Source organism: Klebsiella sp. CN_Kp097 (genome assembly GCF_040064495.1).
Classification (GTDB): domain Bacteria; phylum Pseudomonadota; class Gammaproteobacteria; order Enterobacterales; family Enterobacteriaceae; genus Klebsiella; species Klebsiella aerogenes.
The window spans coordinates 228,026-285,696 of record NZ_JBEAIL010000003.1 but is presented as its reverse complement, the minus strand read 5'-3'; the positions used below and the strand labels follow the sequence as shown (position 1 = coordinate 285,696).

Annotated in this window: 50 protein-coding genes (2 of these 50 running past the window's edge); 19 read left to right on the top strand and 31 right to left on the bottom strand. The window is 55.8% G+C overall.

The annotated features are described in order from the left end of the window. The 10 genes from ABLV07_RS05555 to ABLV07_RS05510 form a co-directional block, all read right to left on the bottom strand. On the bottom strand, window positions 1–839 hold the 5' portion of the coding sequence (locus ABLV07_RS05555) for a hypothetical protein (RefSeq protein ID WP_042893466.1). Its footprint begins 322 nt before the window's first position; 839 of the gene's 1,161 nt are visible here — the first part of the coding sequence; the start codon lies at window positions 837–839; its stop codon lies beyond the left edge, outside the window. After that, a complete protein-coding gene (locus ABLV07_RS05550; protein WP_015366096.1) occupies window positions 836–1,093 on the bottom strand; it encodes a PAAR domain-containing protein in 258 nt (85 codons plus the stop codon). Before ABLV07_RS05550 ends, ABLV07_RS05555 begins: the two co-directional genes overlap by 4 nt. 39 nt (window positions 1,094–1,132) lie before the next feature. Beyond that, entirely contained in the window at window positions 1,133–3,511 is a 2,379-nt protein-coding gene (vgrG, locus tag ABLV07_RS05545) for a type VI secretion system Vgr family protein (RefSeq protein ID WP_042893464.1), read from the bottom strand. A gap of 200 nt (window positions 3,512–3,711) precedes the next feature. After that, a complete protein-coding gene (locus tag ABLV07_RS05540; protein WP_157195266.1) occupies window positions 3,712–5,394 on the bottom strand; it encodes an OmpA family protein in 1,683 nt (560 codons plus the stop codon). Further along, window positions 5,391–6,056 carry a type VI secretion system protein TssL, short form gene (gene tssL / locus ABLV07_RS05535; protein ID WP_047048643.1) on the bottom strand — a complete coding sequence of 222 codons (666 nt, stop codon included), beginning with the start codon at window positions 6,054–6,056 and terminating at the stop codon, window positions 5,391–5,393. The genes ABLV07_RS05540 and tssL overlap by 4 nt, the downstream gene beginning before the upstream one ends. Continuing rightward, on the bottom strand, window positions 6,053–7,396 hold the full coding sequence (tssK, locus tag ABLV07_RS05530) for a type VI secretion system baseplate subunit TssK (RefSeq protein WP_058675512.1): 1,344 nt from the start codon (window positions 7,394–7,396) through the stop codon (window positions 6,053–6,055). Before tssK ends, tssL begins: the two co-directional genes overlap by 4 nt. Before the next feature lie 15 nt (window positions 7,397–7,411). Further along, window positions 7,412–7,690, bottom strand: a complete 279-nt coding sequence (locus ABLV07_RS05525) for a hypothetical protein (RefSeq protein ID WP_348853578.1) — start codon at window positions 7,688–7,690, stop codon at window positions 7,412–7,414. A gap of 478 nt (window positions 7,691–8,168) precedes the next feature. After that, the gene (locus ABLV07_RS05520; protein ID WP_157195265.1) at window positions 8,169–9,164 is read right to left on the bottom strand and encodes an iron ABC transporter permease; all 996 of its coding nucleotides are present in this window, start codon (window positions 9,162–9,164) and stop codon (window positions 8,169–8,171) included. Window positions 9,165–9,172: 8 nt separating this feature from the next. Next, the gene (locus ABLV07_RS05515; RefSeq protein WP_020078496.1) at window positions 9,173–10,129 is read right to left on the bottom strand and encodes an ABC transporter substrate-binding protein; all 957 of its coding nucleotides are present in this window, start codon (window positions 10,127–10,129) and stop codon (window positions 9,173–9,175) included. A gap of 15 nt (window positions 10,130–10,144) precedes the next feature. Further along, on the bottom strand, window positions 10,145–10,933 hold the full coding sequence (locus tag ABLV07_RS05510) for an ABC transporter ATP-binding protein (RefSeq protein ID WP_045360633.1): 789 nt from the start codon (window positions 10,931–10,933) through the stop codon (window positions 10,145–10,147). A gap of 191 nt (window positions 10,934–11,124) precedes the next feature. Between ABLV07_RS05510 and ABLV07_RS05505 the strand changes: the two genes are divergently transcribed. Further along, on the top strand, window positions 11,125–11,811 hold the full coding sequence (locus tag ABLV07_RS05505) for an RluA family pseudouridine synthase (RefSeq protein ID WP_032714788.1): 687 nt from the start codon (window positions 11,125–11,127) through the stop codon (window positions 11,809–11,811). 4 nt (window positions 11,812–11,815) lie between these two features. Here ABLV07_RS05505 and tdcG read toward each other — a convergent pair whose 3' ends face one another. The 7 genes from tdcG to ABLV07_RS05470 form a co-directional block, all read right to left on the bottom strand. Then, window positions 11,816–13,180: an L-serine ammonia-lyase gene (gene tdcG / locus ABLV07_RS05500; RefSeq protein ID WP_045360631.1), complete on the bottom strand. Its 1,365-nt coding sequence runs from the start codon at window positions 13,178–13,180 to the stop codon at window positions 11,816–11,818. Between the two features lie 86 nt (window positions 13,181–13,266). Further along, the gene (gene pflB / locus ABLV07_RS05495) at window positions 13,267–15,561 is read right to left on the bottom strand and encodes a formate C-acetyltransferase (RefSeq protein ID WP_032714792.1); all 2,295 of its coding nucleotides are present in this window, start codon (window positions 15,559–15,561) and stop codon (window positions 13,267–13,269) included. 33 nt (window positions 15,562–15,594) lie between these two features. Beyond that, window positions 15,595–16,803, bottom strand: coding sequence for a propionate kinase (gene tdcD, locus ABLV07_RS05490; protein WP_047053816.1), 1,209 nt, complete (start codon window positions 16,801–16,803; stop codon window positions 15,595–15,597). A gap of 28 nt (window positions 16,804–16,831) precedes the next feature. After that, complete coding sequence (gene tdcC / locus ABLV07_RS05485) at window positions 16,832–18,163, bottom strand: threonine/serine transporter TdcC (RefSeq protein WP_020078491.1); 1,332 nt, start codon at window positions 18,161–18,163, stop codon at window positions 16,832–16,834. A gap of 21 nt (window positions 18,164–18,184) precedes the next feature. Then, window positions 18,185–19,174 carry a bifunctional threonine ammonia-lyase/L-serine ammonia-lyase TdcB gene (tdcB, locus tag ABLV07_RS05480; RefSeq protein ID WP_015366079.1) on the bottom strand — a complete coding sequence of 330 codons (990 nt, stop codon included), beginning with the start codon at window positions 19,172–19,174 and terminating at the stop codon, window positions 18,185–18,187. A 94-nt stretch (window positions 19,175–19,268) separates the two neighbouring features. Then, window positions 19,269–20,207 (bottom strand): transcriptional regulator TdcA, encoded by a 939-nt coding sequence (gene tdcA, locus ABLV07_RS05475; RefSeq protein WP_015366078.1) that lies wholly within the window; start codon window positions 20,205–20,207, stop codon window positions 19,269–19,271. Between the two features lie 592 nt (window positions 20,208–20,799). After that, window positions 20,800–21,936: an MFS transporter gene (locus ABLV07_RS05470; protein ID WP_348853577.1), complete on the bottom strand. Its 1,137-nt coding sequence runs from the start codon at window positions 21,934–21,936 to the stop codon at window positions 20,800–20,802. A gap of 91 nt (window positions 21,937–22,027) precedes the next feature. On the opposite strand from ABLV07_RS05470, the gene ABLV07_RS05465 reads away from it, so the two are divergent. The 3 genes from ABLV07_RS05465 (at window position 22,028) to ABLV07_RS05455 (ending at window position 26,999) form a co-directional block, all read left to right on the top strand. Next, window positions 22,028–22,798: a helix-turn-helix transcriptional regulator gene (locus tag ABLV07_RS05465; protein ID WP_157195261.1), complete on the top strand. Its 771-nt coding sequence runs from the start codon at window positions 22,028–22,030 to the stop codon at window positions 22,796–22,798. Window positions 22,799–22,921: 123 nt separating this feature from the next. Further along, window positions 22,922–24,655, top strand: a complete 1,734-nt coding sequence (locus tag ABLV07_RS05460; RefSeq protein WP_020078488.1) for an alpha,alpha-trehalase — start codon at window positions 22,922–22,924, stop codon at window positions 24,653–24,655. 223 nt (window positions 24,656–24,878) lie between these two features. Then, window positions 24,879–26,999, top strand: a complete 2,121-nt coding sequence (locus ABLV07_RS05455; protein WP_015366072.1) for a TonB-dependent siderophore receptor — start codon at window positions 24,879–24,881, stop codon at window positions 26,997–26,999. Window positions 27,000–27,045: 46 nt separating this feature from the next. Here ABLV07_RS05455 and emtA read toward each other — a convergent pair whose 3' ends face one another. Beyond that, window positions 27,046–27,657, bottom strand: coding sequence for a membrane-bound lytic murein transglycosylase EmtA (gene emtA / locus ABLV07_RS05450; RefSeq protein ID WP_015366071.1), 612 nt, complete (start codon window positions 27,655–27,657; stop codon window positions 27,046–27,048). Window positions 27,658–27,752: 95 nt separating this feature from the next. On the opposite strand from emtA, the gene ldcA reads away from it, so the two are divergent. Next, a complete protein-coding gene (gene ldcA / locus ABLV07_RS05445; RefSeq protein WP_032711911.1) occupies window positions 27,753–28,667 on the top strand; it encodes a muramoyltetrapeptide carboxypeptidase in 915 nt (304 codons plus the stop codon). 90 nt (window positions 28,668–28,757) lie between these two features. Then, window positions 28,758–30,491: a potassium/proton antiporter gene (locus ABLV07_RS05440; protein ID WP_015366069.1), complete on the top strand. Its 1,734-nt coding sequence runs from the start codon at window positions 28,758–28,760 to the stop codon at window positions 30,489–30,491. Window positions 30,492–30,507: 16 nt separating this feature from the next. Here ABLV07_RS05440 and dadX read toward each other — a convergent pair whose 3' ends face one another. Both dadX and ABLV07_RS05430 read right to left on the bottom strand, forming a co-directional pair. Beyond that, window positions 30,508–31,578 (bottom strand): catabolic alanine racemase DadX, encoded by a 1,071-nt coding sequence (gene dadX / locus ABLV07_RS05435; protein ID WP_032711912.1) that lies wholly within the window; start codon window positions 31,576–31,578, stop codon window positions 30,508–30,510. 9 nt (window positions 31,579–31,587) lie between these two features. Continuing rightward, on the bottom strand, window positions 31,588–32,886 hold the full coding sequence (locus ABLV07_RS05430; protein ID WP_032711913.1) for a D-amino acid dehydrogenase: 1,299 nt from the start codon (window positions 32,884–32,886) through the stop codon (window positions 31,588–31,590). 321 nt (window positions 32,887–33,207) lie between these two features. On the opposite strand from ABLV07_RS05430, the gene ABLV07_RS05425 reads away from it, so the two are divergent. After that, window positions 33,208–34,740, top strand: a complete 1,533-nt coding sequence (locus tag ABLV07_RS05425; protein ID WP_015705842.1) for a SpoVR family protein — start codon at window positions 33,208–33,210, stop codon at window positions 34,738–34,740. Window positions 34,741–34,792: 52 nt separating this feature from the next. Here the strand turns inward: ABLV07_RS05425 and fadR are convergent, their stop codons facing one another. Then, complete coding sequence (fadR, locus tag ABLV07_RS05420; protein WP_015366064.1) at window positions 34,793–35,512, bottom strand: fatty acid metabolism transcriptional regulator FadR; 720 nt, start codon at window positions 35,510–35,512, stop codon at window positions 34,793–34,795. Between the two features lie 235 nt (window positions 35,513–35,747). Here fadR and nhaB point away from each other — a divergent pair, with 235 nt between their 5' ends. The 3 genes from nhaB to ABLV07_RS05405 all read left to right on the top strand — a co-directional run bounded on the left by nhaB (window position 35,748) and on the right by ABLV07_RS05405 (window position 38,425). Then, window positions 35,748–37,298 carry a sodium/proton antiporter NhaB gene (gene nhaB, locus ABLV07_RS05415; protein WP_045360616.1) on the top strand — a complete coding sequence of 517 codons (1,551 nt, stop codon included), beginning with the start codon at window positions 35,748–35,750 and terminating at the stop codon, window positions 37,296–37,298. Window positions 37,299–37,430: 132 nt separating this feature from the next. Beyond that, window positions 37,431–37,961, top strand: coding sequence for a disulfide bond formation protein DsbB (gene dsbB, locus ABLV07_RS05410; RefSeq protein ID WP_015705844.1), 531 nt, complete (start codon window positions 37,431–37,433; stop codon window positions 37,959–37,961). Between the two features lie 119 nt (window positions 37,962–38,080). Continuing rightward, window positions 38,081–38,425: a DUF1971 domain-containing protein gene (locus tag ABLV07_RS05405; RefSeq protein WP_015366061.1), complete on the top strand. Its 345-nt coding sequence runs from the start codon at window positions 38,081–38,083 to the stop codon at window positions 38,423–38,425. Window positions 38,426–38,946: 521 nt separating this feature from the next. Here the strand turns inward: ABLV07_RS05405 and ABLV07_RS05400 are convergent. The 3 genes from ABLV07_RS05400 to ABLV07_RS05390 form a co-directional block, all read right to left on the bottom strand. After that, on the bottom strand, window positions 38,947–39,393 hold the full coding sequence (locus tag ABLV07_RS05400) for a YcgN family cysteine cluster protein (protein ID WP_047058133.1): 447 nt from the start codon (window positions 39,391–39,393) through the stop codon (window positions 38,947–38,949). Window positions 39,394–39,486: 93 nt separating this feature from the next. Beyond that, on the bottom strand, window positions 39,487–40,146 hold the full coding sequence (locus ABLV07_RS05395) for a fumarylacetoacetate hydrolase family protein (RefSeq protein ID WP_047058132.1): 660 nt from the start codon (window positions 40,144–40,146) through the stop codon (window positions 39,487–39,489). A 17-nt stretch (window positions 40,147–40,163) separates the two neighbouring features. Continuing rightward, window positions 40,164–40,445 carry a YcgL domain-containing protein gene (locus ABLV07_RS05390; protein ID WP_026612271.1) on the bottom strand — a complete coding sequence of 94 codons (282 nt, stop codon included), beginning with the start codon at window positions 40,443–40,445 and terminating at the stop codon, window positions 40,164–40,166. Window positions 40,446–40,571: 126 nt separating this feature from the next. On the opposite strand from ABLV07_RS05390, the gene minC reads away from it, so the two are divergent. From minC to minE, 3 genes are read left to right on the top strand one after another with little or no spacing between them, the layout of a single operon-like run. After that, on the top strand, window positions 40,572–41,273 hold the full coding sequence (minC, locus tag ABLV07_RS05385; RefSeq protein WP_015366055.1) for a septum site-determining protein MinC: 702 nt from the start codon (window positions 40,572–40,574) through the stop codon (window positions 41,271–41,273). Window positions 41,274–41,296: 23 nt separating this feature from the next. Next, complete coding sequence (minD, locus tag ABLV07_RS05380; protein WP_015366054.1) at window positions 41,297–42,109, top strand: septum site-determining protein MinD; 813 nt, start codon at window positions 41,297–41,299, stop codon at window positions 42,107–42,109. 3 nt (window positions 42,110–42,112) lie between these two features. Next, entirely contained in the window at window positions 42,113–42,382 is a 270-nt protein-coding gene (gene minE, locus ABLV07_RS05375; protein WP_015366053.1) for a cell division topological specificity factor MinE, read from the top strand. 96 nt (window positions 42,383–42,478) lie between these two features. Here minE and rnd read toward each other — a convergent pair whose 3' ends face one another. The 5 genes from rnd to ABLV07_RS05350 form a co-directional block, all read right to left on the bottom strand. Further along, on the bottom strand, window positions 42,479–43,594 hold the full coding sequence (rnd, locus tag ABLV07_RS05370; protein WP_162184108.1) for a ribonuclease D: 1,116 nt from the start codon (window positions 43,592–43,594) through the stop codon (window positions 42,479–42,481). Between the two features lie 242 nt (window positions 43,595–43,836). Further along, window positions 43,837–45,522, bottom strand: a complete 1,686-nt coding sequence (gene fadD / locus ABLV07_RS05365; protein WP_348853588.1) for a long-chain-fatty-acid--CoA ligase FadD — start codon at window positions 45,520–45,522, stop codon at window positions 43,837–43,839. 208 nt (window positions 45,523–45,730) lie between these two features. Beyond that, window positions 45,731–46,312 carry a Slp family lipoprotein gene (locus ABLV07_RS05360; protein ID WP_015366050.1) on the bottom strand — a complete coding sequence of 194 codons (582 nt, stop codon included), beginning with the start codon at window positions 46,310–46,312 and terminating at the stop codon, window positions 45,731–45,733. A 38-nt stretch (window positions 46,313–46,350) separates the two neighbouring features. Further along, on the bottom strand, window positions 46,351–47,046 hold the full coding sequence (gene tsaB, locus ABLV07_RS05355; RefSeq protein WP_348853575.1) for a tRNA (adenosine(37)-N6)-threonylcarbamoyltransferase complex dimerization subunit type 1 TsaB: 696 nt from the start codon (window positions 47,044–47,046) through the stop codon (window positions 46,351–46,353). Between the two features lie 145 nt (window positions 47,047–47,191). Beyond that, window positions 47,192–49,102, bottom strand: coding sequence for an ATP-dependent DNA helicase (locus ABLV07_RS05350; RefSeq protein ID WP_045360610.1), 1,911 nt, complete (start codon window positions 49,100–49,102; stop codon window positions 47,192–47,194). A 131-nt stretch (window positions 49,103–49,233) separates the two neighbouring features. Here ABLV07_RS05350 and ABLV07_RS05345 point away from each other — a divergent pair, with 131 nt between their 5' ends. Further along, a complete protein-coding gene (locus tag ABLV07_RS05345) occupies window positions 49,234–49,578 on the top strand; it encodes a RidA family protein (RefSeq protein ID WP_015366047.1) in 345 nt (114 codons plus the stop codon). On the opposite strand, the gene ABLV07_RS05340 is transcribed toward ABLV07_RS05345, so the two are convergent. Then, window positions 49,579–49,764 carry a YoaH family protein gene (locus ABLV07_RS05340; RefSeq protein WP_015366046.1) on the bottom strand — a complete coding sequence of 62 codons (186 nt, stop codon included), beginning with the start codon at window positions 49,762–49,764 and terminating at the stop codon, window positions 49,579–49,581. An 85-nt stretch (window positions 49,765–49,849) separates the two neighbouring features. On the opposite strand from ABLV07_RS05340, the gene pabB reads away from it, so the two are divergent. The 4 genes from pabB (at window position 49,850) to ABLV07_RS05320 (ending at window position 55,041) form a co-directional block, all read left to right on the top strand. Then, complete coding sequence (gene pabB, locus ABLV07_RS05335) at window positions 49,850–51,205, top strand: aminodeoxychorismate synthase component 1 (protein WP_348853573.1); 1,356 nt, start codon at window positions 49,850–49,852, stop codon at window positions 51,203–51,205. 3 nt (window positions 51,206–51,208) lie between these two features. Then, window positions 51,209–51,787: a CoA pyrophosphatase gene (locus ABLV07_RS05330; protein ID WP_348853572.1), complete on the top strand. Its 579-nt coding sequence runs from the start codon at window positions 51,209–51,211 to the stop codon at window positions 51,785–51,787. Window positions 51,788–51,950: 163 nt separating this feature from the next. Further along, window positions 51,951–53,315, top strand: a complete 1,365-nt coding sequence (gene sdaA, locus ABLV07_RS05325; protein WP_020078477.1) for an L-serine ammonia-lyase — start codon at window positions 51,951–51,953, stop codon at window positions 53,313–53,315. 130 nt (window positions 53,316–53,445) lie between these two features. After that, window positions 53,446–55,041 (top strand): EAL domain-containing protein, encoded by a 1,596-nt coding sequence (locus ABLV07_RS05320; RefSeq protein WP_015366042.1) that lies wholly within the window; start codon window positions 53,446–53,448, stop codon window positions 55,039–55,041. A gap of 16 nt (window positions 55,042–55,057) precedes the next feature. Here ABLV07_RS05320 and yoaE read toward each other — a convergent pair whose 3' ends face one another. After that, window positions 55,058–56,617 carry a CNNM family cation transport protein YoaE gene (yoaE, locus tag ABLV07_RS05315; protein ID WP_015366041.1) on the bottom strand — a complete coding sequence of 520 codons (1,560 nt, stop codon included), beginning with the start codon at window positions 56,615–56,617 and terminating at the stop codon, window positions 55,058–55,060. Window positions 56,618–57,062: 445 nt separating this feature from the next. On the opposite strand from yoaE, the gene manX reads away from it, so the two are divergent. Continuing rightward, window positions 57,063–57,671, top strand: the 5' portion of a protein-coding gene (gene manX, locus ABLV07_RS05310; protein WP_348853571.1) for a PTS mannose transporter subunit IIAB. It continues 357 nt past the right edge of the window; 609 of the gene's 966 nt are visible here — the first part of the coding sequence; the start codon lies at window positions 57,063–57,065; its stop codon lies beyond the right edge, outside the window.

Below are 57,671 nucleotides of genomic sequence, written 5' to 3'. Positions count from 1 at the left end.
AGCGCGGCGCCTTCATAAACCTCGCCGCGGGTCAGCCGCGCCTCCCCTTCCCGGGCCAGTAACCAGAGCACGGCGGATTCCCCCGCCGGTCTCGCCGAATCCGCCGTCGCCGCCACCGACTGGCACCCCGCCACCAGAATGAAACATTCGTCGCCGCCCGCATTAATGCGCGCGGTAATCTCCGATAAGCTGGCCTCGCCCTGCCAGGGGTCCGCCATATGCGGCAACTGAGCGGTGGGACAGCGCTTGCGCAGCTCGGCGCAAAATTCTCGCCACGCCGGTTCGCTGCCCTGCCAGTAACAGCCGCTCAGGCCGGGAAGTTGATGTTCGCCACGTTGCGCCAGCCATTGTTGCGCCAGCATTCGGGCTAGCTGCTGTTCACGCAGGTCGATATCGACGATGTCCGAGTGGATCAGTCGCAGCGCCCGCGCACCGGACTCCAGTTTCTCTTTTGGCGGCTGATGTTCTCGCTTCAGCAGCGTCTGCCAGCGCTCGGGTTCACATCCCACCGGCCCCAGCAGCACCGTTTCCACCAGCCCAACGCTATATTGATGCCGGGCCCACCACGTTTGATGATCGAAATCGATCAACCGCTGGTAGTACTGGGTGTAGTGAACCGACAGGCGGTAATAAAGCAGACGCAGCATCCAGATGATGAGGACCAAAAGCATGGCGCTAACAATTGCGACGGTTATTAACGCCCCGCCACGCGCTTCGGCAGGCATTAACGCCGCGCCTCCTCCGCTGATAAGCGTCATCCCCGCGCCGACGGACAACCACCGTCCGTTGTGGGACGGCGTGGCAGTTTTGTAAGGCAGATAGTCGGTTAGCTGTCTCATAGCGCGACTTCGCAATCAGGGCGTGAACTCACCAGCGTACAGCCGCAGGCGCAATGATGCCCGTCAAGAGCCACCGGAGAACCATCCACTTCATACAGCGAGCTTCCTTCGGCTATGACCGTCAGGCCATGTTCATTGCAGCTCACCTGGTCGCCTTTGCAGGCGATGCCTTTACCAAAACAGAGATAATGGCCGCCGATCACCGTACCGCCATGCTCACGCAAGGTATCACCCTGCCGAATAATGGGTTTCAAGGTCTGTTCCTCCGGGTAAGTTATATCAATGAGCGATTGTCAGGCGGCACGTGGCACAAAAGCCTGAGCCAGTTCTTGCGCACGAATCAGGCAGTCTTTACATATCGATGTGGGAAGATCGGGAAGCGGAAACGTCTCGCCGGCCGGCCCCTGCATCTTATGCGTGCCTTTAAAACTGAGCAGACTCGGGCTGTGAAGATGAATTTCTCCCTGCGGCGTCAGGCGAATGTAGCCGCCGCCGCAGCCCAGGGTGATGCCATTTTTGGCGGTAAGCTGCAGATGTCCCTGCGTTGACTGAACGGTAATATCCTTCAGTGAAGTGAGCGCCAGTGTGTCGCCGTGCGACTCTATCTCCAGCGGTCCTTTCACCGATACCATGCGCATCCCTTCCCGGTGGGACAGCAGCGAGATTGCGTTTTTGCTATTCACCGACAGCCGGTTGCCGCTGGCCAGCGCAATATCGCTGGCGCTTTGCAGGTACAACCCTTTACCACTCTGTAGCAGCGTCGTTTCCGCCGTCACGATGCCGATGCCTTTCGGCGCGCTCATCAGCAGGACGGGGCTCGCCAGGTTGACGGCTTTGCCGACGAACTGCTTTAACGTGCTGACATCCGGCGGGGTGTTGTAGTGGGTGCGGGCTATCTCCTGCCAGTCATTGAGCTGAACAACGGCACTGCCGAGCAATTGACTCGCGGGATCCATTTCCACGGTCGCGCCCATCGCTTTCAGCTGTTCATCGGCGGTAATAAATATTCCCTTCCCGCCGCGGATCGCGCCGTAGCTATCGGTGCGTAACTCAAATCCCTCACCGCGCGGCGTGTTCTGATGATCCACCAGATGGCCGAGGTTGAGCTGGCTCTTGCCGCCATATTCGGTGCTGACCTTAACGTGCTCTTTACCCCGTGTATCATCGAGGCGAATCTTGTTGTTCGCCGGCGTGCGCAGCACGTTACGCTTGTAGTTGTAGAGCGTCACGTGGTCCTGGTGCGTGGAGTCGTGCAGCGCGCCGGCAATATAGGGCCTATCGGGATCCCCCTGCTCAAAAGCGATCGCCACTTCGGTGCCCGCTAACAACGGCAGATGCAGGCCAAAGGTTTCACCGGCGTAAGGGCGCGCCTGGCGCACCCACAGGCTTTCCTCCCCCGGCTGCCAGCGATCGCGATCGAACAATAAGTTCACCCGATAACGTCCGTCGCGATCGATATGGCCATAGAGATCGTTGATTTTGGTGCTGGTGACGCGCGCCGGCAGCGTCCCGGCCATTCTGGGTTTGCTGATGACCGCCGGGCGAAAGCAGTAAGTCTCTACGCAGGGAATAGCCTGAAACGTCATGACGAAGCTGCGGTCGCGACGGGCGCGACAGTGAATCGCAGCGATCGCCACCCCCTGGCGCCAGACGTCCGTCACCTCTTCGCCGCCGCTCACTTTTAGCTGCTGGCCGGGAGCCAGCGCCGCGCAGTTGGTTTCCCCACTCAGCCGCGTCTGCTGGTTGAGATAACGCTCATGACGAATACGGGCATAAAAGGCCCCGCTCTCCGGGTCCGGAGTATGCTGGAAGCGATTACCCGGCGTCAGATAGTTGTCCGCCCAGTGATAGGCTTCACCATAGGTGGTGCTATCGCCACGGCTGACATTGACGTTGAGATTCATATCCTCTGGCGCGTTACGGTAGTTATAGTCACGAGTAAAGACCGAACGCTCAACCACGTGGTGTCGGCTCTGTAAGTCCCACACCGATTCGTTCCCGCCGTCATGCTGCCCGGAGGGAGCGACCGAAGGCAACGACAGTCCCGTCTCGTAGTGTTGCTGGTCATCGTAGAACTCCGCCACATCAATATTCAGCCGGGTATCGGCGGTAAAGCGAAACCAGATCCCCACTTCACCCAACAGGCGGGAGATAAAGGTCAGATCGTCCTCACCGTACTGCATCACCTGTTCACGGCGCGGATATTCATGCGCCAGTTGAAAGACAAAATCTTCCCCGCGCATCTGGTGACGGGTTCTGAGAATGTGCTCCACAATCTGCGGCGCCGACATATCCTGATAAATACGGTTCTGATGGCTCTTCGACAGTAGCGCCAGACGCGGCTGTAACGTCAAGGCGTAGCGCGTTTCCTCTTTTGCGGTGGAAAGCCGTTCAAAAGAGGTGATCACTCCCTGAAGAACGCGCACCGGTTGCTGGATCTTAATGCCAAATCCCTGGTCAACCGGCGCCTGCAAGGTCAGCGAGGCGTTTTGCAGCAACATCTGCTGCGGGGTGATAGCTTTATCGCTGCTGGTAAATTCAATGGTATAGCGGAAAGGCTCGCTTAAGTTTTCCTCGCCTTCAAAGCACAGAACGTCCAGCAACGAGTTACAACCATGCACCTGTAACAGATGATGGCTGTGGTTGAACAACAGAGGCTTTATGTCACTCATGATTTATTTTCCTGTATCAAACGCCATTCTCTTTATCTCCCTTCCGTCGCCTTCGACCACGCTACCGCCCGTCGCTGTTTCCTGTTGATAAGGAGCCCAAAAGCGCACAAGGTTGGGCAGATTGTGTTGACCCCGGTACCCGGCAACAAAAACGACGGACAGGAAAACCTGTCCGTACGAAGAGTCATGAGATGGTCGGTTTAGAAAGCGCCATCCGCCGAAGTTGAAGCGGAGTTCGTCGAAACCTGACAGGCGTCGGGCTGCGGCACCAGGCTAATTTCGACCCGGCGGTTCAGCGCCCGGCCTTGCTGCGCATCGTTGCTGGCGACCGGACGGCTTTCGCCATAACCCTGCACCGCAAAACAGCTTTCCGGCACGTCGCCGGTATCGCGCATCCAGTTACGCACCGATTCGGCACGCTTCAGGGAGAGTGTCTGGTTGGATTTATCATCGCCTACGCTGTCGGTATGTCCGGCGATGACGATTAGCCAACCGGGCCTGGCTTTGATCCCCACCAGCGAGTTCACCAGCAGCTTGGTGGACCCCGGTTTAAGCGTCCACTTGCCGGTGTCGAATAGCGACATGCTGTCAAGACGGACAATTTTCGGTACGATTTTTTCTACCGCTTTCGGCGGTGGAGGCGGAGGGACGTAGGAACGAATCGCTGCCAGTACCGGCTGACGCAGACGCTCGCCGCGATAGAGCCCAAGGCCCAGCGCCAGCGGCGCGCCATCACGCGCGAAGGCATCCAGTTGCGCCGCATCCTGACGCAAAATCTGTACGGCGCGGGCTTTTGCGGCATGGTCGTCCATCACCGTCCGTTCATAGCGCTGAACATCAAAGCCAACCCGCTGGAGGAGTTGCTGGTTGTTCCATGCGCTGCAGCACAGCGCAATCAGGGCCGCGAGGGTGAACAGACAGAATGCCCGCCGCAGAGCACGGCTTTTCGGCGTGGTGCCGCCGCCCTGCGGCAGTATCGGCAAAATGAAATCCGGCAGTTTCCGCGTTTCTGCAGCAATTTCCGGTAACCAGCCCGGTAGTGAGTTGAGGGAAGTATGCTCAGACAGCCAACGCTGCCATAGATTATCCGCCATGGCAGGCGCCCCGGCTGGCGTGAAATGATACAGTACGACCGCCGGAGCGATCGGGGGAACATCGTCGCTTGCCGCCGCCAGTACGTTTAACGCCATCTGCTGCGTAAAGCGGGCAAGCGCATTTATCCTAAGCTGTGCCGCCAGGCGATGAGCGCCATCAGCCTGCATCAACCAGCTTGCGCTGCTGCACGGCACGCCGTCAGGCAGCCACACCTGCAACGTCTCTCCGGCACGCGCTGTCTGCCATAACGGTTCCAGCGATGCGCCGGACAGAGAGCTGTTCAGCAGTAACGGTATCGCCCGACGGGTATCGCCCCGCACCTGGGCAAGCTGCCAGCGCAACTCGCGTAGCCGCGCCGCCAGCGCCGCGTCATCATCATGTTGTTGCGGCTGCATGCAGAACATCACCGCCAGTTGCGCAATGAGCGCCGGGCGCTCATTGCGCACATAACGCGCCGTCTGTTGCAACGCGGCGGTGGCGACTCTCAGCCAGCACCCCTGAGCCGTACGGTAAACCGCTCCTTCTCCCGGCCAGTCCGCCGTGTCGCCGCAGACCAGCACAATCGGCAGTCGATACGGCGCCGACGGTAGCTCAACCAGCCAGTCGGCATCCGCAGGTCGCTCACGTTGTTGGCGCCCGACGTAGACCAGCCCGGCCGCTACGCCCGCCGCCGTCAACCCAACAGCCAGCACCCGGCCGCCGGTGGATAACGGCAGAAACAGCAGGATCATCAACACCGCCAGCAGCCCGCCCCACAGCCAGAGCAGGCGCGGATAGCCCGCGCTCATTGTCCGCCTCCCAGTCGCAACGCCGCGACCAGGCCGTCCAGCCAGTAGTTCAACCCCAACCACAACGCGGCCACCAGCACCAGCGACACGCCAATACTAATCGGCCAACGGCGCAGCCAGTCTGCCAGACCGCGGCGGCCGGATAGATTCGCCAGAATCGGCTGCTGAGGATCGCCCGCAAACGGCGGTACCCGCTCGCCAAGCGCGCTGACGAGCGCTGCGCGCGCCGGATCATTGAGGCCATACCGCCCCTTAAACCCCAGCGCCAGCACCCGATGGAAACAAGTCAGAACGAGGTTATCCGGCGCCGGCTCGCGCAGCACCTGGCGGATGCGCTCATAGAGCGCATCTCCGGCTTCCATGCCGCCAAAATATTTAACCTCAAGCGGCCGATCGTACCAGGCGATACAGGCGTCATCTTCCTCATTGCGCCCTTTCGCGGTTTCATCCAGCAGCGCACACCACGCATAGAGGATATGCTGACGGTTCGCCTCGCTGATATCAGCGGTCACCAGCTGCGCCATCACCTGTTCAATGTTGTCTACACAACGCTGCCAGAGATGTTTCCCCTCCCCCTCGGCCAGTTTGGCGCCAAGGCGCAGTTCCGTCACCGTTAGCCAGCTATCCGCCAGCAGAGCATCAATATTGATATCCTGGGTCATGAGCGCAGCACCGCATAGAGTTCGAGTTCAGGGTCGCCCAGCAGGCCGGGCACGTAAAAGACGCAACTCCCTTCCGCCAGCATCGCCTGCGCCGCCGGATGAGTCATATCAAGGGTGAAATACTGATTCTCCAGGCGCAGCGGGATAGCGGCGGGAACATGACTCATGGCTTTCAGCGGAATGCCGGGCTGCGAACCGTTGACCACCCGGTCAACCTCATCGGGGCTACCGGCTTTACACTGTTGCGGAAACTGCTCCAGCAGTTGCGCCGCAGGTAGCGCGGAACGCACCGAGAGATAAAAATCGGCCTCTTCGCGCAACCTTGGATCGTGCAGACGGGCATGCCAGCGTTTACGCCGGTCATCGTGCGTCATTTCAATCGCCACAACCCGGGATGGCAGGCTGGCTTCGAGCAGTACGCCGAGTAATTTGAACAGCGGTGGAAAGACTTCTGTCAACGCCTGATGGCGATAGGGCGGAATATCCGCCGTGGTATGGTCAAGGGAGAAGGTCAACAGGCTGCCCGCCAGGCTGGCCAGCGCTTCATACAGCCGTTCCGGATGTACCTGCGGATGGCGCAGGAAATGGTTCAACACCGGCTCCGCGCTGTTAAGCGCGTTCAGCAGCCAAAACAGCGATACATCCGCTACCGCAAAATCCGCCATCCTGGCGTTGCTTTCCCGACGCATGGCCATCAGGCGTTGCAGGCGCGTGCCCAGTTGATTCGTCAGCTGTTCCGTTTGTTCGTGCAGCCAGCGGCTGGCCAACACTTTCAGCAGCGGCGGGATAAAGTCCTCATCCAACGACCAGCAATCCTGACTGTCGCGACGTAATCTGGCGACGGCGACGGTTTGATAATCGCCGTTATTGTCATCCGCTGTGCGCAGCGTCAGTTGCGCAAGCATCACCGCAATTTGTCGACTGTCTTCGCCATATCTGTTGCGTACTTCTCGCCAGGCCAAACGCCAACGTACCGGCCGCTCTGCGCGTTGTTCCATCTGCAGGCAGTTGCCGCCGTTTTCATGCTCATGAGGCAGCGCCAGCACCACCGTTAATTCGCGGCTTTCCGCTTGCGGCAACACCATGACCTCAGGCAGCGCATCAGCGTTATCGCTGTCGATAAGCGTTCCATCAGGAAAGCGTATATAGAGGTGGCTGGCCTTCAGCTTCCCCTGTTTTAGCAATGCGGCGTCAAATTCGACGCGGATGATCCCCCAGGGATTCATCACCCCCAGACGGGCGATACATTCGCTTTGCCAGGCCGCCTGATTCACCTGCTGTTGAAAATGTTGTGGGGAGATCATCTGACCCCTGCCCCACAGTGGTCGTAATGTCTTCATCGCACCTCCTGTGCGTTACTCTTGTTTCTTCAATAAAGTGTTCATCAACCCGATATTTAATTTCACCAAGCTAACTGATTGGCGAACGGTATTTCGAAAGAGAAAAGTTGAATTATTATTATTGATATTTATTTTTTCTTGAATGATTAGTGGATGGGTTTTAATATTACTGAAACGACTCACGCTCAGGGATTTAAGCAACAGCTCGACAACCCTCTGTTCAATTTCGTTATACAGTGCCAATTGTGAATGAATACGGGCACTGAGTCGCTCACCCGGAAAGGCGTCGTTCATTACATTCCTTATATATCCGAACCGTTTCAGAATGAATCGCTGATTTTAGTTAACCACCCAGATTAATGAACTATATTTAGATTGATATCAAGAATATTCACCGCGAGAATAAAAAACAAAGCAACTGACAATTGCAATATGACAATATATTGCGTTGCAATAGGTGCTTTTCGCAGTAAATTAAACCAGAAACTTACTAACGGACGGGGCATGCGCCAATGATGCCTATTGCATTGATATAAATCATCACTTATCGCCAGGCCGCAGCAATATTGGCCTGAAAGGCTTTTTGCCACAATTATATTTTTGGCGAATTATTTACAAACACTCTACCTCGTCTGAAAGCGCACTAGCAGGAGAAATCTCCCTTCTACAGTGGAGAATGATTTTATTACCGGCAAGTAATATTCATATAAATAATAGAACCCATTATTTGCGCGCAATAATGGGTCAATCTCTTTTTTTCCCTTGACTCGGCTTATCCTGTTGCCCGCATCAGCAACCCGACAATAAACGCGCCGCCAAGCCCGGCAGTGATAATACCAATCGGTAATTCTTGATTCGCTATCAGGCTTCGGCTGAGTATATCGCCGCCAGTGAGCAATATCGCGCCAAGCAAACCGCACATCGGCACGGCCATTCGATGCCTGACGCCAACGGCCCGACGCGCCAGATAAGGCACCATCAGGCCGACGAAACCAATAACCCCGGTTATAGAAACCAGCAAAGCGGTAGCCAACGCGCAGCAGAGGAAGGTTTCGCTTCTCAACCGCTCAACCTCGACGCCAAGCGAGCAGGCCGTCTGCTCCCCCGCCAACAGCGCATCCAGCGCCCGCCAGCGGCGCAGGGTAAATCCGCTCAACAACACCAGGCTCAATAAGGGAATGAACAGGTTGTCCCATCGCGCCAGTCCCAGACCGCCCAATGACCAGAATAGCAACGAACCAGCCGCCCGTTGGTCGCCGGAAAAGACCAGATAGCTGGTCAGCGCGCTGAAAAGAAACGACACCGCCAGGCCACAGATGATTAACTGTTCCGCTCGCCTTAGCTGGTTGACGCGAAACAATATCATCACCGCCAGCGCGGATAATATCCCGCCGACGAAAGCCGAGCCCGGCAGCGTGAGTGGCCCCAGTACATCGCCGAAGCGGGTGATCACCAGCACCGCGCCGGCGGAAGCGCCTGAAGACAGGCCAAACAAAAACGGATCGGCCAGTTCGTTGCGTGTGGTGGTCTGTAAGAGCAAGCCGACGATCGCCAGCCCCGCGCCGGTTAGCGCCGCCAGCAGGACTCGCGGTAGGCGTAAGTCAATGACGATAGTTTTCACTATTTCGGCAACGGGAGCGGATGCCAGGCCCAACGCGGATAGCACCTGTCGCCACGAGAGTTCCACACTTCCCCACTGCAGACTCGCTATCATCATGCCGCATAAAACGACGGATGCCAGCGCCGTCCATAGAACAAAACGTTGCATTGACGGCCTCATTTCACGTCCGTGGCATATAAGAGGTGCGCCAGCTTCTCAACCGCCGCAATATTCGCCGGACCCGGAGTCAATTCAGCATACTGTAGCTTAAGATAACGCTGCTGCCGGACGGCGGGCGTCTGTTTCATCAGGGGATGAGATTCGAGTACACGCTGCAGCGCCGCGGTTCCCGTGCCGGTTTGGTAATCGAGCAGAATAATCACCTGTGGTTCGCTGGCCGCCACCGCCTCCCAGCTCGTCGTGGTCCAGTTCGCGTCCAGAGTATCCATCACGTTGCGTCCCCCGGCCGCCTCGATAATGGCCGTCGGCATCCCGTACTTGCCGCTGGTAAAGGGTTTATCCTCGCCGGAGTCATAGACAAAGACCCGCTGCGGCGGTGTATTCGCTGCCCTGACAGGCAGGTTCGCCAGCCGACGTTTCCACCCTTCCACCAGCGCTTCTGCCTGTTGTTGCTTGCCAAAAATCTTGCCCAACTTGAGTTCATCGTTGTAAAGCAAACTCATATCGGCTTTCTTCCCGCGCCCGCCGGCCTGTACGCAACTTTCACTCAATACCAGCGTGTTAATTCCATATGGCGCCAGCGTCTGCGGCGTCACATCGCCGCCAATTTTCATGCCGTAGTTCCAGCCGGCGAAGAAAAAGTCCGGCCGGACCGCCAGCAGCGTTTCCAGCGACGGGTATTTAGGCGCCAGCTCGGGGATGGCCCCCATCGCTGCTTTGAACTGTGGTGTTAGTTTATACCAGCCGGTGATGCCGGTTAGCCCCACAATCCGATCCTGGAGATCGAGCGCAAAGGCCATTTCCGCCATATTAAGATCGTTAATTACCGCACGCTGTGGGGGTTGATTAAAGGTGATGGGTTTACCGCAGCTGTCCACGGTAACGGGAAATGGATTCGCTAACGCGAACGGGCTACTTAACAGCAGCCATAAAATAGTTAAAAGTCTGTTCATATTTACTCGAGGTCATTAAGCGTGATGAGGAACTTCAAAAATGCGCAGCGCTTTACCGCTCACGGGATGCGCCACGCGAAAACTGGTCATGCCAAAAACCGGATAGCTTACGCTGGGGTGCAGCGCAGCCTCGGGTACGTCGCAAATCACCTGCTTGCCGTGGTGGATAACCAGCATTCGGTCGGCAAAGGCTTCAGCCGCGGCAAGATCGTGTAACACCGCAATCACCGCCACCTCTGTGCGCTTTACCAGGGTAAGCAACTCGCTTCTCGCCAGCGGATCGAGGTGATTGGTCGGCTCATCCAGCAATAGCAATTCGGGGGATTGCGCCAGCGCGCGGGCAAGCGCGGCGCGCTGACGCTGACCACCGGAGAGGTTGCCCAGCGGGCGATGGCGTAAAGGCTGCAGACCCGTATCACTAATAACGCTATCCACGATGCGCTGTCCCTGCGCCGAGGACGGTGATTCGCGATACGGTAAACGGCCCAATTGAACATACTCTTCCACCGTCAGGCGTAAATCGGGGATATCGTTTTGCGACAGGAAGGCAATATTCCGCGCGCGCGCTTGTGGCGACAGATGCCGTAGTGGACACCCCTGCCAGTACAGCGTTCCTTTATCCGGATTGACTTCACCAATAATGGCTCTTAATAGGCTCGACTTACCGCTGCCGTTAGGTCCAATAACCGCCAACTTTTCCCCGGCTCGGAGTGAGAAATGAATACCGTCAAGTATTACCGTCCCCTTTTTGACAGTCAGACTCAGCCCCTTGATGCTAAGTATTTCAGTATCACTCTTAAGCATACTTATCGATTTTATTATGTTATAACATAACAACTATGTACCACAGCCAGCTCGTCTCTGCAAAGGGGGTTGCATAATTTGTTATCGCAATACTTTAAAAAAGGTCTTCAGTTCCGGAGCGTACACTCCCAGGTCGCCTTCCGGACAGAGATTCGCTATCATCCCCCCTCACCCTTATGCAGCGCCTGCCCATGTCCACCGTCATTGATACCTTTATCGCCCCACCTTGTTCCGCGCAGATTAAGATCCTCTACGAGGACGCGCATTTGTTGTTGATCGACAAACCCAGCGGTCTGCTCAGCCTGTCGGGCAAGAACCCGCAGAACCTGGATTCAGTTCATCATCGCCTGGTGCAGGATTTTCCTGGGTGCACGCTGGTACATCGGCTCGATTTCGGGACGTCCGGGCTGATGGTGGTCGCGCGTAACAAAACGATCAACGCCGCGCTGTGTCAGCAGTTCAGCCAGCGGGCGGTAAGCAAGGTCTATCACGCCCTGTTGTGCGGGCATCCTGCGGAAGATGAAGGGGTGATAGACGCGCCGATTGCTAAAGATCCGGAGCTGTTTCCGCGCATGGCGATTAGCGTGCGTAATGGTAAACCGGCGCGCTCGCGCTATCAGGTGCTATCACGGGAATGGTTGCCGATAGCCAGTGGTTCGCTGGCGGTAGCGCGCGTACGGCTGCTGCCGGAAACCGGACGCACCCATCAGCTACGCATCCACTGCCAGCATCTCGGCTATCCGATTCTCGGCTGCGATCTCTACGGAGGGCTGGCGGAGCATCAGGCCTCACGCCTGATGCTCCACGCCAGTGAACTGCATTTTCATCATCCGGTCAGCGGTAAAGCGATAGCGGCGCGCCAGCCCAGTCCTTTCTGATTCGTCAGGCGCAAATCACTTTTATCGCCAGCCCGCCGCGCGAGGTTTCGCGATATTTATCGTTCATATCTTTGCCGGTTTCATACATCGTCTCAATAACCTTGTCGAGACAGACCCGCGGCTCGCTGGTACGACGGAGCGCCATCCGCGCGGCGTTTACCGCCTTCACCGCATTGATGGCATTGCGTTCGATGCAGGGAATTTGCACCTGTCCGGCCACCGGATCGCAGGTCAGACCGAGGTTATGTTCCATCGCAATTTCCGCGGCATTGCATACCTGCGCCGGGCTGCCGCCAAGCAGTTCTGTCAGCCCTGCCGCCGCCATAGAGCAGGCCACGCCAATTTCGCCCTGACAGCCAACTTCTGCGCCAGATATAGAGGCATTCATCTTATACAGTGAACCGATAGCCGCCGCAGCCAGCAGATAGCGGGCTATCGAGTTGGCATTGACCGGGCGGCGAAACTTGTCGTAATAGGCCAGAACCGCCGGAATAATCCCGCATGCGCCATTGGTCGGCGCAGTGACGACCCGGCCACCGGCGGCGTTCTCTTCGCTCACCGCCAGCGCGAACATATTGATCCAGTCGATAACGTTCATCGGGTCGCGGGAAAGGCTGTCGCTGGCCACCAGCTGTCGGCGCAGCGCAGCCGCTCTGCGCGGTACGTTGAGCGGCCCCGGCAGCACGCCCTCGGTATTCATTCCCCGCTCAATACCGTTATGCATCACCGCGTAAATGGCGGCGAAACCGGCCTCGATTTGTCCCTTATCGCGCAGCGCCAGCTCGTTTTGCATCATCAGGCCAGAGATGGAAAGGCCATTGTGCTCGCACAGCTGAAGCAGTTGATGGGCGGAGCGGAAATCAAAGGGGACCGGCGTTGCAACATCGTGAGTCTGGCCAAAACATGCCTCCTCAACGATAAACCCGCCGCCAATTGAGTAATAGGTTTTACTGAGTAGCGGCTGCTGATGATCCCAGGCGCTGATGCGCATACCGTTCTCATGGCGTGCCAGCGCGCTATCATGAAATACGATGCTCTCCGGCAGCGGGAAATCGACCTGTCGGCTCCCCTTCGCCACCGGCAGACGGCCGCTCTCTGTCACCCGCTGAATAAATCCCGGGATGGCGTCAATATCGACATCCTGCGGACTATTTCCCGCCAGCCCCATGATGATGGCGACATCGGTCGCGTGTCCTTTGCCGGTCAGCGATAGCGAACCGTACAGATCGACGACAATGCGCGTAGTCTGCGTCAGGTTGCCGCGGGTCGCCAGCTCGGTGATAAAACTTTTTCCTGCATTCATCGGCCCCACCGTATGGGAGCTCGAAGGGCCAATACCAATTTTGAAAATATCGAAAGCGCTAATCATATTCACACCTCGGTTTACCGTGTAGTGAAGACCAGGTTTCATAGCCACGAAAAAAATGGGGCGACCATGATCGTCGCCCCGTTGCGTTACAGCGCCTGGGTGAAGGTTCGCGAAATGACATCCTGCTGCTGTTCATGGGTCAGCGCATTAAAGCGCACCGCATAGCCAGAGACGCGGATGGTCAGGTTCGGATAATTTTCCGGATGAGCTATGGCGTCCAGTAGCATCTCGCGGTTCATCACGTTGACGTTCAGATGCTGGCCGCCCTCGATTCGTTCTTCGTGGTGGAAGTAGCCATCAAGCAGACCGACGAGGTTGGTTTGCCGGACGCTCGCCTCTTTGCCTAACGCCGCCGGGACAATCGAGAAGGTATAAGAGATCCCGTCCTTCGCGTAGGCGAACGGCAACTTAGCCACGGAAGTCAACGAAGCGACCGCCCCTTTACGATCGCGGCCATGCATTGGATTTGCCCCCGGCGCAAACGGCGTACCGGCGCGGCGGCCATCCGGGGTATTACCGGTTTTCTGGCCGTACACCACGTTTGAGGTAATCGTCAGGATCGACTGCGTCGGCACCGCGTTACGGTAGGTCGGCAACACTTTAATTTTCTTCATAAAGCGTTCAACGAGATCGCAGGCGATACTATCGACGCGCCGATCGTTATTGCCGTACTGCGGATAATCGCCTTCAATCTCGAAATCGATCGCCAGGCCGCTGTCGTCACGGATGGGTTTCACCTTCGCGTGCTTAATAGCCGAAAGCGAATCCGCCGCCACCGACAGACCGGCAATCCCGCAGGCCATGGTGCGGTATACATCGCGGTCGTGCAGCGCCATCAGCGAAGCTTCATAACTGTATTTATCATGCATGTAATGAATGATGTTCAGCGCGCTGATGTACTGCACCGCCAGCCAATCCATAAAATGATCGAGGCTGGCCATCACTTTGTCGTAATCCAGCACGTCGTCCATCAGCGGCGCCATTTTCGGCCCGACCTGGATTTTGAGTTTCTCATCCACCCCGCCATTGATTGCGTACAGCAGCGTTTTGGCGAGGTTGGCGCGCGCGCCGAAGAACTGCATCTGTTTGCCGATGACCATCGGGCTGACGCAGCAGGCAATGGCGTAATCATCACTGTTGAAATCGGCGCGCATCAGGTCATCGTTTTCATACTGTAGCGAGGAAGTGACGATCGAGACCTGGGCGGCGTATTTCTTAAAGGCAATGGGCAGCGCTTCAGACCACAATACGGTAAGGTTAGGTTCCGGCGCCGGGCCCATGGTGTGCAGCGTATGCAGATAGCGGAAAGAGTTTTTAGTCACCAGCGTGCGGCCATCCAGCCCCATCCCACCAATCACTTCGGTTGCCCAGATGGGATCGCCGGAGAACAGCGTGTCGAATTCCGGCGTACGCAGGAAACGCACCATGCGGATCTTCATAATGAAGTGGTCGATCAGCTCCTGGGCCTGTTGTTCATTGAGGATCCCGGCGTGGAAGTCGCGCTCGATATAGATATCGAGGAAAGAGGCGGTGCGCCCCAGCGACATCGCGCCGCCGTTTTGCGATTTCACCGCCGCCAGATAGGCGAAGTACAACCACTGTACCGCTTCCTGGGCGTTGCGCGCCGGGCGGGAGATATCACAGCCATATTTCGCCGCCATCTCCTGCATTTGCAGCAGCGCGCGGCGGTGCTCCGCCAGCTCTTCACGCAGACGAATAGTGGCTTCCAGATCCTGCCCGCGCTCAAGCGTTGCCTGCAGATCGGCAAACTGCAGCTCACGTTCCCGCACCAGATAGCGGATGCCGTATAGCGCCACCCGGCGGTAATCGCCAATAATACGCCCGCGGCCATAGCCGTCCGGCAGACCAGTCAGCACGCCGGATTTACGGCAGCGCAGCATATCGGGCGAATAGGCGTCAAATACCCCCTGATTGTGGGTTTTACGCAGCTCGCTAAACAGATATTCAAACTGGCTATCCATTTCCCGGCCATAGGCATCAAACGAGCTTTTAATCATGTTAATGCCGCCAAACGGATGTAGCGCGCGCTTGAGCGGTTTTTCCGTTTGCAGACCGACAATTTTCTCCAGCGCCTGGTCGATATAGCCGGCATCGTGAGCGGTAATGGTGGTGGCGATATTGGTATCAAAATCAACCGGCGCGTGGGTGGCGTTCTCTACGCGAATGCCGGCCATCACTTTTTCCCACAGCGCGGTTGTCGCCGGCGTCGCCTGTGCGAGGAACGATTCATCCCCGGTATATGGCGTATAGTTGTGCTGAATAAAGTCACGGACATTAATTTCTTCTTTCCAGTCCGTACCGTTAAATCCGTGCCATGCTTCGGCGTACAGCATATCGCTGGTATCGATATTTACCTTCATGAAAAATAATCTCTCTACAGGACAACAACGTAATTAAGCAAATTCCAGGGATGCATTAATTTTGCCTAAATGAATGGCATCGAGCGCAATCATCTTCTCTTCATTGGTGGGTATGACTGCAGATATCACTCGAGCCTCGCGGGAAGAAATAATACGTTCACCGGCGGAGTTGGGTTGTTTATTTAACGCATCGTTCAGGCTGACGCCGAATACCGCTAAATGCTCAATCACCAGTTGGCGGATTAATACCGAATTTTCGCCGATGCCGCCGGTAAAAATAATCGCGTCAAGGCGGCGTAGCGAGGCGGCATGGCCGGCAATGTGGCGGGCAATACGATGCACAAAGGTTTTAATCGCCAACCGCGCGCGTTCATGCCCCTCATGCCAGGCTTTTTCCAGCACCCGCAGGTCGGATGACAATCCGGATATCCCCAACAATCCGGACTCCTTATTCACCACGCGTTCCAGATCGCTGAGCGTCTGGTTAGTTTCGCCGGCAATCCACGCCATCGCGCCAAAATCGACATCCCCGCTGCGGGTGCCCATCATCAAACCTTCCAACGGCGTCATGCCCATCGAGGTGTCCGCGCTGTGGCCGTTGCGTACCGCGCAAATCGACGCGCCGTTGCCAAGATGAGCAATGACCAGCCCGCTATCCTGCTCGGGTAAATCAAGCAGCGCCAGCGCGCGCTGAGCCACATAACGGTGCGAGGTGCCGTGGAAACCATAGCGACGCACGCCCAATCGCTGGTAATAGTCCCACGGCAGGCCGTAAAGAAATGCCTCTGGCGCCAGCGTCTGATGAAAGCTGGTATCAAACACCGCCACCTGCAGTACGCCGGGGAATAACTGCTGCGCTGATTCAATACCGCTGAGATTGGCGTAATTATGTAGCGGCGCCAGCGGCGACACCTGGCGAATATTATCGATAACCTCATCGGTAATGATCGCCGATTCGGTAAATATGCTGCCGCCGTGCGCGATACGGTGGCCAATTAACGCCACGCTATCCATTAAATCTCGTTTTTCTAATTCAAATGCGATCGCCTTCAATGCGCCCTCATAGCTGCGGTGAGCCAGCTTAGCCGGCTCTCCACCATTTATTGACAGGAACGCATTTTCAGAATTAATGCCATCTGCAATACCAGCCATTAATACTTCACAGCTGGCGGCATCAAGTACTGAAAATTTAATTGAAGACGAGCCGCAGTTAATGACCAGTACTACCGGATATTCATTCATGTCATCACTCCGCTCGTCCTGAGCTTAATTAAAACAGTTTGTAAACGATGTTCAGAATGGTCAGCAGACCGATTACCGTGACGAAGACGTTGTCCAGGCGGCCGCGATATTTAGCCAACGATGGCGCTTTACGAATGGCGTACATCGGCAGCAGGCACAGCAGTGAGGCAATAATCGGCGCGCCCATCGCTTCAATCAGATCGAGAATGTTCGGGTTGGCGTAGGCGACAATCCACGTTGAGCCCATGATAAAGATCATGCTGATGGTGTTGAGCTTGCCGCTGGAAACGCGGGTTTTATCGCCTTTGTAGCCAAACTTCAGCACCAGACCGTTCAGGCCTTCCAGCGTGCCGAGATAGTGGCCGAAGAAGGATTTGAAAATCGCCACCAGCGCAATGATTGACGCGCCATATTCAAGCACCGTGGCAAAGGTGGATTTGGTGCCGGACAGCGAGGCGAAGTGGTTCGCCAGGTATGAGAGCACCGGGATATTCTGCGCCTTGGCATCGGCCATATTCTGCGGCGACAGAGTAAACAGGCAGCTGAAGGCAAAGAACATTACCACGGCCACCATCAGCATGCTGGCGCGAGAGATAATCTGAGAACATTTGCGCTCGGTGAACTCGCGACCAAACTCTTTTTCATACTCTTCGCGCTTGGAAACCACGAATGAAGAGACAATAGGCGAGAAGTTAAACGAGAACACCATAATCGAAATACCCAACCAGACGGTAACCAGAATGCCATCGTGACCGGTTAGCGAAATCTCGCTTAAATTGACCTGATCGATAACCGCGGAGTTCCAGTAAGGGATCAGCGACAGCGAAATCAGCACCAGGCTGGCGATAAATGGCCATACCAGATAGCTCATCACTTTCACCATCAGGTCTTTACCGAACCAGATGACGAACGCCATTAGCAGCAGCAGGAACAGCGCGACAAAACCGCGGTTCAGCGCCGGCAACTGCAGCTGGTTTTCCCAGAAGGTCATAAAGGTATTAGTGATTGTCACGCCGTAAATCCACAGCAGCGGGCAAATCGCAAAGAAATAAAGGAAGGTAATCACCACCCCGCCGGTTTTACCAAAGTGCTCCTCTACCGTTTCGGTGATGTTGCCGGAAGGATTTGAGCCGGAAAGGCACAGCCGCGCCAGCGCCCGGTGGCAATAGAAGGCGATCGGGTAGGCCAGCACTAACATCAGTAAGATGGGGATCAGGCCGCCGAAGCCGGCGCGGATCGGGAAGAATAATACCCCGGCGCCAATGGCGGTGCCGAATAAGCCCAGGGTCCAGGTGGTGTCCGATTTGCGCCAGGACGACTCTTTTGTCTGGCTGGATACAATGCTATCTGTAGTACTCATATCCTATCCTCATCAAAAAGATTAAGCGTCAACTAAACCAGTAATTTGCGATACGCGAGACAGGTCGATATTACCGCCGGAAATAATGCTGACGGTTTTTCGGTTCTGGATATAGCTGTCCAGCTTACCGCTTAATAATGCGGCACAGGCTAACGCCCCGGCCCCTTCGGTAATCACTTTATTGCGTTGAATAAGTGCGACCATACTGTTGCGAATTTCGTCTTCGCTGACCAGCACAATATCGTCGACTAATTCACGAACGATCTGATAGGTAATATTTCCCGGACGAGAAACGTCGCAACCGTCAGCAAGGGTGGCATTAGTGCGATGATTGGTAATTTCTCCGGCGTAATACGAGGCCGCCATGCCGTGAACGTTTTCCGACTGTACGCCAATAATACGAATAGTCGGGTTAATCGATTTAATCGCCACCGCGATGCCGGCAATTAAACCGCCGCCGCCAATCGGCACAATAACGTTATCGACATCATATAAATCCTCCATGATCTCGAGACCAATAGTCCCCTGGCCGGCTATCACTTTCGGATCGTCGTATGGTGGAATAAATATCCGCCCTTCCATTTCGACAATTTCGCTGACTTTGGCGATGGTGTCGTTAAAGTTATCGCCATGTAGCACTACTTCCGCCGAATAGTCGCAGGTGGCGGCCACTTTCGATTTTGGCGCGCCTTTCGGCATCACCACTTTGCCGTCAATACCAAGCATAGCGCAGGAGAGCGAAACGCCCTGCGCATGGTTACCGGCGGAACACGCCACCACGCCTTTGCGCTTTTCGGCATCGGTCAGCGAGCTGAGTTTATTAAACGCGCCGCGAATTTTAAAAGAACCGGTGCGCTGCATATTTTCAAACTTAAGGAAGATTTCGCCTTTGCATCGTTCACTGAAATAATTTGAGCGCGGCATCCCCGTTTTATATATTTTACCTGCCAATCTTTTTTTCGCTTCGAGGATATCTTCAATAGCAACTGGAAGATCGTATGTAATATGCATGAGAACCTCTTAACCTGGAATTAAAAAATAGCGTTAATGGGCAGCGATTGATAAACAGATCGCAGCTTAAGTTTCAATTAATATAAAAAGACAATTAGTCCACGGTAATTAATTGTCGTCGTCGGCAGCCGCTATGGGCTGAATATTCTTTCGCTAATTCAACTAACGCCGAGGCCGCGCTTTTAATGCGATAATTTTTCGACCACACCGCAGCATAATGCGCCACCGGTAACGCATCCTCGACAGGAATGGTAATAAATTGATTAGAGCCAAAAGGTGCGGTCATATCACAAGGAATAACCGTCAGGAAATCAGCATTGAGAACAAGATTATAAATAGTAACGACAGAGTCTGTTTTAACGATGTTTTCATTGTTGATGCCGCTGCGTTGAAGCGTGGCGAGGAGTTCACTGTAGTAACCCATATTAGTTTGCGGCAATACCCACTGTTCGTGCTGTAACGATGCCAGCGTGGCACTGCCGCTGCGCGTTCGCGATTTGCTGGCCACCAGCACGAACTCCGATTCAAATAGCGGTTCGACATGCAGATCGTGCAGCTTCATCTCATCGCTCAACGTGCCGATGGCGAAATCGAGACGGCCATCGCGAATCGCCGGCAGGAACGATGAAAGCTGCGCTTCGTACATCGAGACCTGTGCTTTGGGAAATAACTTTTTGAATTTATGGATCATATCCGACATAAAAGTGAAGCCGATCAGCGACGGGAAACCGAAAGAGACGTCAACGACGGTACTGCAGGTCATGCTGTTCATTTCGTTAACCATATTTTTCATTTCGCGGGTAATCGACTCCGACCAGCTCAACAGCACCTGTCCGGCCTCCGTCAACGTAACACCGGTATTTTTACGGACAATAAGCTCAGTGCCGAAATAGTCTTCAATATCATTAATCGTTTTACTGACTGCAGGTTGAGTTAATCCTAACTCTTTCGCTGCCGAACCAATCGAACCACTTCTGATCACCTCCTGGAATACAACCAGGTGCTGAGTTTTAGGGAGCGGAATAGTATTCATATTGGTTATCCACGTTAATGACTTTGTTGACGGCGGAAAGTGTATCAAATGATGATCCGATGGTTGTGTGAGACCACTCACAAAGCACTTTCACCTATAATCAACCTCATCCATGAAACAAAATAAAATAATTAAAATCAATAAGATAAAAACAAAAACATGAAATTAAGCATGATTTTAGTCAAAGAAATATGAGGGGATAAAAAATATTTATGGGGATAAAAAAGGTTAATTTTTAAGCTAAATGCGAGCAGGGAAAGGGTAATTTTCAAGCAATAAAAGGAGATATTTCACATTAATTCTTGATTAAAACTCAGGTGTAAACAATCAAATAAAATGAGAAAACTGTATTTATTTCGATTTATTACGGGATGAGGTCACAATTTTTCACGTTATTTGTATGTAAAGATATATTTAATTAATTAAGTTGAAAACAAAAACAAACAATGAATTATCATTTACAACATTATTTTAACCTCATTTTTTAGCTATTTTATAGCAGGTAATTCCTTGATTAAAATCAATATCGATTTTTCATCCACTCACAAACCTGATAAATAGTGATTTGTGCTAAACATCACAAATCCAGAAACTAATCATCAATGTATCGCAGATAACACCAACCGGTTAACGCGCAAATCACCGCACAGATTGCCAACGCGACGCCGAGCGATTGCCCCCACCCCACCAATGCCAGCCCCAAGCCGATAACCAAATAATAGGTCAGGCCGAACAGCGCTCCGGCGCTACCACGACAATCAGCGTAGTCGCTAAGCGCCGTTCCCAGCACTACGGGGATCGCCATGGCATAGGCTGTCGCCACTGCGATCATCGGCAGCAAAAAGAACCATGAATCCGCTAACAGGCATACGCCTGCGCTGGCGAGCAATAACAGCAGACCGGCACAGATAAAAATAGGCCGCTGCCCTGCTCCACGTCGCAGCAACAAACGATTGCCCTGCGCGCCAACCAACGCCCCTGCCGCCAGCGCCATGCCGCTATAGCCAAAGGTCCGCGCATCCAGTCCCAGGCGGGCAAAAAGGAAAGGTCCCTGGCTGTAATAGCTGAACAAACCGATATTCAATGCCGCCACCAGCGCCACCGCAAAACGGATTTTCGCATCCGCCAGCATGCGCAGCATTAACGGCCAGAGCGCCTGATCCCCCGTTCGCGGCGGCCGGGTTTCCGGCATGATCACCGCGCACAGCAGCAACAGCGCCGCCGCCAGCAACGCCAGTGCGCCGAAGACGCCGTTCATTCCGCGCCAGGCCGTCAGCACGCCGCCAAGATAAACGCCAATTGCCGGGCTGATAGCCAGCGCCATGCCGACAAAAGAAAAGATCGCCGCCAACCTCCGGCCATCAAACGCATCCCGCAGCACCGTTTGCCCAACCACCGACCCGATTGCCGCGCCGAAAGCCGCCACGATACGAGCCGCCAGCAGTACGCTAAAATCTGGCGCCGCCAGCGCCAGCATACAACCTGCGGTATACACCGCCAGACCGAGCAATAACGCCGGCCGCCGCCCGCGCCGGTCGCTGAACCAGCCCCAGAACAGCACGCCGACGGCAAAGCCGATAAAATAGACCGCCAGCGTCTGCGCCGCATCGGTGGCGCTAACGGAAAAATGTGCGCTGATATCAGTCAGCGCCGGGCTATAGATCGTCTCCGCGATTTGCGGAAACATGAGTAATGCGGTAACCAGCGCCATCGACGAACGACTTAACATATCCACCTCCCTCGTCAAAGGCGCCATTGTAGGGAGCGGCAAAAACGGCGATTATAAATATAATGACATTTAACATCGAGAATCAGACATTATGGCATGGCTCAGCGCGGATGCATCCTTTGACCCTGATACGCTCAGTGCGCCGCTGATTGGCGTACAATCCACGCTTAACGGCGATCATGACGACGGTCTGCATCGTCATCAAATGGGGCAGATGTTATTTACCCGTCAGGGTTGTATCCGGCTGACGCTAAATGATGGCGCGCTATTGTGTATGTTACCGCCGACCCGCGCGGCGTGGATCCCCGCAGGCGTGACGCACCGCGCCCAAATGCAGCACATCGTTGATTACCGTTCGGTGTGGTTCGCCAATACGCATTATCCCGAGTTACCCGCCGCCCCGGCCATCCTCAACGTTACCCCGCTGCTGCGCGAGTTGCTCGAACGCATTAGCGCCAGCCCGTGGGATACTGACTGGCAACAGGGCCCGGCCCGGCACCTGGCGGCGCTCTGCGTGGCGGAAATCGGCGCGGCAAAACATGAGCCGATGATGCTAACGCTGCCGCAGGATAAACGTCTGCGCCATCTCAACGGCCATGGGCAACCGCCGCAGCTTCAGCAACTGGCGGCGCAATGCGGCGCCGGAGAAAAGACCATCAGCCGCCTGTTTCAACGTGAAACCGGCATGTCATATCAGCAGTGGCGCCAACAGTGGCGGCTGATGAAAGCCGTTGAGCTATTGGCCAGCGGTCAACGCATTACGGATGTCGCCCAGGCGCTGGAGTTTGCCAGCGATAGCGCCTTTATCTACTTTTTCCGCAGCCAGACCGGCAAGCCCCCCGGACAATACATCCCCAGGTAAATAGTCTGTTTTCGGTCAAAATGTTAACTCCAACACGCGAAGCGGCCGATATTCGGCTAAGGTTTTCTGATGGCCGTTCGCAGTGGCGCGAAGTCAGCAAAACGCAAAAATGGAGAATTATCGATGACGAGATCGGTTCTACGTCGCCCGGAAACCCTGACCTACCTTATTCAACTGGCACTGGGAGGCGCAATATTAAGCCTGGCGACATTCGCCGCGCAGGCAGATGACAACACCTCCCCGGTACCGCAATCGCCTGATGAACTATTAGGCCCGCTGTTTAACGACGTGCAGAGCGCGAAACTATTCCCTGACCAAAAAACCTTCGCTGATGCGGTACCGAACAGCGATCCGCTGATGATCCTTGCCGACTATCGAATGCAAAAAAGCCAGGCCAGCTTCGATCTGCGCCATTTCGTTGAGATCAACTTCACCCTGCCGCGTGATAACGATCAATACGTGCCGCCGAAAGGACAAACCCTGCGTCAACACATCGATGGGCTATGGCCAGTTTTAACCCGCAGCACCGTCGAGGTCGAGAAATGGGATTCGCTGCTGCCGCTGCCGAAACCTTATGTGGTACCCGGTGGACGCTTCCGCGAGGTTTATTACTGGGATAGTTATTTCACCATGCTGGGCCTCGCCGAAAGCGGGCACTGGGATAAAGTGGAAGACATGGTGGCCAACTTCGCTGCCGAAATAGACCGCTGGGGCCATATTCCAAACGGCAACCGCAGCTACTATCTGAGCCGTTCGCAGCCGCCGTTCTTCTCCTTTATGGTTGAGCTGCTGGCCAGCCACGATGGCGATCGGGCGCTGAAGACCTGGCTGCCGCAGATGGAAAAAGAGTATCGCTATTGGATGGAAGGCGCCGATGCGCTAACGCCCGGCAAAGCCAATAAACGCGTGGTGCGTATGGAAGATGGCGCGCTGCTTAACCGCTACTGGGATGATAACGATACGCCGCGCCCGGAGTCCTGGCTGGACGATGTCACCACCGCCAAAAACAATCCTAACCGCCCGGCCACCGAAATCTATCGCGACCTACGTTCCGCCGCGGCTTCCGGATGGGACTTCAGCTCTCGCTGGATGGATAATCCGCAGCAACTGGGGACTATCCGCACCACCAGCATCCTTCCTGTCGATCTCAATGCGCTGATGTTCCACATGGAAAAAACCATCGCCCGCGCCAGTAAGGCCGCTGGCGACAGCGCCAAAGCCGGACAGTACGATGCGCTGGCGAACGCCCGTCAGAAAGCGCTGGAAAAATATCTGTGGAACGATAAAGAAGGCTGGTATGCCGATTACGATCTGAAGAGCCATAAAGTCCGTAATCAGCTGACCGCCGCGGCGCTGTTCCCGCTGTACGTCAAAGCGGCCTCCAGCGAACGCGCCGCGAAAGTCGCCGCCGCCGCCGAAAGCCGCCTGCTGAAGCCCGGCGGCCTCACCACGACCACGGTCAATAGCGGCCAGCAATGGGACGCGCCAAACGGCTGGGCGCCGCTGCAGTGGGTGGCGGTGGAAGGCCTGCAGAACTACGGTCAGAAAAAGGTGGCCATGGAGGTCACCTGGCGCTTCCTCAGCAACGTCCAGCACACCTATGACAGCAAGCAGAAGCTGGTAGAGAAATATGACGTGAGTTCAACGGGTACCGGCGGCGGCGGCGGTGAATACCCGCTGCAGGACGGCTTTGGCTGGACCAATGGCGTGACGTTAAAGATGCTCGACCTGGTTTGCCCGCAGGAAAAACCGTGCGATGCCCTGCCGGCGACCCCGCCGACGCAGACAGAAAGCGCCACCGGCCAACAGCCAGCCGCGAACGATGCCGTGGCGGCTGCGGAGAAAAAAGCCCAGTAATCCCCCTGCGCGCGGCGATATCTTCGCCGCGCTTTTCCCATCGACGTCACCCCACCATCCGCTCGACAGCCAGCAAAATGTCTTCTTGCTCTGAGGAGGACTATTTTGCTTGATCATGCAAAAGCAAACGATAATAATTCGCATTATTTTTAACGAAAAAGCATTTCGTTTATTTCCGCGGCGGCGCACAGGAGTGCCAGACCGCGCTATTCAGGATTATGGCATGATCTCCTCTGTTTACTTCAAACGCTCCGCGCTGGTGTGCGCCCTCGCGGCCGCCTTCCCTCTCGCCGCGCAGGCGGAAGATACTCTAATCGTTACCGCAAAGCCTGACGACTCCGCCAGCGCGCAGACACAAGGCTATAGCGCCAAAACGTCAACCGGCGCCACGAAAACCGATCAGCCGTTGATAACTACCGCCCAGTCGGTATCGGTGATCACCCGCCAGCAGATCGCCGATCAGGGCGCCAATACCGTAAGCCAGGCGCTCCAGTATACGCCGGGGGTTTATTCCAGTTTTGGCGGCGGCGCGACGCGCTTTGATACCATCTCGCTGCGCGGCTACCACGGCGGCGACGTCGATAACCTGTTCCTTGACGGCATGCGCCTGATGAGCGATGGCGGCAGCCATAACGTGCTGCAGATCGATCCATGGTTTATTGAGCGCGTCGACGTCATCCGCGGCCCCTCTTCCGCCCTTTATGGCCAGAGCGTACCGGGCGGGGTGGTCAATTTGACCTCCAAACGGCCGCAGTTCAGCCAGCAGGGTCACTTTCGCCTGACCGGCGGCACGCAAAATACCAAGGGCGCGGCCTTTGACTATACCGACGCCATCAATGACCAGTGGGCCTGGCGGCTCATCGGCATGACCCGCAGCAGCGATACGCAGTATGACCATACCCGCGAAGAGCGCTACGCGATTTCGCCTTCCTTGCTGTGGCAGCCGGATAGCGATACTTCACTGCTGTTGCGCGCCTACCTGCAAAAAGATCCCTCAGGCGGCTACCACGGCTCTCTGCCGCTGGATGGCACCCGTTACGCGCACAACGGCCGTAAACTTTCACCCAGCACCAATGAAGGCGATCCGGGCGATGGCTACCAGCGCCGCGAACAGATCTACAGTTACGAGTTCAACCACCAGTTTAACGATGTCTGGTCGGCCTACTCCGCGGGCAGCTATACCCATACAAATGTCTCGCTGGATCAGGTTTATCAGGTTGGCTGGGTAGGTGACAGCGACATGCTTTCCCGCGGCTACAGCGGTTCCCGCGGGTCGCTGGACGCCTGGTCAACCGATAACCGCCTGCGCGCCGATTTTATGACCGGTGAACTGGCGCATACGCTAATCCTCGGCGCTGAGTATCATCGCTTCCGCAACGATTTGTGGACCGGCGCCGGCAACGCGGCGCCACTCAACCCGTTCACCGGCTATACGCCGCAAACCGGGCATACCATCACCTACAGCGATAATAATAACCGCCGTTATTACCAGACCGGGCTTTATCTGCAGGATGAGATGGTATGGAACCGCTGGCATCTTGATGTTTCCGGGCGCTACGACCGCATCGTTTCACAGCAGGTTAGCGACACCTCAGGCACGTCGAACCGCCGCTCCGACGATCACATCAGCGGCCGCGCCTCGCTGCTGTACGCGCTCGATAACGGCCTTTCGCCCTACTTAAGCTACAGCCAGGCGATTACCCCGGCGATGCTGCCGGGCGCCGATGGTACGTTATTAAAACCTACCACCGCCGAACAGGTGGAAGCAGGCCTGAAATTCCAGCCGCCGGGCAGCAGCGATTTGTATAGCATCGCGATATACGACTTGATGCAAAAGGATGTCGCCACCCGCGACCCGAACATTGCCACCGCCACCTATATTCCCGCCGGGAAAGTGCATTCGCAGGGCGTAGAGCTGGAAGCACATAACCAGATTACGCCGCAATTGAGCACTATTGCCTCTTATACCTGGAATCGCCTGCGCTTCCAGGACACGAAAGACGGCACCGATAGTAATACGCCGCAGCTGTCGCCAGATCAGATGGCCTCTTTCTGGGCGCGCTATCAATTGCCGGCGGGCATTACTGTTGGCGCGGGCGTGCGCTATATCGGTAAACAGTGGGCTGATGACGCCAATACCGAACGTTTACCGTCAGTCACCCTGCTAGATGCGATGGCGCGCGCCGACCTCGGAGCGTGGTCGACAGCGATGAAAGGCGCCTATATCCAGGTTAACGCGAATAATATCGGCGATCGTGAATATCTTTCCGGCTGCTACGGCACCGGCAACTGTTACTGGGGGGCTGAACGCAGCGTCACGGCAACCGTGGGCTACGATTTCTGACAACGTTGCCTCCGGGAACCTCCCGGAGGCAACGCAAGGATAGGAATTACATCGCGTCCAGCGCTTTCTGCAGTTTCCAGATATAGCGCGGCGCCTGTGGGGCAGGATGCTTTTTCGCCACGTGTTCAAAGAACTCATCGGCATCGAGATCGTTAATCTCGTCAATAGCGTCCTGGCGATTCGACGAGAAAGTACGCAGCAGCGCGCCCGCGCCGTTGGCATAAGAGACCACCACCGCATAGCGCATCACCTGCGGGTCCTTAATCCCCGCCAGCGGGCCGTTTTCCAGAATACTCAGGTAAGCGGCCCCCATCGAGATATTGCGCTCTGGGTTCTTCAGTTCGCTTACCGAAGGCTGACCACGCCACCCCATCCGTTGATAGACATCACGCCCGGAGGTCGACGGCTTCAACTGCATCAGTCCTACCGCGCCGGATTTGCTGACCACCGAAGGATTACCGCCGGACTCAATCGCGATGATCGCCGTTATCAGCTGCGGGTCTACCCCCCACGCGGCGCCGGCTTTTTCGCTGATCGGCATCCACTGCATTGACCGCTTCACCGGGACTTCCGGGTTCCACGGCGGATTGGTGTAATCGTGCTTCGAGCTACAACCGGCCAACAATACAAATAAAAAAACAAACCATCTCAATTTCACACATCTATCCTTATTGGCTGAAGTTTGCCGCACGGAGATGACAATAAACGTTCCAGGCGGCATGATAACCCTTTCATTCTTTGCAAGGAATTGCCATGTCTCAGTTTTATCTGGTCGCCCCTTCCGGTTACTGTATCAATCAACAGGCTGCGGCCCTTGGCGTGGCCCGTCTGCAGGAGGCCGGTCATCAGGTACTGAACCAACAGGCGATCTCCCGTCGACAGCAGCGTTTCGCCGGCAGCGACAGCGAACGCCTGGCCGATATTAATCAACTTGCGGCCCTCGAGGGAAAAAACCGCATCGTGCTGGCGGTACGCGGCGGCTATGGCGCCACCCGTTTACTACCGCAAATCGACTGGCAGGCATTGTCCGCGCGCCAGCGGCAGGATCCGCTGCTTATCTGCGGCCACAGTGATTTCACCGCCATCCAGATGGGACTGCTGGCTAAAGCCAACGCTATCAGCTTCAGTGGGCCGATGTTAGCGGGCAATTTCGGCGCTGAAACCCTGAATGCGTTTACTAAACATCACTTCTGGCAGGCGCTGCGCGAACCGGAGTTTACCCTCGAATGGCAAAGCGATGGCCCAACCTGCCGCGCCGAAGGCACCCTGTGGGGCGGCAATCTGGCGATGGTCACGTCGCTCATCGGCACGCCGTGGCTACCGCAGATTGACGGCGGTATTCTGGTGCTTGAGGATATCAACGAACACCCGTTCCGCGTAGAGCGTATGCTGCTGCAGTTGCTCAACAGCGGGATCCTTGCCCGCCAGCGGGCCATTGTGCTCGGCAGCTTTACCGGGGCGCAACCCAACGACTACGACGACGGTTACGATCTACCCACCGTCTACGCCTGGCTACGTCAGCAACTCGCCATCCCGCTGCTCACCGGACTCGAATTCGGTCATGAACAGCGCACCGTGACTTTGCCTCTTGGCGCACGGGCACGGCTGGTCAACAACGCCTCTGTCGCAACGTTAACGATAAGCGGCCATCCGGTGCTGGCGGAATAAAAATTCCTCTGCGCGAGTATCCTGAAAACGCGCGGATTGTTAAAATGGTGTAATTTTCACCCCTTCACGCTGACAAGGAGTACGTGAACATTGGACGCCGCTGCGGTCATTAGTCTGTTTATCCTGGGTTCTGTTTTAGTAACCTGCAGTATTTTATTGAGTTCTTTCTCCTCGCGCCTCGGCATCCCGATTCTGGTTATCTTCCTCGCTATCGGTATGCTGGCAGGCGTTGACGGTATCGGCGGCATTCCTTTCGATAACTATCCCTTCGCCTATATGGTGAGTAACCTCGCGCTGGCGGTGATCCTGCTGGACGGCGGTATGCGCACCCAGGCCAGTTCGTTTCGCGTGGCGCTCTGGCCAGCGCTATCGCTGGCGACGGTCGGCGTGCTGATAACCTCCGCCCTTACCGGGATGATGGCGGCATGGCTATTCAAGCTCGATTTAATCGAAGGGCTGCTGATCGGCGCCATTGTCGGCTCCACCGACGCGGCAGCGGTCTTCTCGCTGCTCGGCGGAAAAGGGCTTAACGAGCGCGTCGGCTCGACCCTTGAAATTGAATCCGGTAGTAACGACCCGATGGCGGTATTCCTCACCATTACCCTGATTGAAATGATCCAGCAGCATGAAGCCGGTCTGAGCTGGATGTTTGTGGTGCATATCATTCAACAGTTCGGTCTGGGTATCGCTATTGGTCTTGGCGGCGGCTATTTGCTGCTGCAGATGATTAACCGTATTGTCCTGCCCACCGGGCTCTACCCGCTACTGGCGCTAAGCGGCGGGATCATGATTTTCGCCGTCACCACGTCTCTTAACGGTAGCGGTATCCTCGCGGTCTATCTCTGCGGTTTCCTGCTCGGTAATAAACCCATTCGCAACCGCCACGGCATTCTGCAAAACTTTGACGGCCTGGCGTGGCTGGCGCAAATCGCCATGTTCCTCGTCCTCGGTCTGCTGGTGACGCCGTCCGACCTGTGGCCGATCGCGATTCCGGCGCTACTGCTGTCAATGTGGATGATCTTCATCGCGCGTCCGCTGTCGGTATTCGCCGGCCTGCTGCCGTTCCGCGGTTTTAATCTGCGCGAGCGAGTGTTTATCAGTTGGGTCGGATTGCGCGGCGCGGTGCCGATTATCCTCGCTGTTTTCCCGATGATGGCCGGGCTTGAGAACGCGCGGCTGTTCTTTAACGTCGCCTTTTTCGTGGTGTTGATTTCACTGCTACTTCAGGGCACCTCACTCTCCTGGGCGGCGAAAAAAGCGAAAGTCGTGGTACCACCGGTCGGCTGGCCTATCTCACGCGTCGGGCTGGATATCCATCCGGAAAATCCGTGGGAACAGTTTGTCTACCAGTTGGGTGATGATAAATGGTGCGTTGGCGCAGCGTTGCGCGACCTGCACATGCCGCCGGAGACGCGCATCGCGGCACTCTTCCGCGACAACGTACTGCTGCATCCTACCGGCAGCACGCGGCTGATGGATGGCGATATTCTTTGTGTTATCGGCCGCGAGCGCGACCTGCCGGCGCTGGGTAAAATGTTTAGCCAGTCGCCGCCGGTTTCTCTCGATCAGCGATTCTTTGGCGACTTCATCCTCGATGCGGAAGCTAAATTCGCCGACGTGGCGCAGATCTACGGCCTCGACGGCGGCGAGGAGTTTCGCGAGCATCAGCAGTCGCTGGGCGATGTGATACAGCAACTGTTAGGCGCCGCGCCGGTCGTTGGCGATCAGGTGGAGTTTGCCGGTATGGTGTGGACGGTCGCGGAAAAAGAGGACGATCACGTACTGAAGGTGGGTGTGCGGGTCGCGGAAGATGAGGCGGAGTGATCCGCCTCACACAAAGTTACACTGTCACTACCGGCACGCGTGGCGCCAGGGCGCACATTAATTCATAACCGACGGTGCCGCTGGCCGCAGCGACATCGTCAATCTTAATCTCCTGTCCCCATAACTCGACCGGCGCGCCAATACCCGCGTGCGGGCAAGGCGTCAGATCTACCGCCAACATATCCATCGAAACACGCCCGACGGTGGTGGTGCGTACGCCATCGACCAGCACCGGCGTGCCGCTCGGGGCGACGCGCGGATAGCCGTCGGCATAACCGCAGGCGACAATGCCGATGCGCTGCTCGCCGGATGTCTGATACAGCCCACCATAGCCCACCCGTTCGCCGCTTTTCAGCGTCTGTACGGCAATCACTTCACTGCTGAGGGTCATCGCCGGTTTCAGGCCGCTATTGGCAATATCCCGCCACTGGCCCGACGGCGATGCGCCATACAGCACAATTCCCGGACGCACCCAATCAAAGTGCGCTTCCGGATGCCACAGCGTGGCCGCTGAGTTCGACAACGAACGCGGGCAGTCCAGCCCTTCAACCGCCTGCTCGATACGGCGCATGGGCTCCGCGATGCCCTCCGGGTTTTCCGCATCAGCGAAATGCGACATCAGCGTCATTTCACCGACGTTGGCGAGCGATCGCAGCTGTTGCCAGACGGTATGCACTCGCTCGGGCATAAAGCCCAGCCTATTCATACCGCTATTCACTTTAAGATAGATATCCAGCGGCGCATGCAGTTTAGCCTGCTGCAGGGCTTTAATTTGCCAGTTGCTGTGTACGCTGGTGGTCAGACGATACTTATCAAGCAGCGCCAGTTCATCGGCGTGAAAGAACCCTTCCAGCAGTAGAATCGGTCCTTTCCAGCCCTTTTCCCGCAGCAGGATTGCCTCTTCGAGATTGAGCAATGCGTATCCATCTGCGGCGTTCAGCGCCTGCCACATCCGCGCCAGGCCGTGGCCATAGGCATTCGCCTTGACCACCGCCCAAACGCGCGCCCCAGGGGCGGCGCGGCGAACAATCTGTAAATTCTGACGTAAAGCCGACAGATCAATGCTGGCTTTTACCGGACGAGACATGGAGGCTCCTTAGTTATGCACGCCGTGCAGATGCTGAGCGCGAGCCGGCGTAAAGCCCGGGCTGTAACGCGCCACGGCCAGATCATCATAAGGGATCGCCGGCGTACGCCCGGAGATCAGGTCGCTCAGAAGCTGCCCGGACCCGCAGGCCATGGTCCAGCCCAGCGTGCCGTGCCCGGTGTTCAGCCACAGGTTTTTGTACGGCGTACGGCCAACCACCGGCGTACCATCCGGCGTCATCGGCCGCAGGCCGGTCCAGAAGGTGGCCTGCTCAACGTAGCCGCCGCGCGGGAACAGATCGCGAACCACCATCTCCAGCGTCTCGCGGCGCGGCTTCAGCAACTCTTTATTGAAGCCGACAATTTCCGCCATCCCGCCAACGCGAATACGCTTATCGAAACGGGTAATCGCGATTTTGTAAGTCTCATCAAGGATAGTCGATACCGGCGCGCCGCTCTCTTCGGCAATCGGAATAGTCAACGAGTAGCCTTTCAGCGGATAGACCGGGATATCCACCAGCCCTTTGAGCATCGCGGTGGAGTAAGAACCAAACGCCATCACGTAGGCGTCGCCCTTAATAATTTCCTCGCCGCATTTCACACCGGCGATTTGATCGCCTTCGTAAAGCAGCGCATCGACGGCGGTATTAAAGCGGAAAATCACTCCTGCCGCCTCGGCCATCGCCGCCAGACGGGTGGTGAAGAGTTGGCAATCGCCGGTTTCATCGTTTGGCAGGCGCAGGCCGCCGGTCAGTTTATGACTGACTTCCGCCAGCGCCGGTTCGACTTCGCGCAGGCGATTGGCTTCCAGCAGTTGATACGGCACACCGGCCTCTTCCAGCACGGCGATATCGCGAGTGGCGTTTTCATACTGTTTTTCGGTGCGGAAAAGCTGCAGGGTGCCCCCCTGGCGGCCTTCATACTGGATACCGGTGGTTTCACGCAGCGCTTTCAGGCAATCACGGCTATATTCCGCCAGGCGCACCATACGCCCTTTATTTTCCATATAGTGGCGGGTATCGCAGTTACGCAACATCTGCCACATCCACTTGAGCTGGAACTGCGTGCCGTCAAGGCCAATCGCCAATGGCGCATGGCGCTGGAACATCCATTTAATCGCCTTCAGCGGCACGCCCGGCGCCGCCCACGGCGCCGCGTAGCCGGGAGAGATCTGCCCGGCGTTGGCGGCGCTGGTTTCTTCAGCGGGCCCTGGCTGACGGTCGATAACCGTCACCTCATGTCCCGCCTGGCTTAAATACCAGGCGCTCGCTACCCCAACCACCCCACTTCCCAGTATGACGACTCGCATAGCCACTCCGTAATAGTTAAAGAACAATCATCTAATTACAAATTGATAACCCAGATGAAAATATTATTCAACATACGCTTTATTTATGGTGACTTATCTCACACCAAACCGCACCAGCACTGACACCAGAGATTTACGATCTCCTGCTGCGCTTTATTTTTCCTCAGTATAAAATGCTGCTCAAATGTTAAATTAAGGCCTTTAGGATTGTGAAATCGCGAAGAAAAGAAATTACCCGCAGACGCAGTTTGTTATGGCGTGTTCTATGCTTGATAAGAGGTTCTCCACAAAGAGAGAACCACCAACAACGAGGGCGCGCTAATGGCTACGATTGATTCCATGAACAGGGACACCACCCGGTTAAGCGATGGACCCGACTGGACTTTTGAACTGCTGGAAACCTATCTCGCCGAGGTCGATCGGGTGGCGAAGCTGTATCGTCTTGACACCTATCCGCATCAAATCGAGGTGATCACCTCCGAACAGATGATGGACGCCTACTCCAGCGTCGGGATGCCGATCAACTATCCCCACTGGTCGTTCGGCAAAAAATTTATCGAAACCGAGCAGGCGTATAAACACGGTCAGCAAGGTCTGGCCTATGAGATAGTCATTAACTCCAACCCTTGTATCGCTTATTTGATGGAGGAGAACACCATTACCATGCAGGCGCTGGTGATGGCGCACGCCTGTTATGGGCACAACTCCTTCTTTAAAAACAACTATCTGTTCCGCAGCTGGACCGATGCCAGCTCAATCATCGACTACCTTATATTCGCGCGTAAATACATTACCGAATGTGAAGAGCGCTACGGCGTCGATGAAGTCGAAAAATTGCTCGACTCCTGCCATGCGCTAATGAACTACGGTGTCGACCGCTACAAACGCCCGCAGAAAATATCGCTGCAGGAGGAGAAGGCGCGACAGAAAAGCCGCGAAGAGTATCTGCAAAGCCAGGTGAACATGCTGTGGCGTACTCTGCCAAAACGGGAAGAGGAAAAAGCCATCGAGGCGAGCCGCCGTTATCCTTCCGAACCGCAAGAGAACCTGCTGTACTTCATGGAGAAGAACGCGCCGCTGCTTGAGTCCTGGCAGCGCGAGATCCTGCGTATCGTGCGTAAGGTCAGCCAGTATTTTTATCCGCAGAAACAGACTCAGGTGATGAACGAGGGTTGGGCGACATTCTGGCACTACACCATCCTCAATCATCTGTATGACGAAGGAAAAGTGACAGAGCGCTTTATGCTGGAGTTTCTGCACAGCCACACCAACGTAGTGTTCCAGCCGCCCTACAACAGCCCGTGGTACAGCGGGATCAACCCCTACGCGCTGGGTTTCGCCATGTTCCAGGATATTAAACGTATCTGCCAGTCGCCAACGGAAGAAGATCGCTACTGGTTCCCGGATATCGCCGGTTCCGATTGGCTGGAGACGCTGCATTTCGCAATGCGCGATTTTAAAGATGAGAGCTTTATCAGCCAGTTCTTGTCGCCGAAGGTGATGCGCGATTTCCGCTTGTTCACCGTACTCGACGACGACCACAATAATTACCTGGAGATTTCCGCCATTCATAATGAGGAAGGCTATCGGGAAATTCGTTCTAAGCTGTCGGCGCAGTATAACCTCAGCAACCTCGAACCGAATATTCAGGTCTGGAACGTTGACCTGCGCGGCGACCGTTCGCTGACGCTGCGCTATGTGCCGCACAACCGCGTGCCGCTGGATAAGAGCCGCCGCGAGGTACTCAAACACGTTCACCGCCTGTGGGGCTTTGACGTGATCCTTGAGCAGCAGAATGCCGACGGCAGCGTTGAGCTGTTGGATCGCACGCCGCCGCGGCAGAACGCGCTGTAAGGCTGAAAAAAATGCCCGGATTATCCGGGCATTTTTATAGAGTGAGCCGTACTTAGCGCATATTAATGGCTAAATCGCCGGGCAGCGTTTTTTGCATCCGATGCCAGATCTCGCCGCTGTTGTGGCCATAGGCGCGGACGATTTCGTACACTTTATCGTGCTGACTCTCTTCGCACACTTTCGCCAACTGGTGATAGAAACCCAGCGCCAGGCTACGCGCTTCCGGATTAGCAAAATAGTGACGGCCGATGCGGGTATACAGCCCCTTCATGCCGTTGAGGATCAGACCGTAGATGGGGTTGCCGGAGGCAAACGCCAGACCGCGGAAGATGTTGTAATCCAGTTCGGCGAAAGCGTCGGCATGATCTTCAACTTCACGGGCGGTAGACAGTACCTCCAGCGCTTTGTCCGGGTGCTGGCGGAAGGCGGTACGAATAAAAATCGTCGAGATATTGGTGCGCACCGACAGCAAGTTATCAATCAGTTGCGGTACGCTATCATGGTCGAGGCGCGCCAGCGTCTCAAGAATATTCAGTCCGGAGGTTTCCCAGAAGTTGTTCACCTTCGTCGGTTTACCGTGCTGGATAGTCAGCCAGCCATCACGGGCCAGACGTTGCAACACTTCGCGCAGAGTTGTTCGGGTCACACCAATCAGTTCAGAAAGTTCACGTTCAGCAGGGAGAATAGATCCAGGCGGGAAACGGTTATTCCAGATACTTTCAATGATGTACTCTTCCGCGAAACCCGCAGGGCTTTGCGCCTTAATGACCATAGTAAGATTTCCATTACACAGCGTTGCAAATTGCACTCATCATACCAGAGCAGTCATACGCCAGATAGCATCTGAAAGTAATTAAAAGGGGATCGCCGTTTCATTTTCAGCTTTTGCTTAACGCCTTCCATTACCTGTCATGCGCCGCGAAGAAAGTTGCTTCCCTTTTTACTCAACTGGTAATCTTGCAATAGTTACGCATAAAATCATGTTGTTTGACGGAAGGACCTCTGTCGTGGAAATGTCTTATGGCCGCGCCCTGTGGCGCAATTTTCTTGGCCAGTCGCCAGACTGGTACAAGCTTCTCCTGATTATCTTCCTGGTGGTTAACCCGCTGGCGTTTTATCTGCAACCATTTGTTGCCGGTTGGCTGTTAGTGGTGGAGTTTATCTTCACCCTGGCGATGGCGCTCAAATGCTACCCGCTACTGCCTGGCGGCCTGCTGGCGATAGAAGCGGTGCTGATCGGTATGACCAGCCCCGAACATATCCGCGAAGAGATAGCCAATAATCTCGAAGTCCTGCTGTTGCTGATGTTTATGGTGGCCGGGATCTATTTCATGAAGCAGCTATTGCTGTTTATTTTTACCCGTCTGTTGCTGGGGATCCGCAGCAAGATGCTGCTGTCGCTGGCCTTCTGCCTTGCGGCCGCCTTTCTCTCCGCCTTCCTCGACGCGCTCACCGTCGTGGCGGTGGTCATTAGCGTGGCAGTAGGCTTTTACGGCATTTATCATCGCGTCGCCTCCGCGCGGCCTGATGATAACGACATGCTTGATGACAGCCACATCGATCAGCATTACCGCGACGTGCTCGAACAGTTCCGCAGCTTTTTACGCAGCCTGATGATGCACGCCGGCGTCGGTACCGCCCTCGGCGGCGTGATGACCATGGTCGGCGAACCGCAGAACCTGATTATCGCCAAAGCCGCCGGCTGGCACTTCGGTGAGTTCTTTATCCGGATGTCGCCAGTAACCCTGCCGGTTATCCTGTGCGGCCTGATAACCTGCCTGCTGCTGGAAAAATTTCGTCTGTTCGGCTACGGCGAGCCGCTGCCAATACCGGTGCGCAAGGTATTGCAGGATTTCGACGACCGTAGCCGCCAGAGCCGCAGCCGCCAGGATCGGATGCGCCTTATCGCCCAGGGTATCATCGGCGTGTGGCTGATTGCCGCCCTCGCCCTGCATCTGGCGGAAGTTGGCCTGATTGGCCTCTCCGTTATCGTGCTGGCAACCACCTTTTCCGGCGTGACCGACGAGCACGCCATCGGTAAAGCCTTTACCGAAGCGCTGCCGTTTACCGCCCTGCTGACGGTGTTTTTCGCCATCGTAGCGGTGATTATCGATCAGCATCTGTTTGCCCCAGTGATTGAGTTCGTCCTGCAAGCTTCGCCACACGCTCAGCTATCGCTGTTCTATCTGTTTAACGGCCTGCTGTCGTCCATCTCCGATAACGTCTTTGTCGGTACGGTCTATATCAACGAAGCAAAAGCGGCGCTGGAGCATGGCGTTATCAGCCTGCAGCAGTTTGAAATGCTGGCGGTCGCCATTAATACCGGTACTAACCTGCCTTCCGTCGCCACCCCCAATGGCCAGGCGGCGTTTCTGTTCCTGTTGACCTCGGCGCTGGCGCCGCTGATCCGCCTCTCTTATGGCAGAATGGTGTGGATGGCGCTGCCTTATACCATCGTGTTAACGCTGGTCGGCCTGCTGTGCGTCGAAACCCTGTTGATGCCGGCCACCCAGTGGATGCTCAGCCACGGCTGGTTGACCACCCCAATACTGCCGTAATTGCGCAGCCCGTTACCCGGGTTCACCCCGGGTAACGAATATTCATTTACGTAATATTTTCCGACTAGCGGATGGCGTCGCGGTAGTTTTCGTTTACACTGCCATGATTTAGCATGTTCCAGGGAAATGATTATGTTGCAATACTTAAACCAGTGCTCACGGGGACGCGGCGCCTGGCTCTTGATGGCGTTAACCGCTTTTATACTTGAATTAGTGGCGCTGTGGTTCCAGCACGTGATGCTGCTGCAGCCCTGCGTGTTGTGTATTTATGAACGCTGCGCTCTGTTTGGCATTATGGGCGCCGGTCTGGTGGGCGCTATCGCGCCGAAAACTCCGTTGCGCTACGTCGCGCTGCTGATCTGGCTATACAGCGCTCTGCGCGGTCTACAGTTAGCCTGGGAGCACACCATGATTCAGCTGCACCCTTCTCCGTTCCAGACCTGCGATTTCGCCGCGCGTTTCCCGACGTGGCTGCCGCTGGATAAATGGCTGCCGCAGGTATTCGTCGCCACCGGCGACTGCTCCGTGCGCCAGTGGGAATTCCTGACGCTGGAGATGCCGCAGTGGCTGGTAGGCATCTTTGCCGCTTATCTGGTCATCGGTCTGCTGGTACTGATCGCTCAGCCATTTAAGGCTAAAAAACGCGATCTGTTCGGCCGTTAAGTTATCCTGCCAGATAGTACACGCTCCTTCGGGGGCGTTTTTTATGCCTGTAAGTTGACGACGCCCCCTTAAAGATGCATATTAAATACATCTTATATACATCCACTGAGGAGCTCACCATGTCTCACCTGCGTATCCCGGCTAACTGGAAAGTTAAACGCTCCACTCCGTTCTTCACTAAGGAAAATGTTCCGGCGGCGCTGCTCACCCATCACAATACTGCCGCTAACGTTTTCGGTCAGCTGTGCGTCATGGAAGGAACGGTAACTTACTACGGTTTTCATGACGAGCAGGCTACCGAGCCGGAGGTGAAGGTCGTCATTAACGCCGGGCAGTTCGCCACCAGCCCACCGCAGTATTGGCACCGTATCGAGCTCAGCGATGATGCCCAGTTCAATATTAACTTCTGGGTTGAGGATGAAAGCCACGGCGAAGACGGCCTGTTCCACGCAAAGAAAAGCTAATCCCCTGATGCGCAAGCGGTTGATCATCGACGTCCGGATGTTTAAAGTCGTTATCCGAAAGGCTCGTCTTGTTTGAGTCTGAAATGGGATAAGTCACCATGAGCATAGTCTGGTATATGACGCTAATCTGCATTGTCGTCGCGTATTTAATGATGAGTTTCCTGCCCATCTGATCGCCGCAAGTAGTCACCGCGCCGGGGTGACCTGGCAGCTCGTCAACGCCCTCTCAGCCCGGCCACCGCGCCGGGTCTATTTTTTTCTACATCTGCTTTACAAATATTCCTAAAGTTCCCCGCCCCCGCGCCGATGATGAAATGCCAAACACACCTGGTGATGATGACTTAAATGTGGGGTTTCCGATGAGTAGAAACGGCTGGCGTTCGCTTAGTGTTGTTATTTTTCCATGCGCTTTATTGTGGGCGGGGATTATCTGGCTGGCATTGAGAATGATGGGATATTAATGCGAACAAAGAACCGGGCCGCGCAGGCAGGGAATGCCCGGTTCTAATATTTTGATGAGTTTACTGCGCCCAGTCTGGTTTGTTTAAAATATGGTCCTGCCAGTCGACGACGGTAGACTCTTTTACCGCTATATGGCGCACGGAAATACGTTCGCCGTGCATCGCCACTTTTGAGCCGGTCAGCAGCGGGTGCCAGTGCGGCAGCGCTTTACCTTCCGCCAGCAGGCGATAGGCGCAGGTGTGCGGCAGCCATTCGAAGGTCGGCAGATTATCACGCGTGAGTTTGATGCAGTCCGGTTCGTACTCGAAGCGACGCTCGTAGTTACGGCACTGGCAGGTTTTAAGGTTGAGCTGACGGCAGGCGACGTTGGTAAAGTAAATCTCGTCGGTATCTTCATCCATTAGCTTATGCAGGCAGCACTGTCCGCAGCCGTCGCACAGTGATTCCCACTCCGCGTCGGTCATTTCATCCAGTGTTTTTTGTTGCCAGAAAGGTTGTTCGCTCATTGGGATGTCCGTCATTACAATTCAGGGTGCACCTTATAACCAGTCTGGCACGCCGATGCAAGTTTTGCCGCCCCAAAAGGCGGCAAGCGGACGTTACAGCACGCGGGCGGATAACGTCAAACCATTGAAGCCGACTTCCAGCTCATCGCCGCTGGCGAGCGGCCCGACCCCCTCCGGGGTCCCGGTCAGAATGATATCGCCCGCTTTCAGCGTAAAGAAGCGCGACATATAGGCAATGAGCGGTACGATCTTATGAATCATATCCGCAGTCGTCCCCTGCTGGCGAACTTCACCATTAATCTTCAGGCTTAGCGGCATATTTTGCGGATCGCCGTTGAACTCGGCGGCAGGAATAAAACCGGAGATTGGACAGGCGTTATCGAACCCCTTAGCTTTCTCCCACGGTTGCCCGGCCTTTTTCATCTTGCCCTGAATATCACGCAGGGTGAGATCCAGCGCCACGCCATAACCGGCAATCGCCTTACGCACGTGGTCTTCGCTGGCCTGGCGCAAGGTGCTGCCAATTAGCACCGCCAGTTCAACCTCATGATGCACCGAGCCCAATCCTTCAGGCAGTACCAACGGCTGGCGGATATCGCATAGCGCCGTTTCAGGTTTAATAAACAGCACCGGTTCTTCCGGCATCGCGCTGCCCATCTCCTTAATATGTTTTGCGTAATTACTGCCAACGCAAACCACTTTGCTCACTGGATAATCCAGTAACTCACCCTGCCAGTTATGATGTTGGTACATTATTTTCCCTCAATGGGTTAATCGGATTTATTCCCCTGTTCCGCGAGGTGTTTCTTAAGTAGATTCTCAGGAGGGGGAGGAAGTTGAAGGTAATAGCCCTGATCGACGAGCGCTTGTTTTACTTTTTCGAGGTCAGCGTTAGCCAGCGTCTTGCGCCCGTCGAGCGGCAGCAGCATGGTCATCTGCGGGGTGCCGAAGCTTGCCATCAGTTCCGGCGGGACGCGCGAGAAATCGTCCTTTTTTTCGACATATAAATAGGTTTGTTCACGTTTAGTACTTCGATAGATCACACAAAACATAGTTTTACTCGGAATTAGACCCGTGGTCACTTGCCTCAATATATGAGTGACTATAACATGCCTTTTAGTCTTCGGAATATCACCGCACTTCGGCGGATGATAAACAGCAAATTGAGTAAGGCCAGGATGTCAAATACGCCAATCGAACTTAAGGGCAGTAGCTTCACCTTATCTGTCGTTCATTTGCACGATGCAAATCCCGAGGTTATTCGTCAGGCGTTAGAAGACAAAATCGCCCAGGCTCCCGCTTTTTTACGTCATGCACCGGTCGTGGTCAACATCAGCAGTATTGAAGAGAGCGTCGACTGGCGCCCGATGCATGAAGCTATCGTCGCCACCGGTTTACGCATCATGGGGGTGAGCGGTTGTAAAATTTCCCGCCTGAAAACGGAAATCGACCGCGCCGGGATCCCGCTACTGACGGAAGGAAAAGAGAAAATCGTTCGTCAGGCGCCGCCGCCGGAACCCGTTGAACCGCCACCAGTTGCTACGCCGATCACAAAAACGCGTTTGATTGATCTGCCGGTACGTTCCGGTCAGCGCATTTATGCGCCACACTGTGATCTAATTGTTACAAACCATGTGAGTGCCGGAGCGGAACTTATCGCTGATGGTAACATCCATGTGTATGGCATGATGCGGGGACGTGCGCTGGCTGGCGCAAGCGGCGACAGAGATGCCCAAATATTTTGTACTAACCTCTCGGCGGAACTGGTGTCCATCGCAGGGGAATATTGGCTGAGCGATAACATCCCAGCTGAATTTTATGGCAAAGCGGCGCGCCTGCGTTTAGGCGACGGTGCTTTGACAATTCAACCGTTCAATTAATCCCTTTTTAACAAGGAATTTCTATGGCACGCATTATTGTTGTGACTTCGGGTAAAGGGGGCGTTGGTAAGACCACCTCCAGCGCGGCCATCGCTACTGGTTTGGCCCAGAAGGGAAAGAAAACTGTCGTTATCGACTTCGATATCGGCCTGCGTAACCTCGACCTGATTATGGGATGCGAGCGTCGGGTGGTTTATGACTTCGTCAACGTTATCCAGGGCGATGCCACTCTCAATCAGGCGCTAATCAAAGATAAGCGTACTGAAAATCTCTATATCCTTCCGGCTTCTCAGACCCGTGATAAAGACGCGCTGACCCGCGAAGGCGTAGATAAGGTTCTTGAAGAACTGAAAAAGATGGACTTCGATTTTATTGTCTGCGACTCCCCGGCAGGCATCGAAACCGGCGCGCTGATGGCGCTGTACTTCGCTGACGAAGCCATCATCACCACTAACCCGGAAGTCTCCTCCGTGCGCGACTCCGACCGTATCCTTGGCATTCTGGCCTCCAAATCCCGCCGCGCGGAAAATGGCGACGAGCCGATCAAAGAGCACCTGCTGCTGACGCGCTACAACCCAGGTCGCGTGAACAAAGGCGACATGCTGAGCATGGAAGACGTGCTGGAAATTCTGCGCATCAATCTGGTGGGCGTGATTCCGGAAGATCAGTCCGTGCTGCGCGCATCGAACCAGGGCGAGCCGGTCATTCTGGATACCGTTTCAGATGCGGGTAAAGCCTATGCGGATACTGTGGATCGTCTGCTCGGAGAAGAACGTCCTTTCCGCTTCATCGAAGAAGAGAAGAAAGGTTTCCTCAAACGCCTGTTCGGAGGATAAATTATGGCATTACTCGACTTTTTTCTCTCGCGAAAAAAGAACACGGCTAACATTGCGAAAGAACGCCTGCAAATCATCGTCGCGGAGCGCCGCCGCGGCGACGCGGAACCGCATTACCTGCCGCAGCTGCGCAAAGATATCCTGGAGGTCATCTGTAAATACGTGCAGATAGACCCTGAGATGGTCAGCGTTCAGCTGGAACAGCGTGATGGTGATATTTCGATTCTCGAGCTGAACGTGACCCTGCCAGAAGCTGAAGAGTCGAAACCCTGACCTTGTTGTCGCATTAACGGCATCTCGCCGTAGCATTAAAAAAAACCGGCCACGCAACGCGCGGCCGGTTTTTTATGGCCTGAATGACACCAGGCGCTAGCGAGGATAGTCGTTGAGCAGCGCGTTCAGACGCTCGGCCATCAATTCACCGCGCCAGCCGGAAACCAGCTCCGGCTCGCCGTTTTTGGTTTTCAGCTGCCAGTGCCAGTTCAGCAGTTGGTTGATCTGGCGGCGAGACGCCAGTAGTTCGGCGCTCACGCCCTTCTCGGCGCTCACTTCCTGTACCAGCGCTTTAATATCTTTAAAGGCTTTGCGGTATCCCGGCATATCGATCAGGTTTTGCAATGGCTCAGGCAGCGCAGATTCCGGCAAGGCCTGCGCTTTCTCAACCAGGCTAATCAACGTTTTGCCGTGGAAGCGAATTTCGCTACCGGATAAACCCAGACTATCAAGCTCACCGAGGCTGGTCGGCATATAGCGCGCCACGCTCCACAGATGCTCTTCGCGTACCACAAAGTTCACCGCCAGGTTACGCTCGCGCGCTTTGCGCAGACGCCACTCCGCCAGCAACTGCAGGCAGCCCAGCTGACGTGTACGCAGTTGCCAGGCATTGCCGATTTCCCGCCACGCCTCCGCCGGGTCAAGGACTTCCTGACGGCGCTGCTGCATCAGGTGGCACTCGTTCAACGCTGCCGGCAGCCAGCCCGCATGGTCGGTTTCCGCCATTAATTTGCTGGCGATCGGCAACAGATACCAGACATCGGCGGCCGCGTATTCGCACTGACGCTCGGTCAACGGTCGGGCCAGCCAATCGGTACGTGATTCGCTTTTGTCCAGCGCGACGCCGGAATACTCTTCAACCATTGAAGCAAAGCCCCACGACATCGGGCGCCCGCAGAAAGCGGCCAGAATCTGGGTGTCGATCAGCGGCTGCGGCATCAGGTTGAACGCGTTGAGGAAGACTTCTAAATCTTCGCTGCCCGCATGCAGATATTTGGTGACATTTTGGTTAAGCAGCAGCTCGCGCATCGGCGCCCAGTCGTTGATGGTCAACGGATCGATCAGAGAAACCTGTTTGCCGTCGAACAGCTGCAGCAAACCAAGCTGCGGATAGTAGGTGCGGGTGCGAACAAACTCGGTATCCAGCGCAACCGCGGGCGCCGAACTTGCCGCTTCACAGATAGCGCGCAGGCCATCGTCGGTGGTGATCATCTGATAGTTCAAATCATACTCTCTTAACTTGCGCCCATAAAAAACGCCGGCTTAGCCGGCGCGAGATTAATCACAAACCTCATGCAATCGTTGGGCTTGCAGATTGCACCAGACAAATAACAAGGAAAATCAATTTATTGATTTTCGGCCGATAACCACAAAGAAGGAAAAACCACGCTTTTTCCTTCTTTGTCAGTAATCTGGACGCCGGCTTAGCCGGCGCAGGGCGACTCACTCGTTGCTTAGCCTTTATTGTCTACTTTAGCACGGGCTTCGTCACGCAGTTCTCGTCGTAAAATTTTGCCGACGTTGGATTTCGGCAGTTCATCACGAAACTCCACCAGCTTCGGCACTTTGTAGCCGGTCAAATGGCGACGACAGAAAGTAATCAGCGCTTCTTCGGTTAACCCGGCATCTTTCTTCACCACAAAGATCTTCACCGCTTCACCGCTGCTGCCGGAGGGTACGCCGACGGCTGCCACTTCCTGTACGCCGGAGTGCTGCATCACAACATCTTCGATTTCATTCGGATAGACGTTAAAACCGGAAACCAGAATCATATCTTTTTTACGATCGACGATCCGCAGGAAGCCTTCATCATCCATCACCGCGATATCGCCGGTATGCAGCCAGCCATCTTTAATGATTTCATCGGTGGCATCCGGACGCTGCCAGTAGCCCAGCATCACCTGCGGCCCTTTGATGCAAAGCTCGCCCGGCTCACCCGGCGCGACTTCATTATCGTCATCATCGACCAGCTTGGCTTCGGTCGATGGCACCGGCAGGCCGATGCTGCCGCTGTGGTAGTCGATATCATGCGGGTTGACGCTCACCAGCGGCGAGCACTCCGTCAGGCCGTAGCCCTCCAGCAGATACTGACCCGTCAGTTTCACCCAGCGCTCCGCTACCACCTGCTGCACCGGCATGCCGCCGCCGGCGGAAAGATGCAGCGAAGAGAAATCAAGCTGCTGGAATTCTTTATTGTTCAATAGCGCGTTAAACAAGGTATTCACCCCGGTCATCGCGGTGAAGGGATATTTTGCCAGCTCTTTTACCAGACCCGGAATATCGCGCGGATTGGTAATCAGCAGGTTCTGCCCGCCAAGTTCGATAAACAGCAGGCAGTTCATGGTCAAAGCGAAGATGTGATAGAGCGGCAGCGCGGTCACCACCAGCTCTTTACCGCGGTGCAGTAGCGGACCGTAGGTCGCATTCACCTGTTCGAGGTTAGCCAGCATATTGCGGTGGGTCAGCATCGCCCCTTTCGCCACGCCGGTGGTACCGCCGGTGTACTGCAGGAAAGCCAGATCGTCCGCGACGATTTCCGGCTTCACGTACTGCATACGGTAGCCATGCTGCAGGGCGCTACGAAATGAAATGGCGTCCGGTAGATGATATTTCGGCACCAGCCGCTTAATGTATTTCACCACAAAGTTGACTAACGTCCCTTTGGCGGTGGAGAGCTGGTCGCCCATCCGCGTCAGGATGACGTGTTTTACCTGGGTTTTATCAACGACTTTCTCCAGGGTATGTGCGAAGTTGGAAACGATCACAATCGCCGCCGCGCCGCTGTCATTGAGCTGGTGCTCCAGTTCGCGCGGGGTATACAGCGGGTTAACGTTGACGGCAATCATTCCGGCACGCAGGATCCCAAACAGCGCCACCGGGTATTGCAGCAGGTTAGGCATCATCAGCGCGACGCGATCGCCCTTCTGTAGCCCTAAACCTTGCTGGAGATAAGCGGCGAAAGCGCGGCTGCGCTCTTCCAGCTTGCGGTAGGTCATCACCTCGCCCATGTTGATAAATGCCGGCTGATCGGCATAACGGGTGGTGGCGTGTTCAAACAATTCAACCAGGGATTGATAGCGGTCAGGATTTATCTCCGCCGGAACATCGGCGGGATAACGGTTTAGCCAAACCTTTTTCACTGCTTCACCTCTGAAATAGTTATTCGTCGTCATCACAGCCCCTGATCAACAAACATTTTGTTAACATTATATTAACTCAGCGTACCAGTTTATTAATTAGGCGTTTTTCAGGTTGCGAAGCGCGTCACTATTTATTTTTCTTATGAGACTAAAAAACACGAAACAGCGGGCTAGCCGCTGTTTCTATTCCATTATAAAAACAACAAAATCATTCCGTTACGACATTTCTGACCTCGGCAGGGCCCGGGTTATACCAACCCCAACCGCCGTATCCGTAGCCCCAGGGGCGAGGGCCGAGCATCCACGGATCGATGGGCTGCGGCGGCATCACCACCTGCTGCACTACGTTCCAGCGCTTATAGCCGGTGGCGTTCATCAACATGAATTTATACGGCGTTGCGCCAACTTTACCGTCGACAACGCCGCTAATCGGCCCAACCACGGTGACCAACTGGCCACGGAAATCGACCGGGTCGAGGAAACCGCTCACGTCGGCGAGGATACGGCCGCGCGAAGGTTCGCCCAGTTCCGGTCGTGCGCCGCTATCCAGCGGTACGGTGGCAATCTCTAAGCGGGTTTTCCCCTGCTGGTTCTGCACGTTGACAACCTTACCGCCAAAACGTGCTTCCTGGCCGATATACAGCTGCGGCGCGTTCATCACCCGCACTAAATCCTGCTGCGGCGTAGGGCTGGTGCCTTTAATAGCATCCGGCACCGATACGCAGCCGCTTAGCGCAACGGCAACCGCCGCGGCTAACAGCCAACGAACGCCCTGTTTTTGACCCGCCATAATGCGACTCCTTCTCTCAGTCTTCTCTCTACTGAGATTCACTCGCGGCCAGGAAGTTTCTTCCACGCCACTTCGTTTCGCAAATAAACGGGTTCCGCATGCTCAACGGCCACGGTTTTTCCCGCCGCCAGCAGCTGAATGGCCAGCGGCAGCATATCTTCTGCCGCCGGCAGTTCGACCTCGCCGCTGCTCAAGGTCAGCCCGCTCTCTTTCGCCAGATCCGGCCACGCCTGCCAGCCGGTGCCGACGGTAGCCCATTCGCCGGAAAGCCGCGCCAGGCGGTCGGCAACCGCAGCCGGTTTGAGGACCGCTTCTGTTTCTTCACCGTGCCAGACGCCATCTTCGTCGCGCTGATACTCGGCCCAGTAGACCTCGCCCATACGCGCGTCAATGGCCGCCAGCACACGAGTAGCGCCGGTTTTGCGCCACGCGCCCTGGGCCATCGTCGCCAGCGTAGAGACGCCGATCATTGGCAACTCAGCGCCCAGCGCCAGTCCTTGCGCAATACCGATACCAATACGTACGCCGGTAAAGCTGCCCGGACCGCGGCCAAAGGCCAGCGCGTCAAGTTCATTCAGCGTAGTGCCGCTTTCAATGAGGACCTCCTGCACCAGCGGCAGGATACGTTGGGTGTGTTCGCGAGGACAAATTTCAAAATGGGCGCTCTGGGCGCCATCATTCCACAGCGCCGCGGAGCACGCCTCCGTGGCGGTATCGATAGCCAAAATTCGCATGGGTGGTCACGCTCTCGTTACATATTCCAGGCTTTAGGGCGGTAAATTCATCGACTGACGGACTCACCGCCGCCGCACCGCCCGAAATCCATTGGGGATAGCTGATTTACAAAATGGCGCGCAGCTTACCACATTTTGCGACGGATTACCTTGCCGGCGGTACAGCGAGAAAGCGCACTGCCCGGCGGATATCGCGGGTACGCGGCGCGGGTGGCAGGCTGGCCAGGAACACGGCGCCGTAGGGACGCATCACCAGCCGGTTGTCACAGATAACCAGAACGCCGCGATCGTCAATATCGCGGATCAGGCGCCCGACGCCCTGTTTGAGGGTGATGACAGCATCCGGCAACTGAACTTCATCGAACGGGTCGCCACCGCGCAGTCGACAGTCTTCCATTCGCGCTTTGAGCAGCGGATCGTCCGGTGAGGTAAAGGGCAGCTTATCGATAATCACCAGCGACAGCGCGTCGCCGCGCACGTCGACCCCTTCCCAGAAGCTACTGGTCGCCACTAATAGCGCATTGCCGGCACTAACAAACTGCTGCAGCAGTTGACCTTTACTGGTCTCCCCTTGCAGCAGTACCGGCAGCGTCATGGTAGCGCGGAACTGCTCCGCCAGGTCGCGCATCATGGCGTGCGAGGTACATAGCATAAAGCAGCGGCCGTCGTTAGCTTCGATCAGCGGTTTCAGCATTGCCGCCAGATGGCGCGCCGCGCCGGGCTGGTTCGGCAGCGGTAAATTGCGCGGTACGCAGAGCAGCGCCTGATGTTGATAATCAAACGGGCTTGGCAGCAACAGCGTCTGCGCGTCATCGATGCCGAGGCGGGCGGTAAAGTGGTGGAGATCGTCATTCACCGACAGCGTCGCCGAGGTAAAGATCCAGCTTCCTGACTTTTGCGCCATCACCTCTTTAAACTTCTCCGCGACGGTCAACGGCGTCAGGGCGAGGGTAAAATGCCGTGACGTGCATTCATACCAGTAGCTATAGCCCGGCTGATTAATCTCTTTAAGCCGCTTCAGGCGGCCACGGTAGAGCGTCGCGCGCTCAAAGGCGGCGTCGAGCAGCGCCGAGCGGCCAAGGGAGAGTTTGGCGACGTCATAACACAGTTCAAGCGCGTCATCGAGCAGCAGCAGCGCGCGCTGAATGTGGCTATCCGCCAGCAGTTCGCGCAGATTGCCGCGATAGCCCGGATCGCCCAACTGCAGACGGAAATCCTGCGCGCTTTGCGCCAGACGATCGGCGCATTTTTGCAACTGTTGGGTATCTTTCAGTTCAGTACGGTAGGCAATGGTGATGTCTTTGGCCAAATCCAGTAGCTGGCGGCTGGAGAGCGACTGGCCAAAATACTGGCTGGCGATATCCGGCAGCTGATGGGCTTCATCGAAGATCATCACTTCCGCTTCGGGGATCAGTTCGGCAAAGCCGCTCTCTTTCACCACCATATCGGCAAGGAACAGGTGATGGTTGACCACCACCACATCAGCATCCATCGCCTTCTTACGCGCTTTCACCACAAAGCAATCTTTATATAACGGGCAGTCGCTGCCGAGACAGTTATCGTTAGTGCTGGTCACCAGCGGCCAGGCCTGAGAATCTTCGGCGACGCTGGCGCAGGTGCTGATATCGCCATCCTCCGTCTGATTAGACCAGGAGCGCAGAAGAATTACGTCACTTAACGTTTGTACCGGCAGATCGCCGCCCGCCAGCGCCTGCTGTTCAAGGCGTTCAAGGCACAGGTAGTTTGAGCGCCCCTTTAACAGCGCCAGTTTGCCGGTGAATTTAAGTGCTTTAGCGACGGTCGGCAGGTCGCGGCTGTAGAGCTGATCCTGCAGCGCTTTCGAACCCGTGGAGATGATCACCTTTTTCTTCGCGCGCAGCGCGGGCGCCAGATAGGCGTAGGTTTTACCGGTGCCGGTCCCTGCTTCCACCACCAGCGGCCGGGAGGCGTCAATGGCTTCACTCACCGCTATCGCCATCTGGCGCTGCGGTTCGCGCGGCTTAAATCCCGGTATCGCCATGGCCAGCTGGCCGTCTGCTGCAAAATCGTCGATCACGTTGCCCCCTGGTTATTTGGACAGTGATTATGTCAGGGAGGACGGCGTTTCGCCAGCCCGGGTAGTGACGCGGGCGGAACATTGTGGCAGTCTTGCCGCAGCCAAATGGATAGAACAAAGAGGAAAGATAAATGACAATTACGCGTATTGATGCCGAAGCCCGCTGGTCTGATGTGGTGATTCACAACCAGACCATCTACTACACCGGGGTGCCGGAAAATCTCGACGCCGACGCGTTTGAGCAGACTGCCAACACCCTGGCGCAAATTGACGCGGTGCTGGAAAAACAGGGCAGCAATAAGTCACGTATTCTTGATGCCACCATTTTCCTCGCCAATAAAGATGATTTTGCGGCGATGAATAAAGCCTGGGACGCCTGGGTAGTCGCCGGTCACGCGCCGGTGCGCTGCACCGTACAGGCGACCCTGATGAAGCCGCAGTATAAAGTTGAGATTAAAATCATCGCCGCGGCGTAATTACTCGTCTTCGTCGTCATCTTCGAAGCGCGCTACGATCCGGTCGCCGGTGTGCGTGGCGCGCAGTTCATCGGCCACCAGGGCGATTGCCTGGCCGCTGCTCATTCCCTGCGCCATCAATTCCTGAATACGTTCGACCGCTTTTTGCTGTTGCTCATGGCTCAGCGAAGGTAAACCTGCAAACATCACTCACTCCTGCTACATTGTGGGGCGTAATTATTTCACGCCGTCCGCCATTTCGCCAGTGGGCGGCACATTAGGATCGAGGTTAATGTTGTCCCCCGCTATTATCACCCTGCCCTGGCGCCCGGATGCCGCCGAATGCTATTTCGCGCCGTTAAGCGCCACGCCGTGGGCGATGCTGCTGCATTCCGGCTTCGCCGACCATCCGTATAGCCGTTTCGATATTATCGTTGCCGAACCGCGCGCGACGCTGGTTACCCGCGGCGAGCAAACCTGGGTCAACGACGGTGAAGGCGAATTTGTCTCGCAGGACGATCCGCTGCAGCTGCTGCAACAGCAGTTGGATCGCTGTCAGTTAACGCCGCAGGCCGATGATAACCTGCCGTTTCTCGGCGGCGCGCTGGGGCTATTCGGCTACGATCTTGGCCGCCGCTTTGAACGTCTTCCGACGCAAGCGCAGGCTGATATTGCCCTGCCGGAGATGGCGGTAGGCATTTATGACTGGGCGCTGATCGTCGATCATCAACGCCAGCAGGTGTCGCTGCTGAGCTATGACGATCCGCAACGGCGCCTGCAGTGGCTGGAATCGCAAACATGCCAGCCGGCTGAACCTTTCTCCCTGACCTCCTGCTGGCAGTCGAATATGAGCCGCCAGCAGTACGGCGAAAAATTCCGCCAGGTACAGGCGTACCTGCGCAGCGGCGACTGTTATCAGGTCAACCTGGCGCAGCGTTTTCAGGCCCGCTACCGCGGCGATGAATGGCAGGCATTTCGTAAGCTTAATGCCGCCAACCGCGCGCCGTTCAGCGCCTTTATTCGCCTGCCGGAAGGGGCGATTTTAAGCCTGTCTCCGGAGCGTTTTATTCAACTGCATCAGGGTGACATCCAGACGCGCCCCATTAAAGGCACGCTGCCGCGACTCGATTCCCCGCAGGAAGACGCACGCCAGGCGGCAACGCTTGCCCACTCGTCGAAAGACCGCGCCGAAAATTTAATGATTGTCGATCTGATGCGCAATGATATCGGCCGCGTCGCCGTGCCGGGCAGCGTTCGCGTACCGGAACTGTTTGTGGTCGAACCGTTCCCGGCGGTGCATCACCTGGTGAGCACCATCACCGCACGATTGCCTGCTACGCTTGATGCCAGCGATCTGCTGCGCGTGGCCTTCCCTGGCGGCTCCATTACCGGAGCGCCGAAAGTTCGCGCCATGGAGATTATCGATGAACTGGAACCGCAGCGACGCAACGCATGGTGCGGCAGCATTGGTTATCTCAGCCTGTGCGGCAATATGGATACCAGCATTACTATTCGTACGATCACCGCCTGGCAGGGCCAACTGTACTGCTCCGCGGGCGGCGGTATCGTGGCGGACAGCGAAGAAGCCGCGGAATATCAGGAAACTTTTGATAAAGTTAACCGTATCCTGCATCAACTGGAGAGCTAGAACATGGCGGCTAACGCCCTCGATCTGGACGACTTTCTATCCCGTTTTCAACTGCTGCGCCCGCAGCCCTCGCCGCAGTCGCTGAACCAGCGCCAGGCGGCGGTACTGGTGCCGATTGTCCGTCGGCCGCAGCCGGGACTGTTGCTGACCCAGCGTTCGCCGCTGCTGCGCAAGCACGCGGGCCAGGTCGCCTTCCCCGGCGGCGCAGTAGATAACACCGACGCTACATTGATTGCCGCCGCGCTGCGCGAGGCGCAGGAAGAAGTGGCGATCCCGCCGGAAGCCGTTGAAGTGATCGGCGTGCTGCCGCCTGTCGACAGCGTCACCGGCTTTCAGGTGACGCCGGTTGTTGGCATAATCCCCCCGGACCTGCACTATCATGCCAGTCAGGACGAGGTGTCTGCGGTGTTTGAAATGCCGCTGGAAGAGGCGTTGCACCTGGGTCGTTACCACCCGCTGGACATCCATCGGCGCGGTAATTCACATCGCGTCTGGCTATCGTGGTACCAACATTATTTTGTCTGGGGAATGACCGCCGGCATTATTCGCGAGCTGGCGCTGCAAATCGGCACTCGCCCTTAGCTATAATAAGTAATGAGAAGCCGCTCTCACTATTAGTAAAACCAAGGTTATCCATTAGTTTAATTCATGTGAATAGTTAAGCTGACAACCCGGTTCCCTCTTACACTATGCGCAGTTATTACATCGTTACCGCAACCGCGGTAACCCTGTCAGGAGTGTTATCGTGATTAGTATATTCGACATGTTCAAGGTGGGGATTGGTCCCTCATCTTCCCATACTGTAGGGCCGATGAAGGCCGGTAAACAGTTCGTCGATGACCTGGTCGAAAAGGGATTGCTTAATGAAGTGACGCGCGTCGCCGTTGACGTCTATGGGTCGCTTTCATTAACCGGCAAAGGCCACCACACGGACATCGCCATTATCATGGGACTGGCGGGCAATCTGCCTGCGACGGTCGATATTGACGCGATCCCGGCATTTATCCGCGACGTAGAAACCCGCGGCCGTCTGCTGCTGGCAAACGGGCAACACGAAGTCGACTTCCCGGCGGATGACGGCATGCGTTTTCGTAGCGACAACCTGCCGCTGCACGAAAACGGCATGACTATCCATGCGTGGGCCGGCGAGAAAGAAATCTTCAGCAAGACTTACTATTCAATCGGCGGCGGTTTTATCGTCGACGAAGAGCATTTCGGCAAAGAAGACGCGAGCGAACTGCAGGTTCCGTATCCGTTTAAATCGGCACAGGAAATGCTGGGCTACTGCAAAGAAACCGGTCTGTCGCTCTCCGGCATGGTGATGCAAAACGAACTGGCGCTGCACAGCAAGCAAGAGATCGAGGCCTATTTTGAAAACGTCTGGCAAACCATGCGCGCCTGTATCGATCGCGGCATGAACACCGAAGGTGTGCTGCCGGGGCCGCTGCGCGTGCCGCGTCGCGCTTCGGCGCTGCGTCGTCTGCTGGTCGCCAGCGATAAGCTGTCTAACGACCCGATGAATGTTGTCGACTGGGTGAACATGTTCGCGCTGGCGGTCAACGAAGAGAACGCCGCCGGCGGCCGCGTTGTTACCGCGCCGACCAACGGCGCCTGTGGTATCGTTCCGGCAGTGCTCGCCTACTACGATCACTTTATCGAGTCCGTCAGCCCGGATATCTATATTCGCTACTTTATGGCGTCCGGCGCGATTGGCGCGCTGTACAAGATGAACGCGTCCATTTCCGGCGCGGAAGTCGGCTGTCAGGGCGAAGTCGGCGTCGCCTGTTCAATGGCAGCGGCGGGCCTGGCTGAACTGCTTGGCGCCAGCCCGGAGCAGGTTTGCGTGGCGGCGGAAATCGGCATGGAACATAACCTCGGCCTGACCTGCGACCCGGTCGCCGGCCAGGTTCAGGTGCCGTGCATCGAGCGAAACGCTATCGCCTCCGTGAAGGCGATTAACGCCGCGCGTATGGCGATGCGCCGCACCAGCGAACCGCGCGTCTCTCTCGATAAAGTTATCGAGACCATGTACGAAACGGGTAAAGACATGAACGCCAAATATCGCGAAACCTCTCGCGGCGGCCTGGCGATCAAAGTCCAGTGTGACTAAAACACGTCTGTGAAATGCGCCCTTTCCGGGCGCATTTTTCTTTTTCTCCCGCCAACTTATCTTACCCACTACACTTGCTTTAAGCCGGCTGTTACTCTTATTCCTCTATTTAGCCGACAGGGCGCCTCGCATGCAAAATGCACAGAAGGTCATTTCGACATACCGCCGCAAGCGCATTCTGGTGTGCCTGGCCGTTGCATTTCTGACGCTTGCCGTCACCCTGACAATCCGATTTATTTCACAGCGTAGCCAAAATCAACAGCGCATCCAGACGGTGACCCGCAATATGGTGATCGCGATGGACAATATCCTGCAGCCGCTGGCGGCAAAACACGCTACCCTGCTGAGTATGGTGGGCAAACCCTGTCAGGATGTGCATCTTGAGCTGCGTAAAACCGCGGCCACACTGCAGACCGTACGCTCAATCATCCTTGTTCAATCCGGGATGGCCTACTGCTCCAGCATTTTTGGCCCGCGCCATGTGGCCATTCATCAGCTGCAGCCAACGTTGCCGGCAGTCAACCCGCTGTTGGCCTTTTCAACCGATAACTCGCTGCTCAAAGGCACACCGGTACTGATTCAGTGGTATCCCTCCTCCGTAAGCGGTGCCGACGGCGCGTTGTTAATTATCAATATTGAGCTGCTTGGCGAATTGATTCTCAAAGAAAAATCATCGTTGATAAGCGACATCAGCCTCACGGTAGGCAACAAGAGTTTTCTCAGCGATGTTGGCGTTGTTGCAAGCGATCGGTTGCCGGGTCTGCCGATAATTTACCGGCAAAGTTCCAGCCAGTTTCCCTTTACCATCAACATCAGCGGACCGGGAGCCTCCGCGGTAGCCTTAGAAGAGCTGCCCGCCGAATTACCGCTGGCGCTGATGTTCAGCCTGTTGATGACCGGTATCGCCTGGTTGACGACCGCAGGACGAATGACTTTCTCGCGCGAAATAACCCTGGGTATCGCCGCCCACGAGTTCGAGGTATGGTGCCAGCCGCTGCAGGATTTACGTACTCAGGAGTGTTGTGGCGTGGAAATTTTGCTGCGCTGGAACAATCCGCGCCGCGGAAATATCTCGCCGGATGTTTTTATCCCGATTGCTGAAGGCTACAACCTGATAGTCCCCCTGACCCGCTACGTCATCGCTGAAACCGCCCGCCGGCTGCATTATTTCCCGCAGGATGCCAATTTTCATATTGGTATTAACGTGGCGGCGCGTCATTTCAGCAACGGCGAGCTGCTGCGCGATCTGCACACCTATTGGTTCAGCGCTAATCCGGTACAGCAGCTGGTGGTCGAGCTGACCGAACGCGATGTCCTGCGTGAAGGCGATCATCACATGGCGGAGCACCTGCATTTTAAAGGCGTCCAGCTGGCCATTGATGACTTTGGCACCGGTAACAGTTCGCTATCCTGGCTGGAAAAACTTCGCCCGGATGTACTGAAAATTGATAAATCTTATACCGGCGCCATTGGCATTGATGGGGTCAACGCGACGGTAACCGATATGATTATCGCCCTGGCGCACCGACTCAAAATCGTCACCATTGCCGAAGGCGTCGAAACTCAGGAACAGAAGATTTACATGCGTAGCCACGGCGTGGATTTACTACAGGGATATTATTATGCCCGCCCGTTGCCGGTGGAGGATTTTCCGCGCTGGCTGGCGGAAGAGAAGCACCGTCTGGCGGCGACTGGGGGTAAAAAACAACCCGCCGGGCAAGTTTAGCCCGGCGGGTTCGGCATTACTCTTCTTCGTCGTTATCGTGGACGGTTTTAATGACCCGTACCAGATCGACGCGATAATCATTGGCTTCAACGATGGTGAACTGCAGCGGCGGCAGTTCGACAACATCGCCTATCCGCGGGATATGACCGTTCGCGGAGATAACCAGCCCGGCAACGGTCGCGATATCATCGTCTTCGTTGACCAGGTCGTCCAGCCCCAGCGCCTGCTGCAGCGCATGAAGGTCGGTTGAACCTTTGATTAGCCAACCTTCGCCATCCAGCACAATTTCCGGCGTTTCGTCGGCGTCCGGGAACTCACCAGCGATGGCTTCCAGGACGTCCAGCGGCGTCACCAGACCCTGCACCACGCCAAATTCGTTGGTGACGATGACAAAACTGCCGCGCGCCCGGCGCAGCACGCCCAGCAGATTGATCGGATCCAGCGTTTCCGGCACCACAATCGCCGGGGAAGCGGATGCCATCGCGGCAACGTTCTCGCCCGCTTCCAGCGCCACCAGCATCTCTTTGGCGCGTACAATACCAATGATTTCATCAAGTTCGCCGCGGCAAACCGGGAACATGCTGTGCGGGGAAGAAAGCAGCTGGCGACGAATTTCGTCTTCGCTCTGCTCAGCATCCACCCAGCTAATTTCGCCTCGCGGAGTCATGATACTGCGCAATGAGCGCTGCGCCAGGGTCAGCACGCCGTTAATCATATAGCGTTCTTCTTCAGCAAACGCCCCTTCCGGCACCGGCACTGCCGCCGGGCTATCGCTATCGTGCGCCACGGTCGCCTGTTTGCGACCGCCCATCAAGCGCAGAATCGCATCAGCGGTACGCGCGCGCAGCGGCAACGTCGACTGGTGGCGGATAAAGTTACGCCGCGCCACCTGGTTAAAGAATTCAATGGTAATCGAGAAGCCAATCGCCGCGTACAGGTAACCCTTCGGAATATGGAAGCCAAAGCCTTCTGCCACCAGACTCAGACCAATCATCAGCAGGAAGCTCAGACACAGCACGACAACCGTCGGATGTTGGTTCACGAAGCGGGTTAACGGCTTCGAGGCCAGCAGCATCAGGATCATCGCAATAACGACCGCAGCCATCATCACCGGTAAATGGTTTACCATGCCGACGGCGGTAATCACCGCATCAAGCGAGAAGACGGCATCCAGCACCACAATTTGTAGCACGACGACCCAGAAGCTGGCATAGCCTTTGCCGTGACCGGCATCATGCTGGCGGTTTTCCAGTCGTTCATGAAGCTCTGTCGTCGCCTTGAATAGCAGGAAGATACCGCCGACCAGCATGATCAGATCGCGCCCGGAGAACGAAAAATCGCCTATGCTTATCAAAGGCTTGGTCAACGTGACCATCCACGAGATAACCGAGAGCAGCCCCAGGCGCATAATCAGCGCCAGCGACAGGCCGATGATACGTGCTTTATCACGCTGTTTTGGCGGCAGTTTATCGGCAAGGATGGCGATAAAGACCAGGTTATCGATACCCAGAACAATTTCGAGGACTACCAGCGTCAGCAGGCCAGCCCAGATGGTGGGATCCATTAAGAATTCCATGAGCGGCTCCTGTTAACGACAGCGGTAGTCATCGCGATGTCATGCACCGGCGAAACAATGGTTGCTGGTAAAAAAGCGTGTGTGGTTGAGGCGGCAGACGAGTGCCTGAGGGTGAAAAGACGTCGATGACGGTCCATACGGCGGGCTATGCCCTATACTCCTGAGTAATTAAACGGAAGCTAAACATAGCAAAATATAGCGCAGAATTGGCAAAAATTTACCTGTCTTTGCAATAGCTAAGGCTATTTTTTGCGCTGCGAAATTATTGATTATTGAAGCGTAATTTACGGAGCTCCATCACATTAATTATTTTTTCACTATCTAAAATAATTCCCGGTAGTAATTAATTTAGATCTTACACCCTTACTGAATCGATTTTTCCACAAGAGTGATTCAGGATGTATCAGACCAGATGATGCATTCACCATAATAACGGAGGTAGCAAGTGACGATTGCTATTGTAATAGGCACACATGGTTGGGCTGCAGAACAACTGCTGAAAACCGCAGAAATGCTGTTGGGCGAGCAGGAAAACGTTGGCTGGATCGATTTCGTTCCTGGCGAAAATGCCGAAACGCTGATCGAAAAGTACAATGCACAGCTGGCAAAACTGGATACCACAAAAGGCGTGCTGTTCCTCGTTGATACGTGGGGCGGTAGTCCATTTAACGCGGCAAGCCGCATTGTTGTTGATAAAGAAAACTATGAAGTGATCGCTGGCGTCAACGTCCCGATGCTAGTTGAAACCTTCATGGCCCGCGATGACGATCCGTCGTTTGATGAGCTGGTGGCGCTGGCGGTGGAAACCGGTAGCGAAGGCGTGAAAGCGCTGAAAGCCAAACCGGTTGAAAAAGCGGCGCCGGTTCAGGCTGCCGTGCCGAAAGCGGCAACGCCCGCTAAACCGATGGGGCCAAATGATTACATGGTGATTGGCCTGGCGCGTATCGATGACCGTCTTATCCACGGCCAGGTTGCGACCCGCTGGACCAAAGAGACCAACGTCACCCGCATTATCGTGGTCAGTGATGAAGTTGCCGCCGACACGGTGCGCAAG

What these genes read in the sequence shown, in the direction of transcription:
- vgrG (WP_042893464.1), bottom strand. Translation starts at nt 3,511, where the DNA reads ATGAGTGACATAAAGCCTCTGTTGTTCAACCACAGCCATCATCTGTTA.
- ABLV07_RS05540 (WP_157195266.1), bottom strand. Translation starts at nt 5,394, where the DNA reads ATGAGCGCGGGCTATCCGCGCCTGCTCTGGCTGTGGGGCGGGCTGCTG.
- tssL (WP_047048643.1), bottom strand. Translation starts at nt 6,056, where the DNA reads ATGACCCAGGATATCAATATTGATGCTCTGCTGGCGGATAGCTGGCTA.
- tssK (WP_058675512.1), bottom strand. Translation starts at nt 7,396, where the DNA reads ATGAAGACATTACGACCACTGTGGGGCAGGGGTCAGATGATCTCCCCA.
- ABLV07_RS05525 (WP_348853578.1), bottom strand. Translation starts at nt 7,690, where the DNA reads ATGAACGACGCCTTTCCGGGTGAGCGACTCAGTGCCCGTATTCATTCA.
- ABLV07_RS05520 (WP_157195265.1), bottom strand. Translation starts at nt 9,164, where the DNA reads ATGCAACGTTTTGTTCTATGGACGGCGCTGGCATCCGTCGTTTTATGC.
- ABLV07_RS05515 (WP_020078496.1), bottom strand. Translation starts at nt 10,129, where the DNA reads ATGAACAGACTTTTAACTATTTTATGGCTGCTGTTAAGTAGCCCGTTC.
- ABLV07_RS05510 (WP_045360633.1), bottom strand. Translation starts at nt 10,933, where the DNA reads ATGCTTAAGAGTGATACTGAAATACTTAGCATCAAGGGGCTGAGTCTG.
- ABLV07_RS05505 (WP_032714788.1), top strand. Translation starts at nt 11,125, where the DNA reads ATGTCCACCGTCATTGATACCTTTATCGCCCCACCTTGTTCCGCGCAG.
- tdcG (WP_045360631.1), bottom strand. Translation starts at nt 13,180, where the DNA reads ATGATTAGCGCTTTCGATATTTTCAAAATTGGTATTGGCCCTTCGAGC.
- pflB (WP_032714792.1), bottom strand. Translation starts at nt 15,561, where the DNA reads ATGAAGGTAAATATCGATACCAGCGATATGCTGTACGCCGAAGCATGG.
- tdcD (WP_047053816.1), bottom strand. Translation starts at nt 16,803, where the DNA reads ATGAATGAATATCCGGTAGTACTGGTCATTAACTGCGGCTCGTCTTCA.
- tdcC (WP_020078491.1), bottom strand. Translation starts at nt 18,163, where the DNA reads ATGAGTACTACAGATAGCATTGTATCCAGCCAGACAAAAGAGTCGTCC.
- tdcB (WP_015366079.1), bottom strand. Translation starts at nt 19,174, where the DNA reads ATGCATATTACATACGATCTTCCAGTTGCTATTGAAGATATCCTCGAA.
- tdcA (WP_015366078.1), bottom strand. Translation starts at nt 20,207, where the DNA reads ATGAATACTATTCCGCTCCCTAAAACTCAGCACCTGGTTGTATTCCAG.
- ABLV07_RS05470 (WP_348853577.1), bottom strand. Translation starts at nt 21,936, where the DNA reads ATGTTAAGTCGTTCGTCGATGGCGCTGGTTACCGCATTACTCATGTTT.
- ABLV07_RS05465 (WP_157195261.1), top strand. Translation starts at nt 22,028, where the DNA reads ATGGCATGGCTCAGCGCGGATGCATCCTTTGACCCTGATACGCTCAGT.
- ABLV07_RS05460 (WP_020078488.1), top strand. Translation starts at nt 22,922, where the DNA reads ATGACGAGATCGGTTCTACGTCGCCCGGAAACCCTGACCTACCTTATT.
- ABLV07_RS05455 (WP_015366072.1), top strand. Translation starts at nt 24,879, where the DNA reads ATGATCTCCTCTGTTTACTTCAAACGCTCCGCGCTGGTGTGCGCCCTC.
- ldcA (WP_032711911.1), top strand. Translation starts at nt 27,753, where the DNA reads ATGTCTCAGTTTTATCTGGTCGCCCCTTCCGGTTACTGTATCAATCAA.
- dadX (WP_032711912.1), bottom strand. Translation starts at nt 31,578, where the DNA reads ATGTCTCGTCCGGTAAAAGCCAGCATTGATCTGTCGGCTTTACGTCAG.
- ABLV07_RS05430 (WP_032711913.1), bottom strand. Translation starts at nt 32,886, where the DNA reads ATGCGAGTCGTCATACTGGGAAGTGGGGTGGTTGGGGTAGCGAGCGCC.
- ABLV07_RS05425 (WP_015705842.1), top strand. Translation starts at nt 33,208, where the DNA reads ATGGCTACGATTGATTCCATGAACAGGGACACCACCCGGTTAAGCGAT.
- fadR (WP_015366064.1), bottom strand. Translation starts at nt 35,512, where the DNA reads ATGGTCATTAAGGCGCAAAGCCCTGCGGGTTTCGCGGAAGAGTACATC.
- dsbB (WP_015705844.1), top strand. Translation starts at nt 37,431, where the DNA reads ATGTTGCAATACTTAAACCAGTGCTCACGGGGACGCGGCGCCTGGCTC.
- ABLV07_RS05405 (WP_015366061.1), top strand. Translation starts at nt 38,081, where the DNA reads ATGTCTCACCTGCGTATCCCGGCTAACTGGAAAGTTAAACGCTCCACT.
- ABLV07_RS05400 (WP_047058133.1), bottom strand. Translation starts at nt 39,393, where the DNA reads ATGAGCGAACAACCTTTCTGGCAACAAAAAACACTGGATGAAATGACC.
- ABLV07_RS05395 (WP_047058132.1), bottom strand. Translation starts at nt 40,146, where the DNA reads ATGTACCAACATCATAACTGGCAGGGTGAGTTACTGGATTATCCAGTG.
- ABLV07_RS05390 (WP_026612271.1), bottom strand. Translation starts at nt 40,445, where the DNA reads ATGTTTTGTGTGATCTATCGAAGTACTAAACGTGAACAAACCTATTTA.
- minC (WP_015366055.1), top strand. Translation starts at nt 40,572, where the DNA reads ATGTCAAATACGCCAATCGAACTTAAGGGCAGTAGCTTCACCTTATCT.
- minD (WP_015366054.1), top strand. Translation starts at nt 41,297, where the DNA reads ATGGCACGCATTATTGTTGTGACTTCGGGTAAAGGGGGCGTTGGTAAG.
- minE (WP_015366053.1), top strand. Translation starts at nt 42,113, where the DNA reads ATGGCATTACTCGACTTTTTTCTCTCGCGAAAAAAGAACACGGCTAAC.
- rnd (WP_162184108.1), bottom strand. Translation starts at nt 43,594, where the DNA reads ATGATCACCACCGACGATGGCCTGCGCGCTATCTGTGAAGCGGCAAGT.
- ABLV07_RS05360 (WP_015366050.1), bottom strand. Translation starts at nt 46,312, where the DNA reads ATGGCGGGTCAAAAACAGGGCGTTCGTTGGCTGTTAGCCGCGGCGGTT.
- tsaB (WP_348853575.1), bottom strand. Translation starts at nt 47,046, where the DNA reads ATGCGAATTTTGGCTATCGATACCGCCACGGAGGCGTGCTCCGCGGCG.
- ABLV07_RS05345 (WP_015366047.1), top strand. Translation starts at nt 49,234, where the DNA reads ATGACAATTACGCGTATTGATGCCGAAGCCCGCTGGTCTGATGTGGTG.
- ABLV07_RS05340 (WP_015366046.1), bottom strand. Translation starts at nt 49,764, where the DNA reads ATGTTTGCAGGTTTACCTTCGCTGAGCCATGAGCAACAGCAAAAAGCG.
- pabB (WP_348853573.1), top strand. Translation starts at nt 49,850, where the DNA reads ATGTTGTCCCCCGCTATTATCACCCTGCCCTGGCGCCCGGATGCCGCC.
- ABLV07_RS05330 (WP_348853572.1), top strand. Translation starts at nt 51,209, where the DNA reads ATGGCGGCTAACGCCCTCGATCTGGACGACTTTCTATCCCGTTTTCAA.
- ABLV07_RS05320 (WP_015366042.1), top strand. Translation starts at nt 53,446, where the DNA reads ATGCAAAATGCACAGAAGGTCATTTCGACATACCGCCGCAAGCGCATT.
- yoaE (WP_015366041.1), bottom strand. Translation starts at nt 56,617, where the DNA reads ATGGAATTCTTAATGGATCCCACCATCTGGGCTGGCCTGCTGACGCTG.